Origin of the sequence: Streptomyces sp. NPDC018045 (genome assembly GCF_044327445.1) — a bacterium.
Taxonomy (GTDB): Bacteria; Actinomycetota; Actinomycetes; order Streptomycetales; family Streptomycetaceae; genus Streptomyces.
The window spans coordinates 1-57,671 of sequence record NZ_JBIRFL010000030.1 but is presented as its reverse complement, the minus strand read 5'-3'; the positions used below and the strand labels follow the sequence as shown (position 1 = coordinate 57,671).

41 protein-coding genes (1 of these 41 running past the window's edge) are annotated in these 57,671 nt (G+C 73.3%); 25 read left to right on the top strand and 16 right to left on the bottom strand.

From position 1 onward, the window contains the following. The 4 genes from ACH4EB_RS34220 to ACH4EB_RS34205 all read left to right on the top strand — a co-directional run. A protein-coding gene (locus ACH4EB_RS34220; protein WP_398352185.1) for a toxin glutamine deamidase domain-containing protein crosses the window boundary here: on the top strand, positions 1–30 show its 3' portion. It extends 936 nt beyond the left edge of the window; only the last 30 of its 966 coding nucleotides appear in the window; its start codon lies off the left edge, out of view; its stop codon occupies positions 28–30. Next, entirely contained in the window at positions 30–293 is a 264-nt protein-coding gene (locus ACH4EB_RS34215; protein WP_398352184.1) for a YrhB domain-containing protein, read from the top strand. Before ACH4EB_RS34220 ends, ACH4EB_RS34215 begins: the two co-directional genes overlap by 1 nt. 1,205 nt (positions 294–1,498) lie before the next feature. Then, positions 1,499–1,696: a helix-turn-helix transcriptional regulator gene (locus ACH4EB_RS34210; protein ID WP_398352202.1), complete on the top strand. Its 198-nt coding sequence runs from the start codon at positions 1,499–1,501 to the stop codon at positions 1,694–1,696. 361 nt (positions 1,697–2,057) lie between these two features. Continuing rightward, the gene (locus ACH4EB_RS34205; protein WP_398352183.1) at positions 2,058–2,558 is read left to right on the top strand and encodes a hypothetical protein; all 501 of its coding nucleotides are present in this window, start codon (positions 2,058–2,060) and stop codon (positions 2,556–2,558) included. Here ACH4EB_RS34205 and adh read toward each other — a convergent pair. The 5 genes from adh to ACH4EB_RS34180 all read right to left on the bottom strand — a co-directional run bounded on the left by adh (position 2,555) and on the right by ACH4EB_RS34180 (position 8,611). Further along, positions 2,555–4,078 carry an aldehyde dehydrogenase gene (adh, locus tag ACH4EB_RS34200; RefSeq protein WP_398352182.1) on the bottom strand — a complete coding sequence of 508 codons (1,524 nt, stop codon included), beginning with the start codon at positions 4,076–4,078 and terminating at the stop codon, positions 2,555–2,557. The two genes, ACH4EB_RS34205 and adh, sit on opposite strands and share 4 nt — an antisense overlap. Before the next feature lie 379 nt (positions 4,079–4,457). Continuing rightward, a complete protein-coding gene (locus tag ACH4EB_RS34195; RefSeq protein WP_398352181.1) occupies positions 4,458–5,786 on the bottom strand; it encodes a GAF domain-containing protein in 1,329 nt (442 codons plus the stop codon). A 115-nt stretch (positions 5,787–5,901) separates the two neighbouring features. Further along, positions 5,902–6,819, bottom strand: a complete 918-nt coding sequence (locus tag ACH4EB_RS34190; RefSeq protein WP_398352180.1) for a hypothetical protein — start codon at positions 6,817–6,819, stop codon at positions 5,902–5,904. Then, complete coding sequence (locus tag ACH4EB_RS34185) at positions 6,816–8,006, bottom strand: DUF6114 domain-containing protein (protein WP_398352179.1); 1,191 nt, start codon at positions 8,004–8,006, stop codon at positions 6,816–6,818. Before ACH4EB_RS34185 ends, ACH4EB_RS34190 begins: the two co-directional genes overlap by 4 nt. Beyond that, positions 7,997–8,611: a DUF6230 family protein gene (locus tag ACH4EB_RS34180; RefSeq protein ID WP_398352178.1), complete on the bottom strand. Its 615-nt coding sequence runs from the start codon at positions 8,609–8,611 to the stop codon at positions 7,997–7,999. The genes ACH4EB_RS34185 and ACH4EB_RS34180 overlap by 10 nt, the downstream gene beginning before the upstream one ends. A 164-nt stretch (positions 8,612–8,775) precedes the next feature. Here ACH4EB_RS34180 and ACH4EB_RS34175 point away from each other — a divergent pair, with 164 nt between their 5' ends. Beyond that, the gene (locus tag ACH4EB_RS34175; RefSeq protein ID WP_398352177.1) at positions 8,776–9,435 is read left to right on the top strand and encodes a TetR/AcrR family transcriptional regulator; all 660 of its coding nucleotides are present in this window, start codon (positions 8,776–8,778) and stop codon (positions 9,433–9,435) included. Between the two features lie 186 nt (positions 9,436–9,621). On the opposite strand, the gene ACH4EB_RS34170 is transcribed toward ACH4EB_RS34175, so the two are convergent. Beyond that, positions 9,622–10,893, bottom strand: coding sequence for a glycoside hydrolase family 18 protein (locus ACH4EB_RS34170; protein ID WP_398352176.1), 1,272 nt, complete (start codon positions 10,891–10,893; stop codon positions 9,622–9,624). A 570-nt stretch (positions 10,894–11,463) separates the two neighbouring features. Here ACH4EB_RS34170 and ACH4EB_RS34165 point away from each other — a divergent pair. Next, the gene (locus ACH4EB_RS34165) at positions 11,464–12,636 is read left to right on the top strand and encodes an acyl-CoA dehydrogenase family protein (protein ID WP_398352175.1); all 1,173 of its coding nucleotides are present in this window, start codon (positions 11,464–11,466) and stop codon (positions 12,634–12,636) included. A gap of 135 nt (positions 12,637–12,771) precedes the next feature. On the opposite strand, the gene ACH4EB_RS34160 is transcribed toward ACH4EB_RS34165, so the two are convergent. Beyond that, the gene (locus ACH4EB_RS34160; protein ID WP_398352173.1) at positions 12,772–13,965 is read right to left on the bottom strand and encodes a pyridoxal-phosphate dependent enzyme; all 1,194 of its coding nucleotides are present in this window, start codon (positions 13,963–13,965) and stop codon (positions 12,772–12,774) included. 304 nt (positions 13,966–14,269) lie between these two features. On the opposite strand from ACH4EB_RS34160, the gene ACH4EB_RS34155 reads away from it, so the two are divergent. Together ACH4EB_RS34155 and ACH4EB_RS34150 are read left to right on the top strand one after the other, a co-directional pair. Beyond that, positions 14,270–15,430 (top strand): hypothetical protein, encoded by a 1,161-nt coding sequence (locus ACH4EB_RS34155; RefSeq protein WP_398352172.1) that lies wholly within the window; start codon positions 14,270–14,272, stop codon positions 15,428–15,430. Beyond that, entirely contained in the window at positions 15,427–16,527 is a 1,101-nt protein-coding gene (locus tag ACH4EB_RS34150) for a phosphotransferase family protein (protein WP_398352171.1), read from the top strand. Before ACH4EB_RS34155 ends, ACH4EB_RS34150 begins: the two co-directional genes overlap by 4 nt. Positions 16,528–16,585: 58 nt before the next feature. Here the strand turns inward: ACH4EB_RS34150 and ACH4EB_RS34145 are convergent, their stop codons facing one another. Beyond that, positions 16,586–17,008: a hypothetical protein gene (locus tag ACH4EB_RS34145; RefSeq protein WP_398352170.1), complete on the bottom strand. Its 423-nt coding sequence runs from the start codon at positions 17,006–17,008 to the stop codon at positions 16,586–16,588. 207 nt (positions 17,009–17,215) lie between these two features. Here ACH4EB_RS34145 and ACH4EB_RS34140 point away from each other — a divergent pair, with 207 nt between their 5' ends. The 5 genes from ACH4EB_RS34140 to ACH4EB_RS34120 all read left to right on the top strand — a co-directional run bounded on the left by ACH4EB_RS34140 (position 17,216) and on the right by ACH4EB_RS34120 (position 23,551). Further along, on the top strand, positions 17,216–17,656 hold the full coding sequence (locus ACH4EB_RS34140; RefSeq protein WP_026170119.1) for an Lrp/AsnC family transcriptional regulator: 441 nt from the start codon (positions 17,216–17,218) through the stop codon (positions 17,654–17,656). A 153-nt stretch (positions 17,657–17,809) separates the two neighbouring features. Further along, positions 17,810–19,450 (top strand): amidohydrolase, encoded by a 1,641-nt coding sequence (locus ACH4EB_RS34135; protein ID WP_398352168.1) that lies wholly within the window; start codon positions 17,810–17,812, stop codon positions 19,448–19,450. Between the two features lie 586 nt (positions 19,451–20,036). After that, positions 20,037–21,644 (top strand): apolipoprotein N-acyltransferase, encoded by a 1,608-nt coding sequence (lnt, locus tag ACH4EB_RS34130; RefSeq protein ID WP_398352167.1) that lies wholly within the window; start codon positions 20,037–20,039, stop codon positions 21,642–21,644. After that, positions 21,641–22,399, top strand: a complete 759-nt coding sequence (locus tag ACH4EB_RS34125) for a polyprenol monophosphomannose synthase (protein ID WP_398352166.1) — start codon at positions 21,641–21,643, stop codon at positions 22,397–22,399. The genes lnt and ACH4EB_RS34125 overlap by 4 nt, the downstream gene beginning before the upstream one ends. A gap of 186 nt (positions 22,400–22,585) precedes the next feature. Next, the gene (locus tag ACH4EB_RS34120; protein ID WP_398352165.1) at positions 22,586–23,551 is read left to right on the top strand and encodes an LLM class F420-dependent oxidoreductase; all 966 of its coding nucleotides are present in this window, start codon (positions 22,586–22,588) and stop codon (positions 23,549–23,551) included. Positions 23,552–23,640: 89 nt separating this feature from the next. Here the strand turns inward: ACH4EB_RS34120 and ACH4EB_RS34115 are convergent, their stop codons facing one another. Continuing rightward, entirely contained in the window at positions 23,641–23,886 is a 246-nt protein-coding gene (locus ACH4EB_RS34115) for a hypothetical protein (protein WP_398352163.1), read from the bottom strand. A 202-nt stretch (positions 23,887–24,088) separates the two neighbouring features. Between ACH4EB_RS34115 and ACH4EB_RS34110 the strand changes: the two genes are divergently transcribed. Together ACH4EB_RS34110 and fxsA are read left to right on the top strand one after the other, a co-directional pair. Beyond that, complete coding sequence (locus ACH4EB_RS34110) at positions 24,089–24,511, top strand: VOC family protein (protein WP_398352162.1); 423 nt, start codon at positions 24,089–24,091, stop codon at positions 24,509–24,511. A 58-nt stretch (positions 24,512–24,569) separates the two neighbouring features. Continuing rightward, positions 24,570–25,151, top strand: a complete 582-nt coding sequence (gene fxsA, locus ACH4EB_RS34105) for an FxsA family membrane protein (protein ID WP_398352160.1) — start codon at positions 24,570–24,572, stop codon at positions 25,149–25,151. Between the two features lie 298 nt (positions 25,152–25,449). On the opposite strand, the gene ACH4EB_RS34100 is transcribed toward fxsA, so the two are convergent. The 4 genes from ACH4EB_RS34100 to ACH4EB_RS34085 all read right to left on the bottom strand — a co-directional run bounded on the left by ACH4EB_RS34100 (position 25,450) and on the right by ACH4EB_RS34085 (position 28,934). Next, entirely contained in the window at positions 25,450–25,833 is a 384-nt protein-coding gene (locus ACH4EB_RS34100) for an RNA polymerase-binding protein RbpA (protein ID WP_031000331.1), read from the bottom strand. Positions 25,834–26,224: 391 nt separating this feature from the next. Beyond that, positions 26,225–27,046 carry a glycerophosphodiester phosphodiesterase family protein gene (locus ACH4EB_RS34095; protein WP_398352158.1) on the bottom strand — a complete coding sequence of 274 codons (822 nt, stop codon included), beginning with the start codon at positions 27,044–27,046 and terminating at the stop codon, positions 26,225–26,227. A gap of 215 nt (positions 27,047–27,261) precedes the next feature. Next, entirely contained in the window at positions 27,262–28,188 is a 927-nt protein-coding gene (locus tag ACH4EB_RS34090) for an LLM class F420-dependent oxidoreductase (RefSeq protein ID WP_398352157.1), read from the bottom strand. A 152-nt stretch (positions 28,189–28,340) separates the two neighbouring features. Then, positions 28,341–28,934: a YitT family protein gene (locus ACH4EB_RS34085; protein WP_398352201.1), complete on the bottom strand. Its 594-nt coding sequence runs from the start codon at positions 28,932–28,934 to the stop codon at positions 28,341–28,343. Positions 28,935–29,253: 319 nt separating this feature from the next. On the opposite strand from ACH4EB_RS34085, the gene ACH4EB_RS34080 reads away from it, so the two are divergent. After that, the gene (locus tag ACH4EB_RS34080; RefSeq protein WP_398352156.1) at positions 29,254–30,756 is read left to right on the top strand and encodes a PLP-dependent aminotransferase family protein; all 1,503 of its coding nucleotides are present in this window, start codon (positions 29,254–29,256) and stop codon (positions 30,754–30,756) included. Positions 30,757–30,950: 194 nt separating this feature from the next. On the opposite strand, the gene ACH4EB_RS34075 is transcribed toward ACH4EB_RS34080, so the two are convergent. Next, positions 30,951–32,804, bottom strand: a complete 1,854-nt coding sequence (locus tag ACH4EB_RS34075) for a hypothetical protein (RefSeq protein ID WP_398352155.1) — start codon at positions 32,802–32,804, stop codon at positions 30,951–30,953. A gap of 93 nt (positions 32,805–32,897) precedes the next feature. After that, a complete protein-coding gene (locus ACH4EB_RS34070) occupies positions 32,898–33,092 on the bottom strand; it encodes a hypothetical protein (protein WP_030019622.1) in 195 nt (64 codons plus the stop codon). A gap of 406 nt (positions 33,093–33,498) precedes the next feature. Between ACH4EB_RS34070 and ACH4EB_RS34065 the strand changes: the two genes are divergently transcribed. Together ACH4EB_RS34065 and aac(3) are read left to right on the top strand one after the other, a co-directional pair. Further along, a complete protein-coding gene (locus tag ACH4EB_RS34065) occupies positions 33,499–34,488 on the top strand; it encodes a DMT family transporter (protein WP_398352153.1) in 990 nt (329 codons plus the stop codon). A gap of 139 nt (positions 34,489–34,627) precedes the next feature. Further along, positions 34,628–35,500 carry an aminoglycoside 3-N-acetyltransferase gene (aac(3), locus tag ACH4EB_RS34060; RefSeq protein ID WP_398352152.1) on the top strand — a complete coding sequence of 291 codons (873 nt, stop codon included), beginning with the start codon at positions 34,628–34,630 and terminating at the stop codon, positions 35,498–35,500. Between the two features lie 175 nt (positions 35,501–35,675). On the opposite strand, the gene ACH4EB_RS34055 is transcribed toward aac(3), so the two are convergent. Continuing rightward, positions 35,676–36,677 carry an alpha/beta fold hydrolase gene (locus ACH4EB_RS34055; protein WP_398352150.1) on the bottom strand — a complete coding sequence of 334 codons (1,002 nt, stop codon included), beginning with the start codon at positions 36,675–36,677 and terminating at the stop codon, positions 35,676–35,678. 219 nt (positions 36,678–36,896) lie between these two features. Here ACH4EB_RS34055 and ACH4EB_RS34050 point away from each other — a divergent pair, with 219 nt between their 5' ends. The 7 genes from ACH4EB_RS34050 to ACH4EB_RS34020 form a co-directional block, all read left to right on the top strand. Further along, complete coding sequence (locus tag ACH4EB_RS34050) at positions 36,897–37,466, top strand: TetR/AcrR family transcriptional regulator (protein ID WP_398352148.1); 570 nt, start codon at positions 36,897–36,899, stop codon at positions 37,464–37,466. 95 nt (positions 37,467–37,561) lie between these two features. After that, positions 37,562–37,762: a hypothetical protein gene (locus ACH4EB_RS34045; RefSeq protein WP_398352146.1), complete on the top strand. Its 201-nt coding sequence runs from the start codon at positions 37,562–37,564 to the stop codon at positions 37,760–37,762. Between the two features lie 300 nt (positions 37,763–38,062). Beyond that, positions 38,063–38,293: a cold-shock protein gene (locus ACH4EB_RS34040; protein ID WP_398352144.1), complete on the top strand. Its 231-nt coding sequence runs from the start codon at positions 38,063–38,065 to the stop codon at positions 38,291–38,293. A 586-nt stretch (positions 38,294–38,879) separates the two neighbouring features. Continuing rightward, positions 38,880–41,009, top strand: a complete 2,130-nt coding sequence (locus tag ACH4EB_RS34035) for a hypothetical protein (RefSeq protein ID WP_398352143.1) — start codon at positions 38,880–38,882, stop codon at positions 41,007–41,009. Positions 41,010–41,023: 14 nt separating this feature from the next. Next, positions 41,024–42,670: an amino acid ABC transporter substrate-binding protein gene (locus ACH4EB_RS34030; protein ID WP_398352142.1), complete on the top strand. Its 1,647-nt coding sequence runs from the start codon at positions 41,024–41,026 to the stop codon at positions 42,668–42,670. A 444-nt stretch (positions 42,671–43,114) separates the two neighbouring features. Continuing rightward, positions 43,115–43,945 (top strand): 2OG-Fe(II) oxygenase, encoded by an 831-nt coding sequence (locus ACH4EB_RS34025; protein WP_398352141.1) that lies wholly within the window; start codon positions 43,115–43,117, stop codon positions 43,943–43,945. Positions 43,946–44,055: 110 nt separating this feature from the next. Next, a partial coding sequence (locus tag ACH4EB_RS34020; RefSeq protein ID WP_398352140.1) for an amino acid adenylation domain-containing protein occupies positions 44,056–57,671 on the top strand: 13,616 nt, incomplete at its 3' end.

Sequence of the window (57,671 nt, the reverse complement as noted above, 5' to 3'; positions counted from 1 at the left end):
GACAAGTACTACTTCATGAGGACGCATTGATGATGACCCACGCTGAAGCAGTCCACATTGCGGAGGAGCAACTGGCCCGTGAAGCAGGGCCATACGATCCGCCCATGGCGATCGACTCCAGCAGTATCGAGGAACGGGAGGGGATGCTCATCGTCCCCTTCAACTCCATTGAGTACCTGGAAACAGGCGACCCGATGAAGATGCTGCTGGACTGCTTTCCTACCATCGTAGACCTCTCTACGGGCGAAGCCCGGATGGGAACCCTGGCTGACCTTTCCCTGTTCGGGGACTGATCGAAAACGTTGGGGCACCGACGTCGTTGGCGGTGCCCCAACCGGTCCTGACCTACTCTCGAGGTGCCAGGCTTGCGGCTACCCTGTGCAGGTCGCTGGTTATGCGCCGGGCACCGCGCGGGAGACAAGGGCACACCCGTGAGAAAAACGTTCGCTCTTAACATCGACCCCACGTCGCCGATGCCGGCGGGACGGAGCTGCACTTCCAGGCGGAGGTGTTCGGCGACGACTTCCTGGACGCCGACCAGATACTCCGCGACGTCCAGCAGGCGAGCGGGGTGGATCCCGACGACTGGCGCAGGTTGACGCCGATAAGCTGCGCGGGATTTCCCGGGCGCTGCGTGTCTTTCTCTCTCAGCTCATGCTGCCGGAGTCCGCTGCGTTGGTCACCCGTCTCGATGTCGTCAAGGACGGCGAGGTGCCGGAGTCGTTCCACGACGCCGAGGCGGCCGCGGCCTACACGGAGCATCACCTGGGCGCCCGGGTGGTGGACGCGTTGCGGCTGCCGGACCGTGTGCGCTGGAGCTACTGGAGTGGACCATCGAGCTGTACAGCGGTGGCCAGCGCCCTCCTACGTCGTCTGGAGGCTCTGCGCCAGCATCGCAGCCTCCTGGGAGGCGTGGGACGGGAGTCTCGCCCTCCGAGGCGTCGACCCGCGCACGTGGCCGCTGAGACGCCTACGGCAGGCGAGCAAAAAAGAACCGCAAAAGACTGGAACTCCTTCTGGGGCTATGTGAGCGTACAACACCCCCGGGAAGACAGGGCTCGTCGGCAGCCCACCGGGCGACATGTGAGGAGTCCGTTCTGTCGACTCGTGCTCTCCGGTCTGTTCGGATGGCTGCCTCCGCAGTGGGGTAGCTCGATGGTCGGGTGTCCGAGGCGGTACTGGGAAATTGGACGTGCGCCGGGATAGTGGCAGACGAGGACGTGTCTCAGGGTGGAAGAGCGCAACATGGCCGACGATGCCCGGTTAGCCAGACCGGCGGTCGTCGCGACCATTGAGGAGTCCGCAGCGGGCCGATTTGGCGGTGGAACAGCGGGCGCGGTGGGACAGGGCTGTGCGCATCTGGTTGCGGTGCCCGTCGCGCCCTGACGGAAGTGCGGGGTGAGGCGTGAGGCGTGTATGTCTCGTGCTCGGCTCCGGATTGGTCCGCCAACCTGCACGGCCGTGCCTTTTCGATGGCATCTTGGAGGAAGGAATACTTGTGGATCGTCCCCCTGGGCTGGAACTTGCTGAGGTCCTGGCCGAAATTCATATGAGCCCGTCGGCGTTCTATCGCCTGCGTGCTCGCGGCCACGCCTCGCGCATGATCAAGCTGCCGAATGGTGAGCTTCGCTGCCGCCGCGTCGACCTGGATGCCTGGTGGCGTCAATGTGAGAAGGAAACCCCGCATTGGCGATGAGTTACCACGTCCGCTTTTGGGACATCCGGGAGCGGCCGGACCGGCGGAAGCCGTTCGAAGTCCGCTGGACGGTCAGCGGGCGCGAGTGGTCCGAATCGTTCATGACCAAGGGGCTTGCCGAGAGCCGGCGGGCCAAGTTGATGACGGCGGCGCGCGACGGCGAACCGTTCGACGTACGGCTGGGTTTGCCGACCTCGGAGATCCGTGCGCTGAAGCAGCGGACCACGTGGTACTCCCTGGCCCGCGAGTACATCGACCAGCGATGGGACCGGACACCGGGTAATACGCGCCGCACGCTGGCTGACGCCATGGCCATCACCCCTGCTTGGCGGAAGAGGGTGACGTTTACCGGGAGCCGCGGGTGCTGCGACGGACTCTGTATTCCTGGGCGTGCAACAAGAACGCCTGGGGCACGGAGCCACGTGAGGAGTGGCAGTCGGCGCGCAACTGGCTGCAGCGGTACACCCTGCCGGTCAGTGAGCTGGAGGACCCGGACGTCCTGCGGCGCGGGCTGGACGCGCTGTGCAGCAAGCTCGACGGAAATCCGGCCGCCGCGAAGACCGTGAAGCGCAAAAAGGCAGCGATCAACGAGGTGTTAGGTGTCCCGGTCGAGCGCGGCTACTTCGCTCACAACCCGCTCGTGGGCCTGCGGTGGGTGGCACCGGCCGTCGCCGACGAAGTGGATCCCGACGGCGTGCCCAATCCGGCGCAGGTGGCCAGGCTGCTGACAGCGGTTGCCGCACAGCCGGGGCGGGGCCCTCATCTGTACGGATTCTTCGGTTGCGTGTACTACGCCACCATGCGGCCGGCCGAGGTGATCCACCTCAGAGAATCGCAGTGCCGCCCCTTTCCGTGCGTCTAGAAGAACCCCAGCTTCTTCGGCGAATACGACACCAACAGGTTCTTCGTCTGCTGGTAGTGATCCAGCATCATCTTGTGGGTCTCGCGGCCGATGCCGGATTGTTTGTAGCCGCCGAAGGCGGCGTGGGCTGGGTAGGTGTGGTAGCAGTTGGTCCAGACGCGGCCGGCCTGGATGGTGCGGCCGGCGCGGTAGGCGGTGTTGGTGTCGCGGGTCCAGACGCCGGCGCCGAGGCCGTAGAGGGTGTCGTTGGCGAGGGTCATCGCGTGGTCGAAGTCGGTGAAGGGGGCCACGGCGACGACCGGGCCGAAGATCTCCTCCTGGAAGACGCGCATGTCGTTGGTGCCCTCGAAGATCGTGGGGCGGACGTAGTAGCCCCCTTCGAGTTCGCCGCCGAGTTCGGCGCGGGTGCCGCCGGTGAGGATGCGGGCGCCCTCCTTCTGGCCGATGTCGAGGTAGGAGAGGATCTTTTCGAGCTGGTCGTTGGAGGCCTGGGCGCCGACCATCGTGTCGGTGTCGAGGGGGTGGCCCTGGACGATGTGTTCGGTGCGGGCGACGCCGGCGGCCAGGAAGTCCTGGTAGTGGCCCTGTTGGATGAGGGCGCGGGAGGGGCAGGTGCAGACCTCGCCCTGGTTGAGGGCGAACATGGTGAAGCCTTCGAGAGCCTTGTCGTAGAAGTCGTCGTCGGCGGCGGAGACGTCGTCGAAGAAGAGGTTGGGGCTCTTGCCGCCCAGTTCGAGGGTGACCGGCTTCAGGTTCTCGGAGGCGTACTGCATGATCAGCCGGCCGGTCGTGGTCTCGCCGGTGAAGGAGATCTTCGCGACGCGCGGGCTGGAGGCGAGCGGCTTGCCGGCCTCCGCGCCGAAGCCGTTGACGATGTTGACGACGCCGGGCGGCAGCAGGTCGGCGACCAGGCTCATCCAGTAGTGGATGGACGCGGGGGTCTGTTCGGCGGGCTTGAGGACGGCGGTGTTGCCTGCGGCGAGGGCGGGGGCCAGCTTCCAGGCGGCCATGACGAGGGGGAAGTTCCAGGGGATGATCTGGGCGACGACGCCGAGCGGTTCGTGGAAGTGGTACGCCACGGTGTCGTCGTCGAGCTGGGAGAGGGTGCCCTCCTGGGCGCGGATGGCGCCGGCGAAGTAGCGGAAGTGGTCGATGGCGAGGGGGAGGTCGGCGGCGAGGCACTCGCGGATGGGCTTGCCGTTCTCCCACGTCTCGGCGACCGCGAGGGACTGGAGATTGTCCTCCATGCGGTCGGCGATCCGGTTGAGGACCTGGGCGCGTTCGGCCGGGGAGGTACGGCCCCAGGCGGGCGCGGCGGCATGGGCGGCGTCGAGGGCGCGTTCCACGTCCTCGGCCGTGCCGCGGGCGATCTCGGTGAACGGTCGGCCGGTGATCGGGGTCGGGTTCTCGAAGTACTGGCCCTTCACCGGCGGCACGTACTCGCCGCCGATCCAGTGGTCGTACCGGCTCCGGTAGGACATCACGGCGTCGGCGGCACCAGGGTTCGCGTAACGGGCCATGAGGGCTCCCCATCGCTGTCGGGTCGGTCGCGCCCCACTCCCGCGCGGGGCGCCGCTGCGCAGGCTAAGAGGGAGGACGTTGCGGGGACGTTGCGGGGACGCTGCGAGGATGAGGTGGGGAGGTCGCGAGCGCGGGCGGGCGGGGGACCGGCGAGCGAGCGGACGGGCGAGAGGATGGGCGAGCGGACGGTTGGGCCGGCGGGGGGATTGGGTTTGTTGGTTGACGTGGGGGTCCCTGAGGTACAGGTCTCTGAGACGGGCCTCTGAGATGAGGGCTCTGGGATCGGCCTCTGAGACGGGCCCCTGAGGTGGAGGCCCAGGCCCCCAAGGCCGATGACTCCGCGGTGAGGTCGACTTTTCAGTCGAGCCCCCTCTTCAGTCATGCCCCCCCTCGAACCGCAGCCTCCGTAGCCGAGGGCCCCGCCGCATACGTCCCTCCGTGCTCGGTGGCAGCCAGAGCCCCGGGAACCGAGTACGCCGTGCGAAGTCGCGTCGCGGTGGAGGTTGTCACGGTGTCTCCGGGGAGCGCGGTGGCCTCCAGTGCCTCCCAGACTTCCAGGTCGTGTTCGCCCCAGGGGGTGTCGGCCCACAGGCGTAGCGTTTCCGGGTCGTGGTGGGTGAGGACGGATCGTCGTAGCCGGTCTTCGAGGAGGGAGCGGAGGCGGCGTACGCCGGGGGCTTCGGAACGGGGGAGGAGGGGGCCGCGGTAGCCGCGGAGTGCTGCCGCCAGGTCGCCTGCCGTCAGGTCTGCCTCTACTGAGCCCAGGTCTGTCGGCACGCTCCGGGTCAGGCGGTACGGGCGCGAGTCGAGCAGCGGGCCCACGATGTGCCGTAACCGGGACATTTCCGCCCGGAGTGTCACCGGCCGGACGTCGCGTTCGCCGTAGAGGAGCGTGGCCAGTTGGTCGCCCGTCAGGCCTTCCGGGTGCCGGGCCAGCAGGAGGACGATTTCGCTGTGCCGGCGGCCGAGCCGCAGTGTCCGGCCGTCCGTGACCAGGAGGGCTTCGTCCCGGGCGAGGACGGTCAGGTGCGCGGCGGGCGCGGTGTGTGACGCGTACGAGGCCAGGTGCGCCTCGGCGGCACGGGCGGTGGCCTGGACGAGGGCCAGGCTGTGCGGGCTGGCGAGGTGGTCGCCGCCGGTGATGTCGACGGCTCCCAGCAGTCGGCCCGTCCGCAGATCGTGCAGGGGAGCTGCCGCGCAGGTCCATTGCTGTACGCGTTTGTTGTAGTGCTCGGTCGCGAAGATCTGTACGGCGTGGTCGGCGGCCAGCGCGGTGCCGGGGGCGTTCGTACCGGCGTGCCGTTCGTCCCAGCGCGCGCCGGGCACGAAGTTCATGCGTTCCGCGTGCCGGCGGACCTCCGGGTGGCCTTCGACCCAGAGCATCCGGCCCTGCGGGTCGCAGACGGCGAGGACGTGGGCGCCGTCGTGGGCGATGGTGCCCAGCAGGTCGCGGAAGACCGGCATGGCGCGGGCCAGTGGGTGGCCGTCCCGGTAGGCGCGCAGCTCGGGCTCGTCGAGGTCGATCGGCGCCGGTCCGTCGAGCGTGGCCCGCGCGGACGCCGACCGGCGCCAGGAGTCGGCCACCACCCGGCGTACGGGGTGCTCCACTGCCCCGCCGGCCAGGAACACCTCGTGGGCGCGCCGCACCGTACGGGTGCGCTCCACAGGGTCGGCTCCCGTCTCCATCGCCAGCCAAGGGTTGCCCACGCGTCACCTCTCCGATGTGGCTCCTGCCCCCGTCCCGTACGCCGATGGTGCTCGTACGGGGCGGGGCAGTAAACCCCGGGGCGAGGGGTGGTCGGAGGCGGGTGCGTCCGTGTGGTCAGGTACGTGCTGCGCGCTGCTCCGGCAGCAGGTCCGCCGTGGCCCGCCAATGCCCTTTCGGGAGGCCCACCAGCTCGTACAGCCGGCGTACGGGGGAGCGGCGGGGCAGGAGGACCGCCCCCGCCACGGCGGCGAAGCCCGCGAGGCCGACGGGGTAGCCGAGGAAGCGGACCAGCGTGCTCGCCAGGACGGCGCCGAGCAGCGGCAGCCCGTACAGCCCCGCTCCCGCGATGGCCACGGCGAGGAAGCGCGGGACTTTCCGGTCCCGGGCGCCACCCGGCAGAAGCCAGCCCTCGGCCAGCCAGCCGATCTCGGCGAGCAGCATGGTGCCGATGACGGCGGCGCCCAGGAACAGCAGCGTGAGGAAGGTACCGGAGGTCAGGAAGCGCAGGACGTTGTTGACCACGCTGTCCTCGGGCCAGGCGCGCAGGGCGGCGCCGTCCGTGGTCAGGAAGCGGCGGTAGCCGAGGCCGTCCCAGCCGTGCACGAGGGTGCCGAAGAGCAGGAAGTGGCCGCAGACGCAGTTCAGGTACGCCCAGTAGCCCGCGCCGACCAGGCACAGGGCCTGTGCGAGCAGGAAGCCGAGGAGGGTGGCGGTCACGACGCCGCCCGCGTACAGGAGGGGGAAGCCCGCCCAGACGCCGCGGTGGCCGTCCGCGATGTGCATCGTCGACCAGGAGGGGTTCTGCCACATCAGGAACAGCCCGGTCGGTACGAGCAGCACCGCCGCGTACAGGAGCGTCAGGCACAGGTACGGGTTCGCGGCGCGGCTGACGAGACGCGGGGCGAGCAGCTTGGGCAGCCCGCTGCGGTCGGCGGCGCGGCGTTCGAGGAAGTGCAATTGCCGGGCGGCGGCGAGCGCGAACGTCGAGCCGATGGCGTACGCCCAGAACAGCGCGGCCGGCAGCCCGATCATGCCGTCCCCGCTCCCGGCCCGGCATCGAGCGTCAGCCCGTCGGCGACGATCAGGTCGGAGGTGACCAGCGCCTGCTCGGCGTCCACGTCGGTCATGAAGACGAAGGGCGGCACGACGGGCGGCACCGGAAGGGTGTCGGGGGTGAAGGTCAGGCAGATCAGCCCTTCCAGGCAGCCGCTGAATTTGGTGAGGTAGAGCGTCACATTGCCGCTCAGGTCCAAGTTGCGTGCACCGAGGCGCAGTTGTGGGCCTCCGGCGTCGCGGGTGATGAGCCGGTAGTCGGTGAGCGAGGCGGCCTTCATCCGCAGGACCATCGCCTTGACCGGTCCGTCGGCCGTCTGCACCTCGGTGACGCCGGCCAGTGTGAAGCCCTTCGGTGCGAACATGGTCGTGGTCACCGTCGGCGGGGTGCGCGGCGCGGGGATGCCGGCCGCGTGCGCGGGCTCGGCGGGCGTACCGATGACCGCGGTCAGGACGACCGGGAGGGCTATGGCGAGTGCCTTCCTCCGGCCGCCGTCGGCTTCGCCGGAGGTGCCGTCCGAGGCGGCGTCCTGCGCGTTGCCTTCACTGGAGGCACCGTCTGAGCGGCCGGTGGCCCGGGTGCCGTCCGGGGCTGTCCGGCGCGTGCCGTCCGGCTCCCTCTCATCCGTACGGCCCGGTTCGGCTCGGTGGATGCCGTACGGTCCGGCCTCACCCGTACCGCCCCCGTTCGACGCCCCGCCGCCCGCGTCCCCGGAGCCCCCGCCCTCCTTGTCCTCCCTGTCCTCCCTGTCCTCCTCGTCCTCCTCCCGGCTCTCCTCCCGCACCGGCGTCCACCCGAAGCCCATCGCACTGCCCGCGATCCCCAGCCCCATTCCCACCAGGAACCCGCCCAGGTTGGTCGCCGCGAAGGACAGGACGGACAGGATGAGCGCGTGCAGGCTCACGTAGTGGTGTGCGGCCGGGCGCAGCCACAGGAACAGCCCGGCCACGATCAGCGCCAGCCCGATGCCGAGCGCGGCCAGCCCGCCCAGGCCGAGGCTGATCAGCACGGTCAGCGGCGACAGCGGTACGAGCAACAGTTCCGCGCCGCCCAGGATGAGCAGCAGACCGGCCCAGAACGGCCGGGTCCGCCGCCAGCCGCGGAACGCCGCCCGCCGCTCGGGCCAGGGGAGCCCGGCGGCCGGGCGCCGGGTGGTCAGAAGCACTTCTTGCCGCCCAGGCTCACGTCCAGCCGCAGCCCCTTGAGGCGGAAGTTGCCGCCGGTGGCGGACCAGGCGTGCGACCTGACCCCGGCGACCTCGATGTCCCCGGCCTGGAGACCGAACTTGCCCTTCTCGCCCTGGACGCCGGGCACCTGGTCGAGGGTGGAGGCGTCCCGGCCGATCTGTGCCGTACCGAACCGGGCGTCGCCCACCAAATCCTCGCCGTCGATGACGAGGCTGTCGGCGGTGACCTGCCCGGCGGCGCCGCCCGCGGTCAGCTTGAACACCACGGTGCCCAGCGGCGTCTTGACCTCGGCCGCCTGGCAGATGTCGCTCAGTACGGCCCTGCCCAGGCCGAGCAGCGCGACGGGGTGCCCCTTGCCGCCCACGTCGCGGTCGGTGTGCACGTACGAGGCCAGCCCCTGACTGGTCAGCTTGCCCGACGAGACCTGGAAGTTGGTGCCCGACACGGCGAACGACGCGGCGAGCGCACCCTCGGCCATGACCGAGGCCATCGCGCCGACCGCGAGCACCGCGGGAATCGCCGTCACCGCGGTCTTCTTCCAGGAAGTACGTCCCTGCGGCAACGGCCGCTTTCTCTTGCTCACTGCTTCCTCCCCGGGGCAGCGATGGAACGGCTGCCGGCGCAGCCGTGGACACGTGCGAGCGCGCGAGGGAAGTGCCTGATGGAGCTGCCACGGGGCGAAGCCGCAGGTGGCGTACCTCTGCCATACTGCGGAAAATCCGCGGCAGTTGGAGACTAGGGCTCGAATTGAATAATAGTCAACAGCGCGGGACCGGTGCCCCACGGGTCGCCCGGGCCACCGAGCGTTCGCAGGTACGCCGTGCCGAACTGATCGCCACCGGAAGGAGACTGTTCGCCGACACCTCCTACGACGCCCTGTCCATGGATGACATCGCCCGTCAGGCCGGTGTCGCGAAAGGTCTGATCTACTACTACTTCAAGAGCAAGCGCGGCTACTACCTCGCGATCATCGAGGACGCCGTCGCCGAACTGGTCCGGCGCGCCGCGAGTACCCACGACCTGCCGCCCGTGGAGCGGGTCCGGCACACGATCGACGGCTACCTGCGCTACGCCCAGCACCATCAGGCGGCCTACCGCGCCATCGTCACGGGCGGCGTCGGCTTCGACGCGCAGGTGCTCGCGATCCGGGCGGAGGTCCGCGAGCGGCTGCTCCAGACGATCTCGCACGCCGCCTGGGGCCGCGAGGAGATACCCGCACTGGCCCGTACGGCCCTGGTCGGCTGGCTCTCCAGCGTCGAGGGCGTCACCCTCGAATGGATCGCGCGGCAGGAGCTGGACCGGGAGACGGTCGGCTCGCTGCTCGTCCGGGGACTGGGGGACACCCTGCGGCTGATCGAGGAATTCGAGCCCGCCTGCCCGGCGCCCACCCGGCCGCCCGTCCCCTGACCCGCGGAAAGCCCGGACTCGGGTCCGGACTCGGACCCGGCCCGGCACCACGGGCGCGGGCCAAGCCACGCCGCAGGGCAAGAGGCCACGGGCCTGCCACAGGGCGGTCTGCCGCGGGGCGGAAGTTCACGGAACGCCGCAGGGCGGGAGGCCGGCCCCCGCCCTCCGACACGCCTGCCGAAACAGCTACTTGATGGCCTTGATCAGCTCACCATTGGACGTGTCACCGCCCAGCTCCCAGAAGAACGTGCCGCCCAGTCCCTGCTGGTTCTTGTACGCCATCTTGGTGCCGATGGTCTCCGGGGTGTCGTAGCTCCACCACTGGCTGCCGCACTTGGCGTACGCCGTGCCGCCGACCTTGCCGGTCGCCGGGCAGCGGGTCTTGAGGAGCTTGTAGTCCTCGATGCCGGCCTCGTACTTGCCCGGTGCCGCGCCGGTCGCCGTACCGCCCGGTGCGGCCTGCGTCACGCCCTGCCAGCCGCGCCCGTAGAAGCCGAGGCCCAGCAGGAGCTTGTTGGCCGGGACGCCCAGGTCCTTGAGTTTCTTGATGGTGTCGGTGGTGTTGAACCCGGCCTTCGGGATGCCGTTGTACGAGGTCAGCGGCGAGTGCGGGGCCGTCGGACCCTTGGCGTCCCAGGCGCCGAAGTAGTCGTACGTCATCGGGTTGTACCAGTCGAGGTACGGCGCGGCGCCCTTGTAGTCGGCGGCGTCCAGCTTGCCGCCGGGCGAGGCGTCGGCGCTGATGGCCGCCGTCACCAGCTTGCCGCCGAACTTCGAGCGCAGCGCCCTGGCGAGGTGGGTGAACGCTTCCCGGCCGCTGGTGTCGCAGGTCAGACCACAGGCGTTCGGGTACTCCCAGTCGATGTCGATGCCGTCGAAGACGTCGGCCCAGCGCTTGTCCTGGACGAGGTCCAGGCAGGACTGGGCGAACGCGTTCGGGTTCTTGGCGGCCTCGGCGAAGCCGCCGGACCAGGTCCAGCCGCCGAAGGACCAGATCACCTTGAGGTTCGGGTGCAGCTTCTTGAGCTTGCGCAGTTGGTTGAAGTTGCCGCGCAGGGCGCCCGCGTCCCAGGTGTCGGCCTTGCCGTCGACGCTCTGGTCCGCGGTGTAGGCCTTGTCGTAGTCGGCGTACGCGTCGCCGATGGCGCACTTGCCGCCCTGGACGTTGCCGAAGGCGTAGTTGATGTGGGTCAGTTTGTCGGCGGACCCGGACGTCTGGATGTTCTTGACGTGGTAATTGCGGTCGTAGACGCCCCAGTTGGTGAAGTAGCCGACCACCTTGCCGCCGGCGGCCTGGGTGGTGGCCGGCGCGGTCGCGGGGGCGGCGGCGGGGGCGCTGCCGGTGGGGTCGGCGGCGGCCGTGCCGGCGAACAGGGGGCCGGCCAGGGCGGCCGTGCACAGGGTGGCGGTGGCGGCGGTCAGCCGGCGCGGTGCCCGCGTGCGGATCGGTCTGGGCATGTCGTCTCCTCGGAGGGGGCGAGGGCGGTGCGGGACGGACACGCGTTCCGGATTGGCATGGACGCGTTGAGTGTTGCGGGAGAACGTAGAAGGACTAGACCAGTGTGGTCAATGGTTTGGACCAATTTCGCGGAGCGTACAGCGTCCGTCGGCCGGGGCGTGTGACGCGGCGAGCCGGGTGGCGGGCCAGGTGGGGGCACGTACGGAGCGTCTGGCAGGGCGGCCGACGGCCGGGCGTGGGATCGCACGAGGGCGGCGCGAGGGCCGGTCGCGAGAGATCCGGGGGCGGGCGCGGGGGCCGGCGTACCGCTCGTACGGAACGGTGGACGCGGCCGGACGGCGCTCGGCCCGGCATCCGTGCTGACGAAGTCCCGGCCGCCCCGTACAAGATCTCGATCAACCAGTGACGTGACGCTGCTGATCGGGCATACTCACAGCGCCACAGCTACAGGTCACCGCCCTCCGAGACCCGGTGGGGGAACATCTGATGAGCACTGTGCGAACAACCGGCGGCGCCGCCTCACCCTCGCGGGCGCCGTCGCAGCGCCCGACAGGGAGGAGAGCGCCGCCATGACCCAGTACGGCCCCCGGCCGGTGGACCGCAGGCTGCCGACGGAGGAAGCCCGCGATCTGCTGACATTGGTGCGGGACCTCGTCGAGCGCGAGATCGCGCCGGTCGCGGCCGAACAGGAGGAGGCGGGGCGGTTCCCCCGGCAGACCTTCGCCCTGCTCTCCGAGTCCGGACTGCTCTCCCTCCCGTACTCGCAGGAGTTCGGCGGCGGGGAGCAGCCCTACGAGGTGTACCTCCAGGTCCTGGAGGAGCTGGCCGCCGCACGGCTGACCGTGGGCCTCGGCGTCAGCGTGCACACCCTCGCCTGCCACGCGCTCGCCGCGTTCGGCACGAAGGAACAGCGCGCCACCCACCTGCCCGCCATGCTCGGCGGCGGCCTGCTCGGCGCCTACTGCCTCTCCGAGCCCGCGTCCGGCTCCGACGCCGCCTCCCTGACCACCCGGGCGGTACGCGACGGGGACACCTGGACCCTGGACGGCACCAAGGCGTGGATCACCCACGGCGGCGTCGCCGACTTCTACACCGTGCTGGCGCGGACCGGCGACCAGGGCGCCCACGGCATCACGGCCTTCCTGGTGCCCGGTGACGCGGAGGGGCTGACCGCCGCCGCGCCCGAGCGCAAGATGGGCATGAAGGGCTCGCCCACGGCCCAGCTCCACTTCGACGGCGTACGGATCCCCGACGCCCGCCGCATCGGGGACGAGGGCCAGGGCTTCGCCATCGCCCTGTCCGCCCTGGACTCCGGCCGCCTCGGCATCGCCGCCTGCGCGATCGGCATCGCCCAGGCCGCCCTGGACGAGGCGCTGGCGTACACCGCCTCCCGGCAGCAGTTCGGCCGCCCGATCGTCGACTTCCAGGGCCTGCGCTTCATGATCGCCGACATGGCCACCCAGATCGAGGCCGGCCGCTCGCTCTACCTGTCCGCCGCCCGCCGCAAGGACGCCGGACTGCCGTTCGCCAAGGAAGCGGCGATGGCGAAACTGTTCTGCACCGATGCCGCGATGCGCGTCACGACGGACGCCGTCCAGCTCCTCGGCGGCTATGGCTACACGCTCGACTTCCCGGCCGAGCGCTACATGCGCGAGGCCAAGGTGCTCCAGATCGTCGAGGGCACCAACCAGATCCAGCGCATGGTCGTCGCGCGGCATCTGGCGGGGCCCGAGTCCCGCTGACGGGCGGGGCGCCGGGGGAGTACGGCGATTCCGTACGAAGACGGCGGTCGGGCGGGGAAGCCGTCTGCCGTCCGGAGCGCCGGGGCCGCGACACCGGCCTCCGGCCCGACGGACTCCACCGGCCCGGCAGCGCTCTCACCCGCCCATCGGCCGCATCTCCTTCATGCCCGTGGCCGTGCCGATCGCCACCACCGGTTCCGGGGATTCGCGCAGCATGCGGCGGGCCACGGAGACCGCCACGGCGGAGGACGCCTCCAAAAGGACACCCTGTTCGGCGAGGCGGCGCTGTTCGGCCACGAACTCCTTCTCCGCCACCGCGACGGCCGTGCCGCCGGACCGCCACAGTGCGTCCAGCCCCTGCCAGCACGGGCGTTCCTCACCGAGCGAGAAGGCGGCGGTGGGGTGGCTCTCCACGCGCGTACGCTCCTGGGCCGCGCGGTCGGCGTGGCGCAGGGCGGCGGTGAAGGGCGCCGAGCCGGCGGGCTCGGCGGCCACCAGGCGGGGCGCCGCGGACACCAGACCGGCCGCGGCCAGCTCGCGGAAGCCGCGCTCGATCCCGGACAGCAGGTCCGCCCGGCTGGTCGGGACGACCACCGCGCCGATCCGCCGCCCGGCGAAGTCGCGCGCCAGCTCGTACGCCACCGACTTGTAGCCCTCGTCGGCGTACGGATTGCCGCCGGGGGAGGGCGCGGAGAAGCTGGTGAGCGGATACCAGCCGTGCTCCTCGACGGCCCGCGCCATCGCGGCGTTACGGGCCGTGAAACCGCCCTCGCACCGGATCTGCTCGGCGCCCAGCAGGTCGATCTGCGCGGCCAGCGCGGGCGGCACGCCCTCGTCGGTGAAGACCACGCACCGCAGTCCGGCCCGGCCCGCGTAGGCGGCCGCCGCCGCGCCCGCGTTGCCGGACGAGGCGGCGGCCACCGTGTCGGCGCCGGTCTCCAGCGCGGCGGCGACGCCCACCGCCATCGCCCGGTCCTTGTGCGAGCCGGTCGGGTTGCCGCCCTCGTACTTGACCCACAACTCGCTGCCGCACTCCGGCGCGAGCCCGTCGCCGAGCGCGGCCGGGTCGGTACGCAGCCGTATGTTCGGCGTGTCGCCCTCGCCGAGCGTCACCGGCGGGCCGCTGACCGGCAGGGTCTCCGGCCAGCCCCACGGTCCGCCCGGGTACGAGGACAGTTCCAGGCCCGCCAGGTCGGCCAGGGGCGGCATCGCGTTGACCCCGATGCCCTCCGCCGCGCACCGGGGGCAGCCGGTGAGACCTCGCACCTCCAGGCCGCAGCGCAGACAGTGCAGGCTGCTCGGGCCCTGCGCGGAGCTGGCCGTCGTCATGGTGTCCCCTTCGATCCGTCACCGCTGCGGCGCCGGTGTCCGCGATGGCCTTCGTCCTCCACTGTACGGTGGCCCGTTCGCCGTACAGGGCAGCCGGGGTTCCGTGTCCGTGCCCACCGGCGGCCGGTGGGTGGGCGGAGCCGTGGCGTGATGCGTTCCCCGTCCCGGCTCGGGTACCGCCATGGCCCCGCGCCTACTCCTGACGTACCGTCAATTACCGCCGCGGAAACGGCCGTCGACGAGGCGGCGGCGCGCGCCCCGTGGCCACCGGCCCGCGCCCGCCCGCGCGTCCAGGAGGTGTCCCGTGCCCGACCGTCCGATCGCGCTCGACGAATACCCGATCCACCAGGTGCCGCTGTCCATGCGGCACGTCGCCACCGGCGACCGCAACGCGTACGACCGCTGCATCTTCCACGTCCTGGACCACTCCGGCCGCGCGCTGCTCGTCGCCGGCCTCGGTGTCTACCCCAACACCGGTGTCATTGACGCCTACGCCACCCTGCGGCTCGGCGGCCGTCTGCACGCCGTACGCGCCTCCGACGCGCTCACCGACGACCGCCTCGCGCTCGCCGTCGGCCCGTTGACGATCACCGTCGACCGGCCTCTCGAACGGCTCCGGCTGCGGTGCGCCGCCGACCCGGCCGACCCCGGCGGCCTCTCCTGCGACCTCGTGTGGCAGGCCGCCTTCCCCGCAGTCTGGGAGCCGCACCACACGCAGTACCGCGGCGGACGGCTCGTCCTGGAGGGCCGCCGGTTCGTCCAGGCGGGCACCTGCACCGGCATCATCCGCGCCGCCGGTGAGGAACTGGCCGTCACGGCGGGGGAGTGGACCGGCACCCGGGACCGAAGCTGGGGCGTGCGGCCGATCCCCGGTGAGGACGGCGGCCGCGCCGCCGAGGAGGCGCGGCCGGAGGGCTTCCACTGGATCTGGTGCCCGGTCCGTTTCGACGACCGCTTCGTGATGGTCGTCGTCCAGGAGGACGCCGACGGGCACCGTACGCTCAACGAAGCCCTGCTCGTCCGCGACGGCGCCCACGACGTCCAACTCGGCTGGCCGCACGCCGACATCACCTACCGGCCCGGCACCCGCCACCCCGAGCGCGCCGTGCTCCACCTCACCGACCCGTCCCGCAAGCCCCTCGAACTCGCCGCCGAGATTCTCACCTCCTCACCCCTGGCCGTCGGCGCGGGCTACCCGCCCGCCGACGACTGGCAGCACGGCACCTGGCGCGGGCGCGGCTGGACCGACCGCCGCACCTACGACCTCGGCGACCCCGCCGCCCACCCGTCGGCGGCCCACGGCGTCACCGACCACGCGGCCCGCTTCACCCTCGACGGCCGCACCGGCTACGGGATCTTCGAGCACGGAAGCTTCGGCCGCCACGACCCCAGCGGCTTCACCGGCCACGCCGACGTGGCACCGGGCGGCACGCGCACCGCACGGCCCGCCGGGGGCCGGGCATGAGCGGCGCGCCCCGCCCCCGCACCACCACCCGCGATCCCGGGGAGCTGACCCGGCGCCTGTCCGCGTGGCTGACCGCCCGCCTGCCCGGTGCCCGCGCGCTCTCCGTGAGCGTCCCCGCCTCCAACGGCATGTCCAGCGAGACCCTGCTCTTCGACATTGACCACCCCCGTCCGCCTGTCCGCTCCTGCGTGCTGCGCCTCGCCGCCGACCCCGCCGCTTACACGGTATTCCCCACCTATGACATGGCCCGCCAGCACCGCACGATGCGCCTGGTGGCCGAGCACACCGACGTGCCCGTGCCGCGCACGCTGTGGCTGGAGGAGGACCCGGCGCCGCTCGGCGCGCCGTTCTTCGTGATGGAACGCGCCGAGGGCCGCGTACCGCCGGACGTCATGCCGTACACGTACGAGGGGAGTTGGCTGCACGCGGCCACCGAAGCGGAACGCGCGGAGCTGGAGGCGGCCACGGTCTCCGTCCTCGGCCGGCTCCACGACCAGGTGCCCGTCGAGGAGACGGAGTTCCTCGCTCTGCCCGGCAGCGGGAGCGCACTGCGGCGGCACGTGGCGGCGCAACGGGCGTACTACGCCTGGGTCGTCGCGCAACAGGAGCCGTCACCGCTGATCGAGCGCGGCTTCGCCTGGCTCGCCGAGCACTGGCCGCCGGAGCCGGCGAACGCCGACGACACCGTGCTGACCTGGGGCGACGCACGGATCGGCAATATCGTCTACGACGGCTTCAGGCCCGCCGCCGTGCTGGACTGGGAAATGGCCGTGCCCGGCCCGCGCGAACTCGACCTCGGCTGGATGATCTACCTCCACCGGTTCTTCCAGGACCTGACCGAGAGCGGCGGCCAGCGCGGCCTGCCCGGCCTCCTGCGCCGCGACCGGGTCGAGGAACGATACGCCCGGCTCACCGGGCACACGCCGCGGGCCATGGAGTTCCACACCCTCTACGCGGCCCTGCGGCACGCCGTCGTCATGCTGCGCGTGGCGTACCGCCGGGTCCACTTCGGTGAGCTGCCCGCACCGGCCGACCCGGACGCGCTGATCATGCACCGGGCCACACTGGAGGCGATGATCGAGGGCCGCTACTGGTGAGGGCGGGGATCGTGCGTGCCGGGCGGCGGGCGCCCGGCCGGAACCAGGACGCGGGCGCTCAGGGCCGGCGCATCCGCGGTACGCGCGCCGGCCGCGTACCCGGCCCGCCCACGTGCGAGAACGGCTGCCGGCGCCAGTCCAGGCCCTCCGGCAGGGTCAGCAGCACGCCGGCGTCCTGCTCCTGGGCCTCCGGCGAGTCGTCCGCGGAGGGGGCGTCGGCGACCGGCCGCCCCGAGCCCTCGCACACCGTCAGGCAGAAGGGGTTCCAGGGCGTCGGGCACAGCGCGTGCTCCGGCAGGGTGTCCTCGTCGGCCAGCATCGCGATCGGCTGGGCGCAGTCCGGGCAGGCCACCCGGAAGATCTCCATGGTCTCGAAGGAGTCGTCCGGGTCGTCCTCGCCGGCGAAGCCGGGACTGTCGCCCTCCTGGGCGTCGAGGCCGAGCGGCGCGGATTCGATCTTCAGACGTCGCATGATGGTCATCCCCCTCGGGTGGGCCGCACGGCCGCCGGCTTCCTGTGACGGGCGGCTCCGGCCAACAGCAGCAATTCCCCTCATGCCCCGCGCATAATCGCCGAGCCCTGCGGGATACGGGAGCACGTGTGTGGCATTGGTCACATGACCCGCGCGGGCGCGTCCACGATCCGGCGTACGGTGCGCACATGCGCCCGAGCACAGTAGGTTGATCGGGTGGAGGAGTTGGACCGACAAATCGTGGATCTGCTCGTCAAGGACGGGCGGATGAGCTACACCGACCTGGGCAAGGCCACCGGCCTGTCCACTTCGGCGGTGCACCAGCGGGTGCGCCGCCTGGAGCAGCGCGGTGTCATCCGCGGCTATGCCGCGATCGTGGACCCGGAGGCGGTGGGGCTGCCACTGACCGCGTTCATCTCGGTGAAACCCTTCGACCCCAGCGCCCCGGACGACATCGCCGACCGGCTGGCGGAGGTACCCGAGCTGGAGGCGTGCCACAGCGTCGCGGGCGACGAGAACTACATCCTCAAGGTGCGCGTGGCCACGCCCCTGGAGCTGGAACACCTGCTGACCCGCATCCGTACGCTGGCCGGGGTCTCCACCCGCACCACGGTCGTGCTCTCCACGCCGTACGAGGCGCGGCCGCCGCGCATCTGACGCCCGAGCGGGGCGCGCCCGGCTTCCCCGGCCGCACGTCCGGTGTGCCCGGGGCGTGCGCCGGTACCGCGCGGACCGGCCCGCGGGGGGCGCGCGTCAAGATGCCCGACCCCGCGCGCGGGCCCGCCGCCCGCAGGGGCCAAACTGTCCGCTATGAGTGAGCGCACCCCCGGCCCGGCCCGGCCCCGTACCGTCCTGCTGCGCGGCGGAGAGGTCCACAGTCCCGCCGACCCCTTCGCCACCGCCATGGTGGTCGAGGGCGACAGCATCGCCTGGGTGGGCGAGGAGGGCGCGGCCGACTCCTTCGCCGACGGCGTGGACGAGGTCGTCCACCTCGACGGCGCGCTCGTCACCCCCGCGTTCACGGACGCACATGTACACACGACGGCCACCGGCCTCGCCCTCACCGGCCTCGACCTGGCCGGGGCGGATACGCTCCCCGACGCGCTGGCCCGGGTACGGGAGCACGCCGCGGCCCGCCCGGCCGACCGGGTTCTCCTGGGACACGGCTGGGACGCCACCGCCTGGCCCGAGGGCCGGCCGCCGTCCCGTGCCGAACTGGACGCGGCCACCGGTGGCCGCCCCCTTTACCTGACCCGGATCGACGTGCACTCCGCGGTCGTCACCACCGCCCTTCTCGACCTCGTCCCCGGCATCCGTGACCTGCCCGGATTCCACGCCGAGCGGCCGCTGACCGGCGACGCGCACCACGCCGTGCGGGCCGCCGCGTACGCCACCGTCACCCCCGCCCAGCGCGACGCCGCCCAGGCCGCGGCCCTCGCGCACGCGGCGTCCCGGGGCATCGGGACCCTCCACGAGTGCGCGGGGCCCGACATCTCCGGCGAGGACGACCTCACCGCCCTGCTGGCCCGCGCCGCCCGCGAGCCCGGCCCGCGCGTCGTCGGCTACTGGGCCGAGATCGTCACCAACGCGAAGGACGCCGACCGGATCCGTGCCCTCGGCGCGATCGGCGCCGCCGGTGACCTGTTCGCCGACGGCTCCCTCGGCTCGCACACCGCCCACCTGCACGCCCCGTACGCCGACGCCGGCCACACCGGCACCGCCCACCTGGACGCCGACGCCGTCGCCGCACACGTCGCGGCCTGCACCGAGGCCGGACTCCAGGCCGGATTCCACGCCATCGGCGATGCCGCGCTGACCGCCGTCACCGACGGCGCCCGGGCCGCCGCCGACAGCGTCGGCCTCGCCCGCGTCCGGGCCGCCCGGCACCGCGTCGAGCACGCCGAGATGCTCACCGAGGCCACCGTCGCGGCTTTCGCCGAACTCGCCCTGACCGCCTCCGTGCAGCCCGCCTTCGACGCGGCCTGGGGCGGCGCGGACGGCATGTACGCCACCCGGCTCGGCGCCGAGCGCGCCCGCACCCTCAACCCGTACGCCGCCCTGCTGCGGGCCGGCGTGCCGCTCGCCCTCGGCTCCGACAGCCCCGTCACGCCGCTGGACCCGTGGGGCACCGTCCGCGCCGCGGTCTTCCACCGCACCCGCGAGCACGGCATCTCCGCCCGCGCCGCGTTCACCGCGCACACCCGCGGCGGCTGGCGCGCGGTCGGCCGCGACGACGCGGGCGTCCTGGTGCCCGGCGCGCCCGCCGACTACGCGGTCTGGCGCACCGGCGACCTCGTCGTACAGGCCCCTGACGAGCGGGTCGAGCGCTGGTCCACCGACCCCCGGTCCGGCACCCCGGGCCTGCCCGACCTGACCCCTGGCCGGGACCTGCCCGTATGCCTGCGGACGGTGGTCGGCGGTCGCACGGTGTACGGACGGCCGAACGAGTGACTTCACGCGGGCGCGTACCCCCTCGGAACGCGCCCGCGGGCGCCTGCCCCGCCTGGGAGAGCGGGCGCCGGCCTGGGGCGACGCGAAAACCACGCGGTCCGGGCAACTGTTGACAGCAGACGGTCGGCGGCCGGTAGGTTCGGCCGAGTCCACCACAGGACGTCCGACCGGGAGACCTCCGCGCAGTCGTCGAACGCCGCTGGGCCATGGGATGGCGTGCCGCACCGGCACACCGTCACTGGGAGCCAGGTCCAGCACCTGCGGCACGGGGACGACGGAAAGGTTTCGGCCGGTCGGCAGGTGCGACCCGGGTGGGGCCCGGTTGCTCAGTAGACAACGGCTCTCGGTCGACCCGCAGCCAGCGGGTCCCAGGTCGGCCCGAAGGGCGCCGGGCCCCGATCCGCACCGTACGACGGTGCCCGTTCCCCCGCCGCCCGCGCCCGGGCGGCGCAGCTTATACCTTCCGACACCCCCGGTCCGCAATCGCGCAACCCCGATGTACGGTCTGCACACCACCGCATGACCTGCAAGGAAGGCCGCGACCGTGCCCGACACCACCGCACGACCTGCAAGGAAGGCCGGGACCGTGCCATCGGGCTCCGTCACCGCCGGGCCGGCCGGGCGCGGCCGCCGGTTCGCGGCGCTGGTCCGCCGTGCGGCACCGCGTACGGCGCTCGCCGTCCTGAGCGGCCTCGCCCTCGCGCTGGCCTTCCCGCCGTACGACCTGTGGCCGCTGTCCCTCGTCGGCGTCGCGGCGCTCGGGCTGCTCACCCGCGGCGGAACGGCCCGTCAGGGGGCCTGGACGGGCTTCGCGTTCGGGCTGCCGTTCTTCTTCCTGCTGCTGAAGTGGCTGCATGTCGTCGGCTGGGACGCGGTGTTCGGGCTGGCCCTCGTGCAGGCCCTGTACCTGCTCCTGCTCGGCGCGGGACTCGCCGTCACCTCCCGCGTGAAGTACGCGCCGCTGTGGGCCGCCTGTCTGTGGGTCACCGAGGAGTGGGCCCGCGACCGGGTGCCCTTCGGCGGCTTCCCGTGGGGACGGCTCGCCTTCGCCAACACCGGCTCGCCCTTCACCCCGCTCGCGGCCCTGGGCGGCGCGCCGCTGGTGACCTTCGCCGTCGCCCTGAGCGGCGCCCTGCTGGCCGCGGCGGCCGCCGTCCTGTGGCGGCTGCGCCGCGGGCCCGGCAGGTCGGTACGGGCGGCCCTGCCCGCCGTGGAGGCCGTCGGCCTGGCCGCCGCGGTCACGGTGTCCGGCCTCCTGGTCCCGGTGCCCACCGAGGCCGACGACCGTGTCGACATCGCCGTCGTCCAGGGCAACGTGCAGCGGCCCGGCATGGACTTCCTCGGCCGCCCGATGCAGATCCTGGGCAACCACGCGACGGCCACGGAGAAGCTGGCCGCCGACGTGAAGGCGGGCAAGGCCAAGAAGCCGGACCTGGTGATCTGGCCGGAGAACGCCTCGGACCTGGACCCGTTCCGCTACCCGCAGGCGTACGACCGCATCGACGAGGCGGTCAAGGCGATCGGCGTGCCCGTCCTCGTCGGCGCCCTCGTCGACCACCCTGACAAGCCGGGCTACGTCTTCAACCAGGGCATCGTCTGGGACCCGGTGAAGGGCCCCGGCGCCTCGTACACCAAGCAGCACCCGGTGCCCTTCGGCGAGTACGTGCCGTTCCGGGAGCAGCTCAGCAAGATCATCACACGGTTCCAGCGGGTGCCGCGCGACTTCTACCCCGGCGACCACACCGGTGTCCTCGCCGTCGGGCCCGCCCGGCTCGGCGACGTGATCTGCTTCGAGGTCGCCTACGACGAGATCGTCCACGACACCGTCAACGCGGGCGCCCGCGCCCTCGTCGTCCAGACCAACAACGCCACCTACGGGCGCACCGGACAGCCCGAGCAGCAACTGGCCATGTCCAGGCTGCGCGCCGTGGAACACGGCCGTGCCGTCGTCACGGCGGCCACCAGTGGGATCAGCGCGGTGGTGGCCCCGGACGGTACGGTCACCCACAAGATCCCGGAGTTCACCCAAGGGGTGCTGGAGGCGAGCCTCCCTCTGCGTGACGAAAAGACGGTGGCCGACCGCGTCGGTGCCATTCCCGAGTGGGTGCTCGCTATCGTGGGACTTCTGTCCTGCGTCGCCGCGACAGTCATCGGCCGGCGCGGGCGTACGAAGGACGAGAAGGGGCAGCAGTGACAGACGGCGGTCAGCGGAAGTACGGTCCGCTCGGGACCACCTTGGTGATCATTCCGACCTACAACGAGGCGGAGAACATCAAGCCGATCGTCTCGCGGGTACGGACTTCTGTGCCCGAGGCACACATCCTCGTCGCGGACGACAACAGCCCGGACGGCACGGGCAAGATCGCCGACGAGCTGGCGGCGGTGGACGACCACGTCCAGGTGCTGCACCGCAAGGGCAAGGAAGGACTCGGCGCCGCCTACCTGGCGGGCTTCAGATGGGGCATCGAGCACGGCTTCGGCGTCCTGGTGGAGATGGACGCGGACGGCTCCCACCGCCCCGAGGAGCTGCCCCGGCTGCTCACCGCCCTCAAGGGCGCCGACCTCGTGCTCGGCTCGCGCTGGGTGCCCGGCGGCCGGGTGGTGAACTGGCCCAAGCACCGCGAGTACCTCTCCCGCGGCGGCAGCACGTACTGCCGGGCCATGCTGGACGTGCCGCTGCGCGACGTCACCGGCGGCTACCGCGCCTTCCGCAAGGAGACCCTGGAGGGGCTCGGCCTGGACGAGGTCTCGTCGCAGGGCTACTGCTTCCAGGTCGACCTGGCCCGCCGCGCCGTCGAGAGCGGCTTCCACGTCGTCGAGGTCCCCATCACCTTCGTCGAGCGTGAGCGCGGCGACAGCAAGATGAGCAAGGACATCGTGGTGGAGGCCCTGTGGCGGGTCACCGGGTGGGGTGTCGGCTCGCGGGTGAACAAGCTCCGAGGGCGCTGAGACACCGGGCGGGGCGGGGGCCGTCGCGTCCCCGGCCGTCGCCGTTCGGCCCGGACCGGCCGTCCGTGTGCTCCGAGCGTTCGCGGGAGCACACGCTAGGCCGGTCGGGCGGAGTCTTCCGGGCCCGGCCCGCCCTCGTCGCACGGGCCGAGTTTTGCGGTCGCATGATCGGGAAACTCGCGCCATATGGTGCAAATCGGCTACACGATGATGACTGAGCAAGCCGGCCCGCGTGATCTTGTCGACCACGTCGTCCGGGCCGAGGAAACCGGGTTCGACTTCTCGGTGACCTCCGACCACTACGCCCCCTGGCTGGAGTCCCAGGGCCACGCCCCGTACGCCTGGAGCGTACTGGGCGCCGCGGCGCAGGCCACCTCCCGCATCCCGCTGATGACGTACGTGACCTGCCCGACGGTGCGCTACCACCCGGCGGTCGTCGCGCAGAAGGCCGCGACCATGCAGTTGCTCTCCGGCGGCCGCTTCCGGCTGGGCCTGGGCGCGGGCGAGAACCTCAACGAACACGTCGTGGGACACGGCTGGCCGGGCAAGACCACCCGGCACGAGATGTTCACCGAAGCCCTGGAGATCATCCGGGCGCTCTTCGACGGCGGTACCGTCAGCTACCACGGCAACCACTTCGACGTGGACTCCGCCAAGCTCTGGGACCTGCCCGACGAGGCCCCGCCCATCGGCGTGGCCGTGTCGGGGGAGCGGTCCTGCGAGATCGCCGGCCGCCTGGGCGACCTGGTCATCGCGACCGAGCCGAAGGGCGAGCTGATCAGCTCCTTCGAGAAGCACGGCGGCGCCGGCAAGCCGCGGGTGGGACAGCTCCCCATCTGCTACGACCCCGACCGGGACGCCGCGGTACGGCGCGCCCACGACCAGTTCCGCTGGTTCGCGGGCGGCTGGAAGGTCAACTCCGAGCTGCCGGACCCGGCCGGATTCGCCGGCGCCACCCAGTTCGTCCGGCCGGAGGACGTGGCCGAGACGATCCCGTGCGGCGACAACGTGGACGACTTCGTCGCGGCGGTGCGTCCGTACGCGGAGGCCGGCTTCACGGAGATCGCCGTGGTCCAGGTCGGCGGCGACCACCAGCGTGAGTTCTTCGACTGGGCCGGGAAGAAGCTGCTGCCCGCGCTGCGCGAGCTGTGAGCGCGCCGGGAGCCCCGCGGAACCGATGACCGCGGGGCTCCCGGGGCACGCGGGAGAAAGCGCGCCGGCCGGCGCACGGGCCCGCCGCATCAGTCGGCGGGCTCGTCCGGGGTCGGCTCGTCGGCCTGCGTGTCGCGGTCGTGCGCCGCGCCGCGGCGGCCCGTGCCGGGGACGTCGGTGTCGGGCACGTCCGTGTGCTCCGAGCGGTCGTCCCCGTCGTCCGGACTGCGGCCCTCCCACGGGTCCGGCGAGCCGTGCGGGTCCGCCTGCTGGTCCGGCAGGTCGCGGGGGACGGCGCTGCCGCCCTGCTCCGGCGTCTCACTGCGCTTGTCCATGGTGTTCGGCCTCCTTGGGAGAGGGACGGGGAAGGGTGTCCGGTACGGGTGCCCGACGGGCGCGGCCACATGCGTTCCGGGGCGATCAGGACCGTTCGAAGACGGCCATGGGGGCAGACGTACCGGGGCAGCCCCACGGAAGTGACGGGAGTGCGGGACCGTACGGAAGCGGCTGTGCGGAACCGGCCGTACGGAAGCGGCCGTGCCGGACCGGCCGTCCGAAAGCGGCCTGGAGTACGAGCGGGAGGAGAAGGCGATGGCGGTGGTGACACGCAGGGAGCTGGTCATGGTGCTGGACTGCGCCGACCGGGCGGTGCTGGCGGAGTTCTGGAGCCAGGTCCTCGGCTACCGGATCTCGCGCACCACACCGCCGTACACCGCCCTGACGGACCCGGAAGGACGCGGCCCCGAACTGCTCCTTCAACAGGTGCCCGAACCCAAGCAGGGCAAGAACCGCATGCACCTGGATCTGCGGGTGCCCGCCATGGAGCCCGGGCTCAGCAGGGTGGTGGAACTCGGTGCGCGCGTACTGCGCGGTCCGTTCGACGACGCGGGCTGTCCGACCACGGTCCTCGCCGATCCCGAGGGCAACGAGTTCTGCCTGATCGTCTTCGAGGGCGCGTGAGGTGCCCGGAGGCCACCCGCGGGAGGGCGTGGCGGCCGGGGCCAGGCACACTTGAACCATGACGTTCGCAGCCACGCCGCCGCCCCGGTCCCGTCCGCCCAAGCGCTCGCGCGCCCGCCGGTTCGTTCCCTTGGGCATCGCCGCCTGGCTGGTGCTGGAGATCTGGCTGCTGACCCTGGTCGCCGACGCCGCGGGCGGCCTGACGGTCCTGGTGCTGCTCCTCGCCGGTGTGGTCGTCGGCGGGTACGTGATCAAGCGGGCGGGCCGGCGGGCCTGGAAGAACCTCACGGAGAGCATGCAGGCAGGCGGGGACCCCGCGGCCTCCCCGGGGCCGGGGGAGCGGACGTCCTCGGGCAGCGGGAACTCCCTCGCCATGCTCGGCGGGCTGCTGCTGATGTTCCCCGGCCTGGCCTCCGACGCCGCCGGGCTGCTCTGCCTCTTCCCGCCCACCCGCAAACTGCTCCACCGCCGCGCTGAGCGACTGCTGTCCCGCCAGGTGCGCCACACACCGGGCACGCTCGGGGACGCCTTCCAGCAGGCCCGTATGCACCAGCCGGACGGCAAGGTCGTCCAGGGCGAGGTCGTGCGCGAGGACGAGGGGCCCGCCCCTCGGCGTGAGGATCCGCCGCTGACGCGTTGAGCGGGTAACTGAGGGCGGCGGAGGGCGGATTGGCCGGGTCGGTGTACGCGGGGTACGAAGCGTGTGCGCTTCGTGGCGGCGGGTAGCCGTCCGTCCTCCGTCGTTCGCCGGCCGTTATCCGCCGTCCGTCGTTTGTGGTGCGCAGGGCGGCCGCCCTGGACCGGAGTGGCGCCGGCTCACCGCAGGGCGGCGCCGGCCCGCTGCACAGGGATCCGGAAGATCCACCGCACAGAGATGCGGAAACGGGCCGGGGCCACTGCGTGGTGCAGTGGCCCCGGCCCGTTCGCGCGTCCGTTCGTCAGGCGGACTTGCGATTGTTGTTGTTGTCGCGCGGGTGCACGGCAATGTTCATGGTGCCGGAGCGCAGGACCGCCAGCCGTTCGGCCAGCACTTCCTCCAGCTCCTCGCGGGTGCGCCGCTCCATGAGCATGTCCCAGTGCGTACGCGCGGGCTTGCCCTTCTTTTCCTCAGGGCCATCGCCATCCACCAGGAGGGCTTGTGCACCACAAACCTTGCACTCCCACTCGGATGGAATCTCGGCCTCTACCGAGAACGGCATCTCAAATCGATGGCCGTTCTGGCATGCGTACTCCACCGCCTGGCGCGGGGCCAGGTCGATGCCGCGGTCGGTCTCGTAGCTGGTCACCACAAGTCGCGTGCCGCGAAGAGCTCGCTCACTCATGAATCGTGCCTCCCGGGCTTGTCGCCCACAGGACAGGTGTCGCTGTCGTCGTCATCCGGTCAACGTCCGGTCGGCGGTGAAGATTCCCGTCACCGGGAGATGTGCCCACCCGTCGCCCACCACCGCCTGATGGAGGCGCTGCGCGCCGCTGCCTTCCTTCGTGCCGCCCCTTGTTGTACCCACCAATGCCCGGTTTGTCACATCTGGCAGCAGATGTCACCCAGCGCTTTCCACAGTTCAGCGCGCAGTAACGGTCCGCCTGGTGAGCCAAAGGCGTACACTACCGGCCCGCGGCCCTCACGCCTAAATCCGGGTACCCCTTGGCTCGACCGTCACACTCGGGTAACGGCTCGTCAGGACGGTGCGGCCGGCCCCTCCGAGGGTACGGACCTCATTCCGCGGGCCAGGATCCCCGGGCGGACAGCACCTTCCGCAGGGCGCCGATGTCGTCGGTCATGATGCCGTCGACGCCGAGGTCCAGCAGGGCCGCCATCCGCCGCGGATCATTCACCGTCCACACATGCACCTGCAAACGCCACGCGTGCGCGGCCCGGATCAGCAGCGGATCGACCACGCGGATGCCGGACTGCCGCTCCGGCACCTGCACGCACACCGCGTTGCGCCGGACCGCCGCCCCCAGCAGCCGGTCCAGGGGCACGCCCCGGCCGTACGAGCGCATCCGCAGCCCCAGCACCCCGCGCGTGCCGAGCGAGGTCGCCATGCGCGGCCCGGCCAGCCGCTGGGCCCGCGCGACCCGGGCCTCCGAGAACGAGCCGACGCAGACCCGGTCCCAGGCGTCCGTACGGCGCAGCAGATCCAGCAGCGGCCGGAGCGCGGCCTCCGTCTTGATGTCGACGTTCCAGCGGGCCCGGGGGAACTCCTCCAGCAGCTCCTCGAAGAGCGGCAGCGGCTCCCGGCCCGCCACCCGTGCCCGGCGGACGGCCCGCCAGGGGAGCCGGCCGATCGCCCCGCCCATGTCGGTGACCCGGTCCAGCGTGGCGTCGTGGAAGGCCACGAGCCGGCCGTCCGACGTGGCGTGCACATCGGTCTCCAGGTAGCGGTAGCCGAGCGCCACCGCGCGCCGGAACGCCGCGGCGGTGTTCTCCAGCCCGTCCGCGGCCCCGCCCCGGTGGGCGAAGGCGAGCGGGGCCGGGTGGTCGAGGTAGGGGTGCCGTACGGGGAACCCGCGGGTGGTCAACTGCTGGGAGCGCATTGGCCAGAGGATATACAGGGCGGGTGGACGGCACGTCGGCAACCGGTCACGGGCGGCAGTCGGCCACGGGGTGGCGGCCGACGGGTGACCGGTCGCCGACGTGCCCGTACCGGTGCCCGGTCGACGCTCGACGGCGCCCCTGGTGCCTCCTCTGGCACCCCGGCTCGCGCTGTCCCGGCATCCCCGGCCCGCCCCGCCCCCGGTGCGCCACGCTCTCAGCGCAGCGTCTCGCCCGGAAGATCGAGTATCCGCTCGGCCGCGGTCTCCAACTGGGCGAGGTCGTGCCGGGGGCTCTCCTCCGGCGGGACCGGCCCGGCGTAACTGGACAGGAACGTGTCGAGGACGACATATGGGACGTCCAGCTCCGCCAGTGCCTCCAGGTCCGCGCGGACCTGGTCGACCGTCCCGTGGCCCGGCAGCCGGGACTCCGACTCCACCGGCCGCTCCGTGAGGTGCAGGGCTATCCGGGGTGTCACCGCGGGCGTCGGCCGGCCGGCCGCTTCCGCCGCGGCCTCCAGGACGGGCAGCCGCTCGCGGATCGCGTCCGCGCCCAGCGTGTACGGGTGCCAGGCGTCCCCGAACCGCCCGGCCCGGCGCAGCGCCGCATCACTGAGACCGCCGACCCAGACCGGCGGATGCGGGTCGCGGACCGGGGCGGGCCCCGTGGTGATGTCCGTGTAGGCGACGTGCTCGCCCTGGAAGGAGACCACCGGCTGTGTCCAGTGCTCCTTGATGCAGGCGAGGTACTCGTCGGTGATCCGGCCGCGGGACGCGTAGTCGATGCCGAGCGCCGCGTACTCCTGCTGCGACCAGCCGATGCCCACGCCGAACACCAGCCGTCCCCCGCTGAACCGGTCCAGGTTCGCGGTCACCCGCGCGGTCTGGAGGGGGTGGCGGTACGGGAGGACCACGACCGTGGTGCCCAGTTCGATCGTGCTGGTCCGGCCCGCGAGCCAGGCCAGCGTGGTGAACGGGTCGTAGAACGGCGGCGGGAAGGCGCCGGTGACCTCCGGGGGCAGCGTCACATGATCGGAGATCATCGCCAGGTGGTAGCCGAGGTCCTCGGCGCCGCGCACCCACGTCTCGATGCTCTCCGGGGTGGTGTCCGCCCCGTAGTTGAGAATGTTGATCCCGATCTTCACAGTGGCTCCCTCGGTTGCCGCGTCCCCGCGTCACGGGCCGCAAAAGGCCAGGTCAGAGGAGTGGTTGCTGGGGAGAGCGTAACAGTCGGCAAGATCGGGACGCGGGGCGTGCGGTGACAAATCGGCACAAGCGGAAGGGAGTTGACCCGGGGTCAGGGGAGCGGTGCGGGCGCGGCGGCCGACGGTGCGGGCGCGGGCCCGGACGACGCCACCACACGGCCGCGCGGCCCGTCGATCGTGAAGAACCGCAGTGAGAACTGGGCCAGCGGCCCGATGGCCAACGCGTAGATCACGGTGCCCACCCCCACCGAGCCTCCGAGCACGAAGCCGACGGCGAGTACCGTGACCTCGATGCACGTCCGCACGAGGCGCAGGGGCCGGCCCGTACGGTGGTGCAGGCCGGTCATCAGTCCGTCGCGCGGCCCGGGGCCGAAGCGGGCGGAGATGTAGAGACCTGTCGCCATGCCGTTCAGCAGGATCGCGGCGGCGAGCAGCGGGACGCGGACGGCGAGCGAGGTGATGTCCGGTACGAGGGCGAGCGTCGCGTCCATCACCAGGCCGAGGAGTACGACGTTGGAGACCGTTCCCAGTCCCGGCCGCTGCCGCAGCGGGATCCACAGGAGCAGGATCAGCGCGCCGGAGACGATGGTGATCGTGCCGATCGACAGGCCGGTGTGCCGGGAAATGCCCTGGTTGAGGACGCTCCACGGCTCCAGGCCGAGCCCGGCGCGCAGTTGCAGCCCCATGCTCAGGCCGTACAGGATCAGTCCGGTGTAGAGGTGGACCAGGCGGCGGGGGAGCCGGCGGGATGCCGGGGGCCGGGGGTGCGGTCCGGGCGTGCCGCCCCCGCCGTTCGCGGGGGTGCCGCCTTCGGTGCGAGCGCCGTCCGCCTCGCGGTCCCCGTCCGTGGCGTCCGCCGCGGCACCGGCCGCCCGCCCGGCCCCCGACTTCCGTGTGCTGAACAAAATCGTCCCCCTCCTGGCATGATTGGACTGGCGCGTGACACTCTGTGGCTCGGAGTTGATCAGGTTCCATAGCCAATTCGGGAAAGGTGGACTGCTCACGATGGCGCAGTGGACTTCAGCGGTAGGGGCGTCGCAACTCGCCCGGCTGCTCCGTTCGCAGGACACCCGTGACGCCGTGGCGCCGGCCGGCCGCCGCGTTCCCGCCTATCGAGGCCTCGCCGACGGCGTACGCCTCCTCGTCCTGGAGGGGCGCGTACCGGTCGCCGCCCGGCTGCCCGCGGAACGCGAACTGGCCGCCGCGCTCTCCGTCAGCCGTACCACCGTCGCCGCGGCCTACGAGGCGCTGCGCGCCGAGGGCTTCCTGGAGTCCCGCCGCGGCTCGGGAAGCTGGACCGCCGTGCCCGCGGGCAATCCGCTGCCCACCCGCGGCCTGGAACCGCTGCCGCCGGAAGCCGCCAGCTCCATGATCGACCTCGGCTGTGCGGCCCTCCCCGCCCCCGAGCCCTGGCTGACGCGCGGCGTGCAGGGCGCCATGGAGCACCTGCCGCTGTACGCGCACACCCACGGCGACTACCCGGCCGGTCTGCCCGCCCTGCGCCAGGCGCTCGCCGACCGCTACACCGCCCGCGGCATCCCCACGATGCCCGAGCAGATCATGGTCACCACCGGAGCCATGGGCGCGGTGGCCGCCATCTGCCGCCAGATCACCCGGCCCGGCGAACGGGTCGCCGTCGACTCCCCGTCGTACGCCAACATCCTTCAGTTGATGCGCGACGCCGGCGCCCGGCTCGTCCCCGTCGCCCTCGCCGACCGCCTCGCCGGCTGGGACATCCCGGCCTGGCGCCAGGTCATGCGGGACGCCGCGCCCCGCATGGCGTACGTCGTCGCCGACTTCCACAACCCGACCGGCACTCTCGCCACCGAGGACCAGCGCCGCCGCCTGGTGGACGCCGCGCGTGCGGCCGGTACGGTCCTGGTCGTCGACGAGACCATGGCCGAACTCCGCCTGGACGATGTCGAGATGCCCCGGTCCGTCTGCGCCTTCGACCCGGCGGGCAGCAACGTCATCACGGTCGGCTCCGTCAGCAAGGCGTTCTGGGCGGGGATGCGCATCGGCTGGGTACGGGCCGCCCCCGACATCATCCGCAGTCTCGTCGCCGCCCGCGCCTTCGCCGACCTCGGCTCGCCGGTCCTCGAACAGCTCGCCATCGTCTCGCTCCTGGAGGGCGACGGCTGGGAGCAGGCCGTGGAGATCCGCCGCGACCAGGCCCGCGAGAACCGCGACGCGATCGTCGCCGCGCTCCGGCGCCACCTGCCCGACTGGGAGTTCAGCGTGCCGGCCGGCGGCCTCACCCTGTGGGCCCGCACCGGCGGCCTCTCCGGCTCGCGGATCGCGGAGGCGGGGGAGCGGCTCGGCGTACGGGTGCCCTCCGGGCCGCGGTTCGGCGTGGACGGCGCGTTCGAGGGCTTCGTCCGGCTGCCCTTCACCGTCAGCGGAGCCGTGGCCGACGAGGCCGCGTCGCGTCTGGCCGCCGCCGCCCAGCACGTGGCGACCGGAACAGCCGCCGGGGAGGTCGAGACGCCGCACAGCTTCGTGGCCTGAGGTTCGTGGCGTGAGGACGGCCCCCTGCGGGGCTTGGCCACGGGGACGGGTGGAGCGCGTCGGCGTACGTGGTGATCGCCGGCCATTGGCGCGGGCAGTGGTCACCCTGTGCCGGTCCGCCGGTCCGCCGGTCCGCCGGTATGTGGCCGCTGGTCGAGGACGGCGAAGCGGCCGCTGACCGGTCCGCGGGCGGCTCAGCTCTCCGTGCGGCCCGCGTCCACCGTGCGGTGCGCCTGGGCGGGGCGGGGGTCGGCGGCGCCGAACAGGACGTCCACCCCGATGGCACCGCCCCTCCCGGCCCCGCCTGTTCCGGCCCCGTCTGTTCCGGTGCCGCCCGGCACGGTCCCGCCGGTGGCGCCGCCACCCGTTCCCGGTTCGCCCGTTCCCGGCCCGGCCGGTACAAACCCGCCTTCCGCGCCCGCGACCGCATCATTCACTCCGGCCGCGACGGTGCCGTCCCCCTCGCATGTGACCGTTCCATCCGCCCGGGCCAGCCCGGCCGCCTCGGTCAGGTCCTCGGTCGCGTCCTCCTCCATCGGGGCCGCGGGTTCCGGGAGCAGGTCCAGTACGGCCTGGCGGTGTGCCTCGCTCGTGGCGTCGTCGAACGGGTCGGGCGTGGCCGGGACCTGGAGACGGAGCACCGGCCCGGCGCCCAGCCGCGCGTAGCCGCGCCCCGGCGGCACGTCGGCGGCCGGCGTGGTGTGCGGCGGCGCCCCGAGCACCGCCCGCACTTCCTCCGGCGCGGCCGGTCCCAGCACGACCCGGGCCCGGGTGTGCGTCAGCACGGGCTCGCTGAGCATCCCGGCACCGTCGAGCTGGTCGGCCACCACCACCGTGACGTAGGCCGCCCGGCCGTGCCGCAACGGCACTTGCAGCAGATGCTGCGGGTCCTCCCGCCCTTCGGCCACCGCGAGATGGGCCAGCGCGGTGGGCCGGTCCAGGATGATCCACAGTGGCCAGCGGATGTCGTCCGGAGCCTGCCGGCCGGCCTGCCGCGCGCGGTTGGCGGTGATCAGCCGCCGCTCGGTCTCGTGCGCCGCCCACTCCAGCGTCGCCAGCGCCCCCGACAGGCCGGACTCGACGCCCATCACGCCGGTCCGCCCCGCGAGACACGCGTACTCGCCGGTCCCGCTGCCGTCGATCACCAGGACATCGCCGTACGGCAGGGCCTGTAGCGCGATGGACCGCAGCAGTGTCGTGGTACCGGCGCCCGGCTGCCCCAGTACGAGCAGGTGCGGTTCGGTCGACCGCAGCCCGGTCCGCCACACGACGGGCGGCACGTCCCGGGTCTCCTCACCGGCCTCCACCGGCAGTGTCCGCTGGACGGCGTCGGCGTCGGTGAACCCGAGGACGGTCTCACCGTGCGTCGTCACGAAGCGCTGTGCCGCGATGTCGGTCGGCAGCGGTGGCAGCACCGTCAGCGTCAGTTGGTTCGACTCCTCGTCCCACGCGAAGTGGTACTCCCTGCCGCGCCCCGACTTGGCGTGCAGGACCTGCTCGATACGGGCCCGGGACGCGGCGTCGCCGTCGGTGAAGTACGCCGGGTACCGCAGCGTCAGGTGCGCCGGCCGCCCGGCCTCGTCGAAGGCGTACTCGACGAAAGCGCCCTCCCAGTCCCCATCGTGGGCATACAGGGGGTGGGGGTCGCCCTCGATCGCGAAGTACGGCACCAGCGCCTCGTACAGCGCCTGCAGGCGGCCGGTCTCCGCGTCCCCCGGGCCGGCGGCGGGCTCCTCGGCCGGCTGCTCCCGGCCCGCCCAGGCCGCCGCCGCCATCACCGTGACCAGGGCGAGCACCGGCCCGTACGGCACGAGCGCCACCGCCACGACGCTGCCGGCGGTGACGAACAGCAGCGAGCCGCGCCGCTCCTTGGGCGTGGCGGACCAGCGCCGACGCCCGGCGGCCAGCAGCCGGCGCAGCCCCCGGCCGATCGTGATCAGTGGGTGGAACACGTCGGCCGCGCCGTCCGCCGCGGTACGCGCGAACTCGCGCCCGCGCGCGATCGGCGCGCTGTCGGTCAGGATGCGGGGCAGTGGACGCCGGGCCACATCAGCTCCTGGGGGATCGTGCGGAGGCCGCTCCGGGGACCGCGGGCGGCCGGGTGCCGCCCGCCGGGCGGGGCGCGGGGGAAAGGGCCGCGGTCAGAGCTTGATGCCGCCCAGGAGGTTGGCCAGGCTCGCGCCGCCGGCCTTGATGCTCGGGGCGATCGCGGAGCCCGCGAGATAGAACCCGAACAGGGCGCAGACCAAGGCGTGGGACACCTTGAGTCCGTCCTTGCGGAAGAACAGGAAGACGATGATGCCGAGCAGAACGACGCCGGAGATGGACAGAATCATGGAGTTCTCTCCTCGGTGGTGGGGACGGTCACCATGAGTCCTTCCAGCCTCACAGCAAGTATCAAGCCGCAAAAAGCCGCGAACGGGTGATTGGCCGGCGAAACCCCCCGGCCGGCGCAACACAACTGCCCGGATGGCCCCCAGGTCCCACATAATTGCAGGTCAGGTCGCTTGTGGTGGAGGCTCGCGAAGACCGCTGGGGCCGCCGCCGGTGCGGCTTTCGGAGCAGGCGACGGCGCGTCGCGCTCCGGCTCGCGGCGCTGCGGCCGCCGCCCGTCGTACCCGGAGAGCCGATCGTGTGACCGTCCGCCCGTCGCGGTGGTGCGGTTCCGGGGCGGACGGCGGGTCTGGCACCGTGGGAGCAGCGGTGGCCGGTGACCGCCGCGCCGGACCGCAGGAGCCCTTTGTGCCAGTCGTGCTCTCCGCGTTGATCGCCCTGCTGGCGGCCCTGGCCAACGCCACGGGTACCGTGCTCCAGCGGATCGCGGCACGCAAAGTGCCGCCGGGTGACGCCTTCAGCGTCCGGCTGGCCCGGCACCTGCTGCGCAGCCCCGCGTGGCTGGGCGGGATCGCCGTCATCGTCGGTGCCGCGGCGTGCCAGGCCCTCGCCTTGACACTGGGCTCACTGTCGCTGGTGCAGCCCATCCTGGTCACCGAACTTCCGTTCACGCTGCTCATCGCCAGTGCGGTGGCGCGGCGACCGCTGCCCCTGGCCGGCTGGGTGGCCTCGTTCATGGTGGCCGCCGGGCTCGGCCTGGGGCTGGCCGCGGCCGCCCCGTCCGGTGGCGGCACCGAGGTTCCCGCCGGGACGTGGGTGCTGACCCTGCTCGTCGCCGGGGGTGTCATGACCGCCTGCGTCCTGGCCGCCCTGCCGAGGCCCCGCGGCAAGGCGCGCGCGGCGCTGTTCAGCTCCGCCTCCGCGATCGGATACGCGCTGACCGCGACGCTGATGAAGGCGGCGACCGACACCTTCGACCGGCACGGCCCCGGCGCGTTCTTCGCCAGTTGGCAGACGTACGCCTTCGTGGCGGCGGGCGCGTGCGCCCTGTTCCTGCTGGCCAACGCGATGGAGTCCGGCCCACTGGTGGCCTCTCAGCCCGCGCTCACCCTGGGCGAGGCGCTGGTCAGCCTGCTCCTCGGGATCGTGGTGTACGGCGAGCGGGTGCGCACCGGCTGGTGGCTGATCCCCGAGGCGATCGGGGCGGTCATGGTCACGTGGGGCGTGGTGGTGCTGCCCGGGGCCGACACGGAGGAGGCAGAGGAAGGGGAGGGAGCGGAGGGAGCGGAGGGAGCGGAGGGAGCGGAGGGCGGCGAGGGGTTGGAGAAGGGGGAGGGAGCAGAGCCGAAGGCTGCGGAGGGCAGGGCCGCGGAGGGGGAAGGGACGTCTGCCGTCTGACCGGTGGGCCGGGGGCCCGGCGGGGGACCGCCTGGCCGGCGGGCCGGTGGGCCGTCTGACCGGTGGACCGGCGCCGTGCTCGGTCCCGTCGTGGAAAATCCGGTGTCGCGGACCGTGGGCGACGGCTACCTTCCCGTTCATGGACGAACTGGCCCTGCTCAAGCGCTCCGACGGCCCGGTCACCCGCCGTCGGCTGGTCCGGGACCTGACCGCACTCGGCCTCGGCGACGGCGACACCGTGATGTTCCATACGGAGATGTCCGCCATCGGCTACGTGGCGGGCGGCCCGGAGACGGTCATCGGTGCCCTCCGCGACGCCGTGGGCGAGCGCGGAACCCTGATGGTGACCTGCGGCTGGAACGACGCCCCACCGTACGACTTCACCGGCTGGCCGCAAGCCTGGCAGGACGCCCTGCGCGCTGAGCACCCGGCCTACGACCCCGTGCTCAGCGAGGCGGACCACAACAACGGCCGCCTCCCGGAGGCGCTGCGCCGCCGGCCCGGTGCCGTCCGCAGCCGTCACCCCGACGCGAGCTTCGCCGCGCTCGGCGCGGCGGCCACCGCATTGGTCGCCGACCACCCCTGGGACGACCCGCACGGCCCCGACAGCCCGCTGGCACGGCTGGTCACGATGGGCGGCCGGGTGCTGCTGCTGGGCGCCCCGCTGGACTCCCTCACGCTCCTGCACCACGCCGAGGCCCTGGCCGAAGCGCCCGGTAAGCGCTTCGTGGACTACGAGCAGCCGATCCGCGTCGACGGAGAGCGGGTCTGGCGGCGGTTCCACGACATCGACTCGGAGGACGGGGCCTTCGACTACTCCGCCGTCGTGCCCGAGGGGCAGCAGCCGTTCGAACTCATCGCCCAGGACATGCTCGCCGCCGGAATCGGCAGGAGGGGGACGGTCGGGGCGGCCGACAGCCATCTCTTCGAGGCCGGTGACGTGGTGGACTTCGGTGTGGCGTGGATGGAGGAGAAGTTGGGAGGGGACGGGGAGACGAGCCGGCCGTCGTGACGGAGGCGACCGGCGAAACGACGGCCCTCGGCCACCTCCCTGGAGAAGGCCGGGCGGAAGTGCGTGGCGCCGAGCCGCGGACGGCGGACTCGGACCCGACAACCCCGCCGCCGGCCGTGCGCACTACCGCTGTCGCGTGGCACGGCCGACGGAGCCGGAGCCGGAGTGCCGGACGTCAGGCGCGGGCCGCCGACGGGCCGGGCAGGTGGCCGAGGAAGTCGAGCAGGGCGGCGTTGACCTCGGCGGGACGTTCCTGCTGGGTCCAGTGTCCGCAGCCGGGGAGGGTGATACTGCGGTGCAGCTTCGGCGCGACCGACTTCAGCGAGGCGAGGAGTTCGTCGATGCCGTGCAGCGACCTCACCATGTCGCGGTCCCCGCCGACGTACAGCGCGGGCTGGTCGATGCCCCGGCCCTGGAAGGCGGCCAGCAGCTCGGTGTTCCGCTGGATGTTCCGGTACCAGTTGAGGGGGCCGGTGAACGCCTGCTCCCCGTGGGTGGCGTAGTCGCGCGCGAACGCGTCGATGTCGTCCGGCGTGAGCCAGGCGGGCAGGCTCTCCGGCTCGGGGACCGAGTCGATGAGGGTCGCGCCGTCGGGGACGACCCAGGGGCGCGGAGTGGCGGTGGCGGGGTTGTCGCCCGAGCCGCTGGCAAGGATGCGGCGGAACGTCGATGCCGGGTCCCGGGCCAGCTCCGCGTCGGCGACGCCCGGTTGCTGGAAGTATTGCTGGTAGAAGCCGTCGCCGTAGTACCGCCGTGTGACCTCCGGCGGCGCCATGCCCGCGGGCAGGATGGGCGGCACACTGAGCCCGGCGACGGCTCGTACGACGTCCGGGCGGAGCATGGCCGTGACCCAGGCGACGGGCGCGCCCCAGTCGTGGCCGACGACGACGGCCTGTTCCTCGCCGAGGGCGCGGATCAGCGCGATCACGTCGCCGGCCAGGTGCAGCAGGCTGTACGCGTCGACGTCGGCGGGCTGCTCACTGCGGGCGTAGCCCCGCTGGTCCGGTGCCACCACCCGGTACCCGGCCGCGGCCAGCGGGCCGAACTGGTGGCGCCAGGAGTACCAGCTCTCCGGGAACCCGTGCAGCAGCAGGACCAGCGGTCCCTCGCCCTGCTCGGCGATGTGCAGCGTGACTCCGTTGACTTCCACGGAGCTGTGTTCGACGGTGACGGCCATGGGTCCTCCGGCATCTTTGGGGCCCCGCCGCACGACTGCGTTGCCTGTCGTCCAGCGGATGGGGAAACCGATCGGTTTTCTCTGGGATGAACGGTAGACCGGGTGGTGACCGGGGCGCACGCGGGGGTGTGTTTGCCGCCCGACAGGCAACGGAGGGCAGGGGCGAACGCTGTAGACCGACCGGTTTCCGCGCGGCGCGCGGCGCGATAATCTCCCCGTATGTCCAGTGCAGACAAGGCGTCCACCCGGGACCGGCTGCTCGACGCGGCGGCCGAGCTTTTCTACCGTGAGGGCGCTTCCCTCGGCGTGGAGACGCTGTGCAGGACGGCCGGCGTCTCCAAGCGCTCGATGTACCAGCTCTTCGACAGCAAGGACGAGGTCTTCGCGGCCAGCCTGCGGCGGCGCGCCCCGGCGTACGAGGAACAGCTCGCCCTGCGCACCGTCGACGCGGGGCCGCCCCGTACGCGCATCCTGTTCGTCTTCGAGCGGCTGGAGAAGCTGGCGGAGACCGCCGACTACCGGGGCTGCCCCTTTCTGGCCGCGCAGGTCGAGCTCAAGGATCCCGCGCATCCGGCGAGCATCGTCGCCGAGGAGGTCAAGCGGCACCTGACCGACGCCTTCCGCGCCGAGGCCGAACGGGGCGGCGCGCGCGACCCCGGACTGCTGGCACGTCAGCTCACTCTGGTGTTCGACGGCGCGAGCGCCCGTGCCGGAGCGCGGGTGGAGAGTCTGGCCGGGCTGGCCGTGACCACGGCGGCCGCCCTGCTCGACGCGGCGGGCGTGGCGTGACCGGGCGGCGGGCGATGCCGTAGGTCGTACCGGTCACCGGAACGGTGTCCGCGGCGAAGGACGACGGTCCTTCCGCCGGCGAGGACCGGATGCCCGTGGGGTTCGCCACCCTGCGGGACGGCACTCCTTGCGTGTACCCGGCGATGCGGGCGGCGCCGAAGGCCCGGCAGGGGTGCGCCGTGTCCCGCGCCGAGAACCGCCCCGGCGTACGCGTACGCCTGGACGCGGCGCGCGACACCTTCCGGCGGTGCGGCGGTGCCGTGCTCGGCGCGGAGCTGATCGAAAGGTTCCGCTGATGGTCGTACCGCTGTCGCCCCGCGGCTGAGGAGCGGTCCGACCGGGTGCGGCCTGGGGCGGCGGCCGTGCCGGAGCGCCAGCCGGTACGCGGCCTGGAACGCCGACCGGAACGACGGCCGGAACGATGGCCGGGTACCGGCACAGGCTCCGGCGCGGAGACGGCGCGCGCCTGTGCGAAGGCTGTGCCGGGCGCCGGTTCCGAGCTACGTGCGCCTGTCAATGCGCTCCCTTAACCACCGGTGAGGGGGCACCCGTGGGATGTCCTGCTCTGCTCACCGCACCCGACAGAGGTGATTGCTGTGCCCCATGGCGTCGTCAAGTGGTTCGACCACGAGCGAGGTGCGGGCCTGGTGGCCCAGACCGGCGGAGGACCGGACGTCCTCGCCTACCGTTCGGCGATCCAGGGGGACGAACCGGCCCGCACGCTGACGTCGGGGGAGCGGGTCTGCTTCAACCTCGTCGAGGACTTCGAGGGCATCCGGGCGGAGAACATCTACCGCCTCCCGGGGCGTGGCCGTTCCTCCGCCTGACGGCGACGGTACGGCCACGCCGCGCCGCATCGCGCCCCGCTGCCGCACGCAGGTGCCGGCCGACGCCGTCTGCCCCGGGCAGCGGCCGATGACACCGCGCGTCGGGTACCCGCACCGGAACCGGGAGTTGAGGGGCGCCAGGGAGGGGACGGCGGAGACCGGCGGAACCCGCGTGGTGAAAGGCGGCTGGACAGCCCGTGCTGCGCTGTCCGGGTGATCGTCGCGGTGGCGCGCATGGGAGCGACCTCGGTGGGCAGTATCGACTCGCTTCGTTCCTCGGGGAAGATGAACGAAGCCCAGGCGGGCCGGGGTCGTTCGGCGGCAGAAAGCCGGTGACGACGGCGCCCCGGCCCGCCTCTTCGGCAGCGGTCAGCATTCCCCGTCGGGGCTGCCGGGCACGCGTGCCGGCACATCACCGTGGGTGCTCCGGCATCGCCCGCTTCCGCCTCTTCGGGCGCCAGGAGCAGCGGGTGGTGGTGCCGTGACGGAAGGTTCGGCCGGGAGCGACCCTCCCTGAAAGCCCGGGATCTGCACTAGCCTGACGTGTCATCACAAGCGGTACGGTCGGTGACGCATCGGGGGACCCGTGCCTGACGATCTCGGATTCGACAAGCTGCTCGACGACGACGGCTTGGTGGCCCGGCTGCTGGGCAAGACCCGCGCGGGGCGCAACCGCAAGCTGCTGCACGGCTCCGACCTGCCCGTGATTCTGCTCGTCGGCGGGCCCGGTACGGGCAAGGGCCGGTTCCTGCACTGCGTACGGAACGAGTTCGGCCGCCACGTACCGACGGCGCACGTCGACTGCGGCCTGACGGTGTACCGGGAACTGGCCGAACAGCACCCGCGGACGCGGTCGGTGACGACCGAGGTGCTGCGCGAGGTCGCCCGGCAGTTCAGCGCGTGGCAGGGCGACGGCGGCGCGGTCGCCACCCCGCGCCTGTACGCGGGGCTCGCGGCGGTCGCGGCCAGCGATCCGCTCGCCGACACGGTCACCCTGGTCAGTGAGGTGCAACGGCACGACGAACTGCTGCCGCGCGGCTCCTTCTGGCGGGGCGTGCTGAACCGGGCGGGCCGGGCCTACGTCGGCGTCGTCGCGGGGCTGGTGGCCCACCCCGGAGCCGTACCGTTCATCAACGCCGTCCTCGACGAGCTGCTCGCCCGCACCTCCCAGGAAGGCAAGGCGCTGCTGGCGGCGTGCTACGGCGAGTACACGGGCGCGGGCGGCCACCCCAAGCTGGGCCTGCACTCGCTGGCCTCGCACTTCCAGCAGGGCGGCGAAGCACGCGAGGTCGCCGAGGGCTTCCTCTTCCGCGCGCTGCGGCAGGACATCGAAGCCGCGTACGTGTCGCTGCTGGGCCGGCTGTCCCGGGCCGGGCGCCCCGCCCTGCTGCTCGACCACGCGGACAACGCCCTGGGCCGGCGGCTGGTGCGGCCGGTGCTGGAGGACCGCGAGCGCGGGCACCTCGACCGGCTGGTGGTCATGGCGACCGCTCGGCGGGAGGACGGCGGGCGGTTCCTGTACCACGTCGGTGGTACGGAGGACGACGCACCCGTGAGCTGGCGGCCTTCCGACGGCGGCCTGCCGCGGTGGAGCCGTCCGTCCGGTGGCGTACCGGGCCTGACGCCCCTGTCGCGGGGTGTCCTCCTGGTCCGTATGCCGATGCTGACGCGCGACCAGCAGTCCAGGGAGACGGCCCGCCTCCAGGTGCGGCGGGCGCGCGGCGACAACGCCGCCCAGCTCCGCATCGACAGCGGCATCCACCGGCTGAGCGGCGGACGTCCGCTGTTCGTGACCCGGCTGGGGGAGGCGACCGCGTCGCTGACGTTCCGGGAGCCCGGGGAGGGCACCGACTGGGCCCTGCTGGACGCACGGGTGCGCTCCGGGGAGGACGCGGAGGGCCGCCCGGTCGCGGACCTCCTGCTGGACGACCTCGTCGTCCGGCAGCCGCCGGAGGAACTCCCGCCGGAGCAGCGCGGACACTGGCTCGACCTGCTCAGCCACCTGTCGGTGGCGCACGACGCGGAGTGCGCCCAGACCCTGATGCGCGAGGTGCAGGCGGGCCGGGACGAGCGCCTGTCCGCGTACCGCATCGCCGAGCTGCTGCGGGACAGCGGCTGGCCGCACTGCCCCCGGCACTTCATCGGCGACCTCGGGCTGCGCCGCCTGCTGATGCGGCGCCTGTACCGGCTGCGGGCGGACGGCGCGGCCTGGCACGCCGACCACATCCTGCTGCGGGACCACTACCGGGCCCTGGAGGACGACGCGGCCGACGAACTCTTCGGCTCCGCCGCCGCGCACGGCATGCACCACCACCTGGCGGTCGGCGAGGCCGAGGCGGTCACGGACCACCTCGACCGCACCTTCCTCACCCGCAGCGCCCGGGTCTGGTGCGACGAACTGCTGGCGATCGCGGAGGCGCCGCTGCTCGGCCGCACCGACGACCGGCGCGCGCGGGCGCTGGGCGAGGCGGAGGTGGCCGGTGACGTGCGGCGCAAGCGCATCGACCGGCTGCTGCACGCCGTACGGCTCTGCGAGGACCGTACGGAGCCGCTCGACGAGGCCGTGACCGAGACCCTGCCCAAGCTGCTGGAGCGGCTGGGGGAGGAGCCCGCTGCCGGGGCCGGGACGCTGACGCAGACGGCCCGCGACTGGAGCGACCGGCTCGCGAACAAGCAGCCGCTCAGACCGTGTACGTGCACGAGACACATCGGGTGAGGGAGGGTGCGGCGTTGCTGAACTGGCTGTACAACACGTTCTGGGCCACCTGGATCCGCAAGGCTTTCACGGTGCTCGTCGTTCTGGCCGTGGTCGTCCCCGCCGCGATCCTCCTCCCGGCGAAGTTCGGGGAACCCGAACGCTGCGCCGAGGGGGTCGAGAAGAGCGCCGGTGAGTGCATCGGTGTCAACGGTTCCGGCTACGACTTCGGAGTCGCGGAGATCCGGAAGGTCGCCGAGGCGATCCGCAAGGAGAACGAGCGGGTCGTCGGTGCGGAGAACGGGCGGGCCGACGGTCAGGAGAACAGTGTCACCGTGGCGATGATGCTGCCGTTGCAGCCGAAAATGCCGGCCGAACGCAGACAGCTCCGCAGCGAATTGCAGGGTGCTTACCTGGCGCAGTACCGGGCCAACCGCACGGAGAACTCCCCGCTGCTGCGCCTTGTCCTGGCCAATCCCGGCGCCGACTACGCACAGCAGGAAAAAGTGGTGGACCAGCTCGCGGCGATGGCGGACTCCCCGCGGGACAACCTGCGGGCCGTCACCGGATTCAATTTGAGCCTCGGTGCCACCAAGAAAGCCGTCGCGCGGCTGACCAACGAGCTGAGCATTCCGGTCCTCGCCAGCCGGGTCAGCGCCGACGAGATCGCCAACCCCGACAACCCCGGCGGCCGGCTCCCGTTCCCCGGCCTGGCCCGCATCATTCCCACCAACCGGCAGCAGGCGGACGCCCTCGCCAACTTCCACGGCGGGCTGCGGGACGCGGAGACCGTGCTGGTCAGGGACACCCGGCCGCACGACATCTACGACGAGTCGCTCGCCAAGGCGTTCAGCCGCCCGGAGCCGGGCCCGCCCGGACCGAAGGACCAGGTCTTCGAATCGCCCGGCATCAACGACCCGGGCCAGACCGGAAACCACTTCTCGCTGATAGGGCACAACATCTGCGCATCGGACGCGCGCGTCGTCTACTTCGCGGGGCGCCCGGTCCACCTCCGGCTCTTCGCCCTGAAACTGGCCGAAGTGCCGTGCCACGGAAAGAAATACACCATCGTCAGCGGCTCGGGCGCGGCGACCCTGGACCGGTATCTGACCGACGACGACTGGGAGCGGCTCCGGGGTGACGGCGGAAGCCCCACGATCACCGTGCAGTACGCGGCCCCCGGCCACCCCGACGCCTGGGACGTGGCGCTGCGCGCGTGGGAGAAGGAGCAGCAGGCGAAGACGGGCAGGAAACCGGCGGCCGCGGACCGGCCGGACTATCTGACCGATCCGCGCAAGGAACTCCAGGTGCTCCGTGACCTGATCGACCAGCCGGCCACCGGCGACATCGGCGCCGTGCAACTGGAGGACTCCCGCACGATGCTGGTCTATGACGGCGTACGCACCATCGCCGAGGCCATTTTCCTGGCGAACGCCCAGGCCGCCGAATCGATACCGTCCAGGGAACGCGTCGCCGCCGAGTGGCCGCGCCTGGAGGCCGCACACCGGGTGCGCGGCGCCAGCGGCTGGATCTGCCTCACCAATGGCGGGAACGCCTACGACAAGCCGGTGGCCGTGGTGCAACTGGACCCGCGCACCCGGCGGGTGGCGTTCGTGGGCCTGGGCTGGCCGGAGAAGAAGCCCCAGCCGGCCGAGTGCGTGGTGCCCAGCGGCACCGGTTGAGGCGGGGCCGCCCGGGGGCGGGGCGAGACGGGTCCCGGAGCCCCGGTTGGGGCGGGGCGCGGCACCGGGTCCCGGCACCGGTGGAAACGGGTCCCGGAGCCGCCCGCAACGGAGCCGGGATGTTCATCATGCTCCGCAGTTTGTCGGACCGTCGTTCCACCGGCACCCGTCCATGGGAAGCCTTCCCATTCCCCCGATGGGACGGGCTGCCGGTGCGTGCGGTGTAGCGGGAGGCGGGCCGGGAGAAACTGTGCGGGCGTACCCGGGCTTTCCCGAAGCGGGTGTGCGGGCCCGAGCGGGAGCGGAATCCTCAGTGCATTTGGTCATATGCTCCGGCGCCACCTCGGTTTCTCCTGTGACGAGGCCCGGGGCGGCCGTGCGGTGACGGGCCGGCGGCCGCCCGGTGTTTTCCTTGCTGTGCACCGTTGAGTGGAGAGTGACGACGTGACCTCGACTGGTTCCGACGCCGGTGCCGGTGCGGCGCCCGACCGCACCGGGGACGGCGACTTCACCCGTGCACTGACCCGGGATTCTCTGCTGCGGCTGGCCCGCCGGGAGATCGCCGCCATTCACGTACCCGGTTTCTGCGACCGGCGGATCGCGGAGGACGTGGCCCGGAAAGCCGTACGGCACAAAGCACTGGGGAATTATCACAAGAAATATACGAGTACGGTGGGACGAGTGCACATGCCGCACATCGACACGGCGTGGAATCCCGAACTGACCGCCCGGTACCACGACGCCGCACTCCCCTCGATCCACGAGGTGCGCGCCCTGTTCGCACCGTATCTGTCGCCGGTGGACCACGTACGGCTGCTGCTCCAGGAATGCTGGCCGGCCGGTGCCGACCTGCTGCGGCTGCGCGGCCGGCCGTGCTTCGTCGGCGCGCTGCGCGTCTTCCACCCCACGACCTCGGTCTTCCCTCCGCACAACGACCGCATCGAGCAGGAGACGGACGCCCCCGAGATCGCCGGGGTGACCGAGCAACTGGTCGCCAACATCTACCTCCAGGTGCCCGAGGAGGGGGGCGACCTCCAACTGTGGCGGCGCGATCCCACGAGCGCGGAGGCCCGCACCATCCTGGAGGTCGAGGGGCTGGACCCGGCGACCGTGGAGCCCCCGGCACACGTGATCCATCCGCGGGCCGGTGACCTGATCGTCTTCAGCTCCCGGATGCTGCACGCCGTCACCCCGGCCCGGGGCGGCCACCGCGTCGGCATGGCGGCGTTCATCGCCTGCAAGGGGCCCGACGAGCCCCTGCAGTACTGGAGCTGACCGGGCGGGGTCGAGGGGGCGCCGCTCCCGGCGGCCGCTGCCGCTCCCGACACCGTTGTGCGGCCCCGCGCCGTCCTGACGCGCGCCCGTTGTGCGAGAGGACTACGAAAGTGACGTTCGACGAACAGTCCGGCGCGCTGCCCGGCGAAGCGCCGGACACCGGCCGGGACGTGCCCCCCAAGACGCTGGGCGAGCTGTTCACCCGGCAGGCGGAGCGCACGCCCGGCGCCGTCGCCGTGGTGCACGGGGACGTACGGATGACGTACGCGGAGGTGGAAGCCGCCGCCAACCGGCTGGCCCGGGTGCTCCTCGGCCGGGGTGCCGGCCCGCGGCGGCTGGTGGCACTGGTGCTGCCGCGTACGGCGGATCTGGTCGTGGCGGTCCTGGCGGTGCTCAAGTGCGGTGCGGCCTACGTGCCGGTGGACCCGGCGTACCCGGCCGAGCGCATCGCCTTCCTGCTGCGGGACACGGCGCCCGCAGCCGTACTGACGGCCCGGCAGGTGGCGGGCGGGCTGCCCGCCGGGACCGGCCTGCCCGCGCTCGTGCTCGACGACGACGGTACGCGTCGGCTCCTGGACGAGGCTTCGCCCGCGCCCGTCACCGACACCGACCTCGGCGGGCGGCCGGGCCCGCACGACCGCGCGTACATCATCCACACGTCGGGCTCCACGGGCATCCCCAAGGGCGTGGAGGTCACCCACGACAACGTCGTCCGCCTGCTCACCTCCACGGCACACCGGTTCCGCTTCGGCCCGGAGGACACCTGGACCCTCTTCCACTCCCACGCCTTCGACGTCTCGGTGTGGGAGATGTTCGGCGCGCTGCTGACCGGCGGGCGGCTCGTGATCGTCCCGTACCGGACCGGCCGGGCCCCCGACGCGTTCCTGGCACTGCTCGCCCGTGAACGGGTCACCGTCCTGAGCCAGACACCGACGGCCTTCGCCGCGCTGCAAACCGCCGACCGCGAACACCCCGACGTCCTGCGGAACGCCCCGCTGCGCACGGTCGTCCTCGCCGGCGAGGCGCTCGACCCCGCTCGCCTCGCCGACTGGTACGACCGGCACCCCGACGACGCGCCGCTGCTGGTCAACATGTACGGCACCACCGAGACCACCGTGCACGCCACCTACGCCGCCTACGACCGGACCCTCGCCCGGCCCGGCGCGCCGAGCACCATCGGGGAGGCCCTCACGGATCTCGCGCTGTACGTGCTCGACGGCCGGCTGGCCGAGGCGCCGCCCGGTGGCCCGGGCGAACTGTACGTCGCGGGCCGGGGCCTGGCACGCGGCTACCTGAACCGCCCCGGGCTGACCGCCGAACGCTTCGTGGCCTGCCCGTTCGGCCCGCCCGGCGCGCGCATGTACCGGACCGGAGACCTGGTGCGGCGGGGACCCGGCGGCGCGCTGGAGTTCGCCGGCCGCACCGACGACCAGGTCAAGATCCGCGGTTTCCGTATCGAGCCGGGCGAGGTGGAGTGCGCGCTCGCGGCTCACCCGGACGTCGCGCAGGCGGCGGTGGCTGTCCACCGCGACGCGGACGGCGGGCCGAGCCTGGTCGGTTACGTCGTACCGCATCCGCACCCCGCACCGGGCGGACCCACCGGACGCGCGGCGGGCACCGACGAGGCGCCGGCGGCCTGGCAGCAGGTGTACGACGACCTGTACGCCACCTCCGAAGGCCGGCCCGCGGCCCTGGGCGAGGACTTCGCGGGGTGGCGCAGCAGCGCCGACGGACGGCCGATCCCCCTGGAGGAGATGCGCGAGTGGCGGGACGCCACGGTGCGGCGGGTGCGGGCCCTGCGGCCCCGCCGCGTCCTGGAGATCGGCGTCGGTACCGGTCTCCTGCTGGCCCGGCTCGCCCCGCACTGCGAGAGCTACTGGGGCACCGACCTGTCCGCCGAGGCCGTCACCGGACTGCGCGCCCAGCTCGCGGCGGACCCCGCACTGGCCGCCCGCACCACGCTCACCCACCAGGCCGCCGACGACATGCGGGGCCTGCCCGAGGGCGGCTTCGACGTCATCGTACTGAACTCCGTCGTCCAGTACTTCCCCGACGCGGGCCACCTCCTCGCCGTGCTGCGCGGCGCGTTCGACCGCCTCGCTCCCGGTGGCGCTCTCTTCGTCGGCGACGTACGCGACTTCCGGCTCGCCCGCCACTTCCACACGGCGCTGCTCCGGCACCGCGCGGCGGCCCGTGGCGCCGTGCCGCACGACGCCGTGGTCCGGCAGAGCATGGCGCGCGACAAGGAACTGCTGATCGCCCCCGGCTTCTTCACCGCCCTGCCCGAGGGGCCGCTGCCCGAGGCGGGCGCGGTGGACATCCGCGTCAAACGCGGGCGGCACCACAACGAGCTGAACCGCTACCGGTACGACGTGGTGCTGCGCAAGGGCCCGGTCCCCGTGGTGTCGCTCGCCGACGCGCCCCGCGTGCGGTGGGGCAGCGAGGTGCCCGGCCTGCCGTCGCTGGCGGAGCGGCTGCGCACCGGCCGGCCCGGCGTACTGCGGGTGAGCGACATCCCCAACGGGCGCCTGGACGAGACCGGACCGGCCGCCGGACCGCCCGGCACCGGCCCCGGATCCGCCGTCGATCCGGAGCACCTGCACGAGCTGGCCGCCGGAGCCGGCTACCAGGCGCTCGTCACCTGGTCCGGGGCGGACGACGGCAGCCTGGACGCCGTGTTCCTGCGCGAAGACGAGGACGACGGCCGTACGGGCGAAGGCGCGCGCCCCGGAACAACGCTCCCCGTGGCGTACACCGACGTGCACCGCCCGGCAGAACACCCCCGCGGCGACCTGCGCTCCCTGCGGGCACTGACCAGCGAACCGGCCCGGCGCCGGGCCGACGCCGGGCTCGGCGCCGCCGTTCGCGAGGCCGTCGCGGCCCGGCTGCCGCGCCACCTGGTCCCGGCCACCGTCATGGTCCTCGACGCGCTGCCGATGACGGTCAACGGCAAGCTGGACCGGCGGGCCCTGCCCGAGCCGGACCCGGGCGCCACCCACCACGCACCCGGCGGACGCGCACCGCGCGACGCCCGCGAGGAAGTCCTGTGCGGGCTCTTCGCGGAGACCCTGGGCCTCGCCGAAGTCGGCCCCGACCAGGACTTCTTCGACCTCGGCGGGCACTCCCTGCTGGCCACGGGGCTGGTGAACCGGGTGCGGTCGGCCTTCGGTACGGAACTGAGCCTGCGCGCGGTGTTCGAGGCGCCGACCCCGGCGGGCCTGGCCGCCCGGCTGACCGCCGGGGGGCGCCGCCCCGCGCCGACGGTCCGGGAGCCGCGCCCCGCGGAGCTGCCGCTGTCCTTCGCGCAGCGCCGGATGTGGTTCCTGCACCGCCTGGAAGGGTCACGCCCCACCCACCACCTCCCGCTCACCCTCAGACTCTCCGGCCCGCTCGACCGGCAGGCACTGGAAGCGGCGCTGCGCGATGTCGTGGTGCGCCATGAGCCGCTGCGTACGGTCTTCCCGGAGGGCGGCGGCGGACCACACCAGTGCGTCCTGCCCCCGGACGCGGTGCCGCTCCGGCTGACCGTCACGAAGACCACGCCGGACGCCGTCCGGGGCCTGGTCGAGGCGGCCGCGCGCCAAGGCTTCGACCTCGCGGCCGAGCCGCCCGTACGCGCCCGGCTGTTCGACCTGGGGCCGGACGAGCATCTGCTGTCCCTGACGGTGCACCACATCGCGGCCGACGGCTGGTCCCTGGCACCCCTGTGGCACGACCTCTCGCACGCCTACGAGGAGCGCAGGCACGGCCGCCCGCCCACCTGGGCCCCGCTGCCCGCCCAGTACGCCGACTACACCTTGTGGCAGCGCGAACTGCTCGACACCGACGACGGAACCGGCGCCAGCACGGCCGCCGTACAACTCGGCTACTGGACGAAGAAGCTGGCCGGGCTGCCGGAGCGGATCGCGCTGCCCTGCGACCGGCCACGACCGGACACGCCCACCGGGCGCAGCGGCACCTGCCGCTTCCAGTGGGACGGCGCCCTCCTGGAAGCGGTGCGCGCGCTGGCGCGGGAATGCGGTGCGACGCCGTCCATGGTGGTGCAGGCGGGACTCGCCGCGCTGCTGACGCGGCTGGGCGCGGGCGAGGACATCCCGATCGGCACCCCCGTCGCCGGACGCACCGACGAGGCGCTGCACGACCTGGTCGGCTTCTTCGTCAACACGGTGGTGCTGCGCGTCGACACGTCGGGCGCGCCGGATTTCCGTACGCTGCTCGCCCAGGTACGCGCCACCTGCCTGGAGGCGTACGCCCACCAGGACCTGCCCGTCGAACGGGTCGTGGAGGCGCTCCGCCCGGACCGGACGGGCGACCGCCATCCGCTGTTCCAGACCCTGCTGGTCTGGCAGAACACCCCGGCCGCCGCCCCCGAACTGCCCGGCCTCACCGCCGAGGCGCGGGAGCTGGACACCGGCCCCCTCGTCACCGACCTGGAGATCGGCATCACGGAGACGCCCGGCGATGCCACCGGGCCGGACACCCTGACCGGCGTCGCCCACTTCAACGCCGACCTCTTCGACCACACCACCGTCGACGCCTTCCTGGAACGGCTGCGGCATCTGCTGGCCGACGCGACTGCCGACCCCGACCGGCCGATCGGCGATCTCGACGTGTACACGGCAGGTGAGCGCGCCGCTGCCCCGGAGCGGGTTGCGGCCGCTACCGTCCCGGCCACCACCGGCCGGGACACGCATCAGGCCCTGCTGCCGGAGCTGTTCGCGCGCCAGGCGGCCCGTACGCCCGGCGCCGCGGCCGTGACCTTCCGCGGTGCCACCCTGACGTACGGCCGGCTCGACGCGGCCGCCAACCGCCTGGCCCGGCTGCTGATCGAGCGGGGCGCCGGGCCCGAGCGGTTCGTGGCGCTGGAGCTGCCGCGCTCGTCCGGCCTCGTCGTCGCCGTGCTCGCGGTGCTGAAGACCGGCGCGGCCTATGTGCCGCTGGAACCCGGCCACCCCGCCGAACGCAACGACAGGATCCTGCGCGCGGCCCGGCCGGTGCTGCTCCTCACCAGCAGGACACCGGCGGCCGAGCGGCCCGTCCCGCACCTCGCCTGGGACGGCCCGGAGCCGGTCCTGGACGGCCCGGAGCCGGCCGACGCCGACGGTCGGCGTTCCGACGCGCCCGTACACGACCACGAGCGCATCTGCCCGCTGCTTCCCGCGCACCCGGCCTACGTCATCCACACCTCCGGTTCCACCGGGGAACCCAAGGGCGTGGTGGTCCCGCACCACGCCGTGGCCCGCCTGTTCGGCGACGCCCCGGCGCTCGACTTCCGCGCCGACGACGTGACGCCGCTGCTCCACTCGCACACCTTCGACCTCTCGGTCTGGGAGATGTGGGGGCCCCTGCTGCACGGCGGCCGGCTGGTCGTGGTGCCGTACGAGGAGAGCCGCTCCCCGGCGGAACTGCTGCGGCTGCTCGTACGCGAAGGCGTCACCCAGCTCCACCAGACGCCGACCGCCTTCGAGCAACTGACCCACGCCCTGCGCGAGGAACCCGGCCTTGCCGGAGAACTCGCCCTGCGCCGCGTCGAACTCGGCGCCGAAGTGCTCATGCCCCGCACCGCGCGGGAAGGCCGCGACCTGCTGCCCGGCGCGCGCTTCGTCCACGCGTACGGACCCACCGAGACCACGGTGTTCGTCGTCGCCGGGTTCCTCGACGGGCCCCTGCCGGACGCCCAGGCCCCGCCCCTCGGCCGGCCGCTGGGCGGCGTCCGTGCCCACGTCCTGGACGACGCGCTGCGCCCGGCCCCTCCGGGCGTCGCGGCGGAGCTGTACATCGCGGGCGCCGGGCTGACACGCGGCTACCTGGGCCGGAGCGCGCTCACCGCCGAACGCTTCGTCGCCTGCCCCTTCGGGCCGCCGGGGGAGCGGATGTACCGGACCGGGGACGTGGTCCGCCGTCGCACCGACGGCTCGCTGGAGTTCGTGGGCCGCGCGGACGAGCAGGTGAAGGTGCGGGGCTTCCGTATCGAGCCGGGGGAGGTGCGGGCCGCGCTGACCTCGCACCCCGCGGTCGGCACGGCCGCGGTCGTCGCCCGCGAGGACCGGCCGGGCGACCGGCGACTGGTCGCGTATGTGACCTCCGCCCCCGGACGGGCCGCCGACCCGCGGGAGCTGCGCCGGCACGCGGCCGCGCGGCTGCCGGACCACATGGTGCCCGCCGCGATCGTCGCCCTGGACACCCTGCCGCTGACCACCGGCGGCAAGCTCGATCGGGCCCGCCTCCCGAAGCCCGGTCACGCGGCGGTCTCCTCGTGCCGGGCACCCCGCGACGGCCGGGAGCGGACACTGTCCCGGCTCTTCGCCGAGGTGCTCGGCCTCGGTACCGACGCGGCCGGCGTGGACGACGATTTCTTCGATCTCGGCGGGGACAGCATCATCGCCCTCCAGCTCGTCAGCCGGGCCCGGCGGGCCGGACTCGCCCTGACCCCGCGCGACGTCTTCCGCCACCCCACCGTCGAAGCCCTCGCCGCGCAGGCGGGCCCGGCCGGGGACGCGCCGGTCGGCCCCGCCGGGGAGGACGCGCCGACCGGCCCCGCCGGGCACGACAGCGGGCCGCTGCCCCTCACCCCCGTCATGCACGCCCTCCGGGAGACCGGCGCGGCGGTGGCGGGCTGCCACCAGTCCGTCCTGGTCCAGGTGCCGCCCGGCCTCGGCACCGGGCACCTGGCCACCGCGCTGCGTACGGTGATCGACCACCACGACGCGCTGCGGCTGCGGCTGACGCGGGTGGGCGGCGTGGCCTGGGCCCTGGACATCGCCCCGCCCGGCCCCCGACAGGCCGACGCTGACGCCGTGGCGGGCACTGCCCCGGACTTCGTCCAACGGGTCGATGTGACGGAGTTGGACGACGCCGCGTTCGACGACGCCGTACGCCGCCACAAGGACGCCGCACGCGACCGGCTGGACCCGGAGTCGGACCGGACCGCGGGCCTCCTCCAGGCCGTCTGGTTCGACGCCGGTCCCGACAGGCCGGGACGGCTGCTGCTGACGATCCACCACCTCGCCGTGGACGGTGTCTCCTGGCGCGTGCTGCTGCCCGACCTGCAAGCTGCCTGGGAAGCCGCCGCGGCAGGCCGCCCACCCGCTCTCGAACCGGTCGGCACCTCGCTGCGGGCCTGGTCCCAGCGGCTCGCCGACCTGGCCCAACAGCCCGACCGCATCGCCGAACTCCCTCTGTGGACCGCCCTGACCGGCACCACCGAACCGCCCCTGTCCCAACTCCCGTACGACCCGGTCCGCGACCTGACGAGCACGGTACGGCGAGTGACCCTGACCCTGCCGCCGGAGCGTACGGCCCCGCTGCTCGGCCCGGCGCCCGCCGCCCTGCACGGCAGGACCGACGACCTCCTCCTGACCGCCCTCGGCCTGGCCGTCGCCGACTGGCGTCGCCGCCGCACGGGCTGCCCGGACACCGCCGTACTGCTCGACATCGAAGGGCACGGCCGCGACGACGCGGAGGACGCACCGGACGCGGACGGTGGTACGGCGCGGGGCGCGGCCGCCCGCGCCGATCTGGCGCGGACCGTCGGCTGGCTCACCAGCGTCCACCCCGTACGCCTCGATCCGGGCAGCGCCGACGCCGTCCGGCTCCGCTCCGGCGGACCCGCGCTGGACCGGGCCTTCCGGCGCGTCAAGGAACAACTGCGCGCGGTGCCCGGCAGCGGCCTCGGATACGGCCTGCTCCGCCACCTCAACCTCCAGACCGCCCCGGCCCTCGCCGGCGGGACCCGCCCGCTGATCGGCTACAGCAACCTCGGCCGTCTCGTCCGGACGGCCGGGGACTGGGCGCCGGTGCCCGGCTCGGGCGGCATCACCGGCGGCGCCGATCCCGCGCAGCCCGCCACCCACCTCGTCGAGCTGGACACGCTGGTCGAGGATCGGCCCGGCGGCCCGGTCCTGACGGCAACCTGGTCCTGGCCCGGGGCCCTGTTCACCGAGGACGAGGTACGCGATCTCGCAGACACCTGGACCGGTCTGCTCACCGCCCTCACGGACCGGGCGGCGGCACCGGACGCGGACGGCCGTACACCCGCCGACTTCCCCCTCGTCGCCCTCACCGGGGACGAGACCGCGCGACTGACGCGTGACTGCCCGGACCTGGCCGACGTCTGGCCCCTCACCCCGCTCCAGGAAGGGCTGCTCTTCCACGCCCTGTTCGACGAGCAGGCGCCGGACGTCTACACCAGCCAGCTCGCCGTGGACCTGCACGGCCCCCTCGACCCGGGCGCGTTGCGCGCGGCGGGACGGGCCGTACTGGACCGGCACCCCGCCCTGCGCGTCGCCTTCCGGCACGACGGCCTGCGCACACCCGTCCAGGTGGTGCAGCACGCACGGGCCGTGCCCCTCCCGTGGGCGGAGCACGACCTCGCGGCCCTGACCGGTGACGCACAGGCCGCCCGCGCGGACCGCATCGCGTCCGACGCGCGCGCCACCCGCTTCGACCTGGCCCACGGCCCGTTGCTGCGCTTCACCCTGCTGCGCCTCGGGCCCGCCCGGCACCGGCTGCTGCTGACGGTCCAGCACCTGATTCTGGACGGCTGGTCCGGGCCGCTGGTGCTGCGGGACCTGCTCGCCGTCCACGCGGCGGGAGGCGACCCCACGGCCCTGCCCGCCCCGGCGCCGTACCGGGAGCATCTGCGCCGGCTCGCCGCAGCGGACCGTACGGCGGCCGAAACCGCCTGGCAGCAGGCGCTCTCCGGCGTGGACGGACCGACCCTCGTGGCGCCCGGACGCACCGCCGTCGCGGCCGCGGAGCACAGTAGCGTCCGGGCCACGCTGTCCACCGGACTGACCGCGTCCCTCCGCGCGCTGGCCCGCCGCCACGGCCTGACGCCGAACACCGTGCTCCAAGGCGCCTGGGCCGTGGTCCTGCGCGGCCTGACCGGGCAGGACGACATCCTCTTCGGTGCCACGGTCTCCGGCCGGCCCGCGGGCGTACCGGGCGTCGAGGACATGGTCGGGATGTTCAACAACACCCTGCCGGTACGGGTACGTCTCGACGCGGCCCGGCCCCTCGTCCAGGCCCTGACCCGCCTCCAGGACGAACAGGCCGGGCTGCTGCCCCACCAGCACGTCGGCCTCTCCCGGCTGCACCGCCTCTGCGGGCACGACCAGCTCTTCGACACCCTTCTGACCTTCGAGAACCTCCCCTCCGCGACGCTCGGTACGGGAGCGGGAGCGGCGACGAGTACGGGTACGGGCACCGGTCCGCTGCGGGTCACGGAACCCCGGGTCACCTCCGGCACGCACTACCCGCTGAGCCTCGCCGTCCTCCCCGGCGAACGGCTGGGCCTCAAACTGGGCCACCGCTCCGACGCGTTCGACACCCGCACCGCGACCGCCACCCTCCACCGCCTGGTACGCGTCCTGAAAGCCGTGGCGGACGCCCCGGACCGGCCCGTGGGCGACCTCCCCGTCCTCTCGCCCGGGGAGCGCACCCGCGTCCTGCACACCTGGAGCACCGCCCCGGGCCCCGCCCCCGTACCGCGCACCTGGCCCGCCCTCTTCGAGGCCCAGGCAGCACGGACACCCCACGCCACGGCGCTGCGGTGCGCCGACGCCACGCTCACCTACGCCGAACTCGACGCGGCCGCCAACCGGCTGGCGCGGCTGATGGTCCGGTACGGCGCGGGCCCCGAACGGTCGGTGGCCCTCGCCCTGCCGCGTTCCGCCGGGCTGATCGTCGCGGTCCTCGCCGTCCTGAAGTCCGGCGCCGCCTACGTACCCCTGGACCCGGCGTACCCCGCCGAGCGTTTCACCACCTTGCTGCACGACACCCGGCCGGTGCTGCTCCTCACGGACGCCGCCACCGCGGGGACGCTGCCGCCGGGCCCGGAGACGCGCCGCGTCCTGGACGATCCGGACACCCGCGCCCTGCTCGGCCGCCTCCCGAGCACCCCTGTCCGGGACACCGAGCGCACCGCGCCCCTGCTGCCCCAGCACCCTGCCTACGTGATCCACACCTCCGGATCGACCGGCACCCCGAAGGGCGTGCGGGTCCCGCACGCGGGCATCGCCGCACTCGCCACGGCACAGACCGCGCGCTTCGGCACCGGCCCCGGCAGCGTCGTCCTGCTCTTCGCCTCGCTGAGCTTCGACGCCTCCGTCTCCGACCTGTGCACCGCACTCCTCTCCGGCGCCACCCTGGCCGTGGCCCCCGCCGGCACCCTGCTCGCGGGCCGGGAACTGGCCGACGCCGTGGCCCGCTTCGGCGTGACCCACCTGAAGCTGCCGCCGAGCGTCCTGGCCGGGCTGCCGCCCGGTACGCTGCCGCGGCACGTCGCCCTCGCGGTGGCCGGCGAACCGTGTCCCGCGGACCTGGCGGAGCGGTGGAGCCCCACGCACCGCCTGGTCAATGTGTACGGGCCGACGGAGACGACGGTGTGCGCGACCATGTCCGGCCCGCTCACGGGCGGCGGCCCGCCGCCGATCGGGACGCCGATCACCGGCACCCGGGCGTACGTGCTGGATGCGACGCTGCGGCCGGTACCGCCGGGCGCGGTGGGCGAGTTGTACGTGGCGGGAGCCGGGCTGGCGCGGGGGTACGTGCACCGGCCCGGCCCGACCGCCGAGCGCTTCGTGGCCTGTCCGTTCGGGGGAGCGGGGGAGCGCATGTACCGGACCGGTGATCTGGCGCGGTGGCGTGCCGACGGGCAGTTGGAGTTCGCGGGGCGGACCGACGACCAGGTGAAGGTACGCGGCTTCCGCATCGAACCGGGCGAGATCGAGGCGGCCCTCACCGCCCACCCCGCCGTCGCCCGGGCCGCGGTCGTGGTGCGCGAGGACCGTCCGGGCGACCGGCGGCTGGTGGCGTACGCGGTCCTCGCGGACGCGCACGCTCCGGCCCCCGGCGCGCTGCGGCAGTACCTGGGCGAGCGGCTGCCCGCGTACCTGGTGCCCTCGGCGGTCGTGCCGCTGGACGTGCTGCCGCTCGCCCCCGGCGGCAAGCTCGACAGGCGAGCGCTTCCGGAACCCGGCGGCGTCGGCGCGGGGCGCGGCCCACGCGACGCCCGTGAAGAGATCCTGTGCGGCCTGTTCGCCGAGGTGCTCGGTCTGCCGGAGGTGAGGGCCGAGGACGACTGGTTCGAACTGGGCGGCCATTCCCTCCTCGCGGCGCGGCTCGTCGGCCTGGCCCGCGCGGCGCTGGGCCGCGAGCTGACCATCCGCGCCCTGTTCGAGGCGCGTACGCCGGCCGCGCTGGCACGGCGGCTGGACGGCGCGGCGGCTGCCCGGCCCGCCGTCGTACGCGCCGCCCGGCCCGCCCGGCTGCCGCTGTCGTCCGCGCAGCGACGCCTGTGGTTCCTGCACCGGCTGGAGGGGCCCGGCGCGACGTACAACGTGCCGCTGGTGCTGAAGCTGCGGGGTGCGGTGGACGCCGACGCGCTGGACGCGGCGCTGGGGGACGTGGTGGGGCGGCACGAGGCGCTGCGTACGGTCTTCGCGGAGGCGGCGGACGGCGAGCCGTACCAGGTGGTGCGCGACCACGACAGCCGGCGGGCGTACCTGACGGTGACACCCGTCGAGGAGGTGGCGGCCGACGCGCCCGAGGTGGTACGGGCCGCGCGGCACGCCTTCGACCTGACCCGCGAACTGCCCTTCCGCGCCGAGCTGTTCCGGGGCCCGGGCGGCGAGGCGCTGCTGGTGCTCCTCGTCCATCACATCGCGGCGGACGGGTGGTCCCTGGGGCCGTTGTGGCGGGACGTGGTGACGGCGTACGAGGCGCGGCGGGACGGGGGAGCGCCGGACTGGGCCGCGCTGCCGGTGCAGTACGCGGACTTCGCACTGTGGCAGCGGGACGTGCTGCTGCCCGGCCGCGACCTGGCGGCGCGGCAGACCGCGTTCTGGCGACAGGAGCTGAGCGGCCTGCCGGACGAGCTGCCGTTGCCGTACGACCGTCCGCGTCCGGCGGCCGCCGACCACCGGGGCGGGACGGTGGCGTTCCGGTGGGGCGCGGAGGTGCACGGCCGGGTGGTGGCGCTGGCCCGGCAGTGCGGGGCGAGTGTGTTCATGGTGGTGCAGGCCGCGCTGGCGGCGCTGCTGACCCGGCTGGGGGCGGGCACGGACATTCCGCTGGGGACGCCGGTCGCCGGCCGTACCGACGCGGCGCTGGACGACGTGGTCGGGTTCTTCGTCAACACGCTGGTGCTGCGCACCGACACCTCCGGCGATCCGTCGTTCCGTACGCTGGTGGACCGGGTCCGGGAGACCGATCTGCGGGCCTACGACCACCAGGACGTACCGTTCGAGCGGCTGGTCGAGGCGCTGAACCCGGACCGCAGGGCCGGCCGCAACCCGCTCTTCCAGGTCGCCCTCGCGACGCACCACACGGCGCACCCGGCGTACGGCCTCCCGGACGTCGAGGTCGAGGAACTCCACGTCTCCACCGGCACCTCGAAGATGGACCTCACCGTCGCCGTACGGGAACGCCGGGACGCCGGGCGGGCACCGGCCGGACTCGAAGGGGAGGCGGAGTTCCGTACCGCTCTCTTCGACCCGGCCACCGTCGAAGGGCTGCTCACGCGCCTGCGCAGGCTGCTGGCAGCGGCCGTCGCGGACCCGGACCGGCCCATCGGCAGCCTGGAGATCCTGACCCACGCCGAGCGGCACACGCTGCTGGAGGCCGGGAACGCCGCCTCCCGGGCGCTGCCCGCCGCGACGCTGCCCGAACTGTTCGCGGCCCAGGCGGCCCGTACCCCCGACGCGCCGGCGGTCACCTCACCCGGCACCCGGCTCACCTACGCGGAACTGGACGCCCGCGCCAACCGCCTGGCCCGGCTGCTGGCCACCCGGGGCGCGGGCCCGGAAGGCGTGGTGGCCCTGGCGCTGCCGCGCTCCGCCGGCCTGGTCACAGCCGTACTCGCCGTCCTGAAGGCAGGCGCCGCCTACCTCCCCCTCGACCCCGCCCACCCGCCCGCGCGCATCGCCTTCCTGCTCCGCGACGTGCCCGCCGCTCTCCTGGTCACCGACCACGCGACCGGCGCCGCGCTCCCCGGCACGGCCGTCCCCTGCCTCCTCCTGGACGCGGACGACACGCGACGGGCCCTCGCGGCGCTGCCGGGCACCGGCCTCACCGACGCCGACCGGACGGCGCCGCTCCCCGCCCACCCCGCCTACGTGATCCACACCTCCGGCTCCTCCGGGACGCCGAAGGGCGTACTGGTCTCCCACCACGGCGTCGCCGCCCTCGCCGCGACCCAGCGCGAACGCCTCGGCGCCGGTCCGGGCAGCCGGGTGCTGGCCTTCGCCTCGCCCGGTTTCGACGCGTCGTTCTGGGAACTGTGCATGGCCCTCCTTACGGGCGCCTGCCTCGTCACCGCACCTCCGGACCGCCTGCTGCCCGGCGCGCCGCTGGCCGCGACCGTCGCCACGTACGGCGTGACCCACCTGACCCTGCCGCCGTCGTCCCTGGCGGCGCTCGCCCCCGGCAGCCTCCCGGCGGGCCTCACGCTCGTGGTGGCGGGCGAGGCCTGCCCCGCCGAGCTGGTGGCACGCTGGGCACCGGGCCGCTCGATGATCAACGCGTACGGGCCGACCGAGACGACGGTGTGCGCGACCGTCTCGGGGCCGCTCGCGGGCGGCGGCCTGCCGCCGATCGGCGCGCCGGTCACCGGCACCCGGGTGTACGTACTGGACGGGGGGTTGAGGCTGGTTCCGCCGGGTGTGGTGGGGGAGTTGTATGTGGCGGGGGTGGGGTTGGCGCGGGGGTATGTGCGTCGTCCTGG

Bases quoted from the DNA above. Each gene is read 5' to 3' on its own strand.
- ACH4EB_RS34215 (WP_398352184.1), top strand. From the start codon at position 30: ATGATGACCCACGCTGAAGCAGTCCACATTGCGGAGGAGCAACTGGCC.
- adh (WP_398352182.1), bottom strand. From the start codon at position 4,078: ATGGCCCGTTACGCGAACCCTGGTGCCGCCGACGCCGTGATGTCCTAC.
- ACH4EB_RS34190 (WP_398352180.1), bottom strand. From the start codon at position 6,819: ATGATCGGGCTGCCGGCCGCGCTGTTCTGGGCGTACGCCATCGGCTCG.
- ACH4EB_RS34170 (WP_398352176.1), bottom strand. From the start codon at position 10,893: ATGCCCAGACCGATCCGCACGCGGGCACCGCGCCGGCTGACCGCCGCC.
- ACH4EB_RS34165 (WP_398352175.1), top strand. From the start codon at position 11,464: ATGACCCAGTACGGCCCCCGGCCGGTGGACCGCAGGCTGCCGACGGAG.
- ACH4EB_RS34160 (WP_398352173.1), bottom strand. From the start codon at position 13,965: ATGACGACGGCCAGCTCCGCGCAGGGCCCGAGCAGCCTGCACTGTCTG.
- ACH4EB_RS34150 (WP_398352171.1), top strand. From the start codon at position 15,427: ATGAGCGGCGCGCCCCGCCCCCGCACCACCACCCGCGATCCCGGGGAG.
- ACH4EB_RS34145 (WP_398352170.1), bottom strand. From the start codon at position 17,008: ATGACCATCATGCGACGTCTGAAGATCGAATCCGCGCCGCTCGGCCTC.
- ACH4EB_RS34135 (WP_398352168.1), top strand. From the start codon at position 17,810: ATGAGTGAGCGCACCCCCGGCCCGGCCCGGCCCCGTACCGTCCTGCTG.
- ACH4EB_RS34120 (WP_398352165.1), top strand. From the start codon at position 22,586: ATGGTGCAAATCGGCTACACGATGATGACTGAGCAAGCCGGCCCGCGT.
- ACH4EB_RS34115 (WP_398352163.1), bottom strand. From the start codon at position 23,886: ATGGACAAGCGCAGTGAGACGCCGGAGCAGGGCGGCAGCGCCGTCCCC.
- fxsA (WP_398352160.1), top strand. From the start codon at position 24,570: ATGACGTTCGCAGCCACGCCGCCGCCCCGGTCCCGTCCGCCCAAGCGC.
- ACH4EB_RS34100 (WP_031000331.1), bottom strand. From the start codon at position 25,833: ATGAGTGAGCGAGCTCTTCGCGGCACGCGACTTGTGGTGACCAGCTAC.
- ACH4EB_RS34095 (WP_398352158.1), bottom strand. From the start codon at position 27,046: ATGCGCTCCCAGCAGTTGACCACCCGCGGGTTCCCCGTACGGCACCCC.
- ACH4EB_RS34085 (WP_398352201.1), bottom strand. From the start codon at position 28,934: ATGGGGCTGCAACTGCGCGCCGGGCTCGGCCTGGAGCCGTGGAGCGTC.
- ACH4EB_RS34080 (WP_398352156.1), top strand. From the start codon at position 29,254: ATGGCGCAGTGGACTTCAGCGGTAGGGGCGTCGCAACTCGCCCGGCTG.
- ACH4EB_RS34070 (WP_030019622.1), bottom strand. From the start codon at position 33,092: ATGATTCTGTCCATCTCCGGCGTCGTTCTGCTCGGCATCATCGTCTTC.
- ACH4EB_RS34055 (WP_398352150.1), bottom strand. From the start codon at position 36,677: ATGGCCGTCACCGTCGAACACAGCTCCGTGGAAGTCAACGGAGTCACG.
- ACH4EB_RS34050 (WP_398352148.1), top strand. From the start codon at position 36,897: ATGTCCAGTGCAGACAAGGCGTCCACCCGGGACCGGCTGCTCGACGCG.